Genomic DNA, 55,791 nt, shown 5'->3' with positions numbered 1-55,791 from the left:
GAGCGCGGCAACCTTGAGGCCGGCTTCGTGGATGTGCTTGATCATGTCGGTCGGTGGCGTTCCCAGCGCGTTGGCGATCATCTTGACCTTGGGGTGCTTGAGCGCAACCTCCACCTGAGGCGTCGCGGTTGCCTCGGTCCAGCCCAGCAACTGGAGGCTGTCGCCGTCGCTGTCCTCGATCGGCACCCCGTGATCGGCAAGAATCTTCTTGCCGAAGTCCAAGTGGTCCTGCGGAACCATCTTGCGCAGCGACTCGGCGAGCTCCTCGGCAGACAGGTGCGAATCCATACCTTCGTACTTGTTGGGAATGACGATGTCGACGCCGTACGGGTGGTCGCCGATGTTGTCGTCGATCCACTTCAGCTCGATCTCGAGCTGCTCGGGAGTGAACCCGACCGCCCCCAGCACGCCGAAGCCGCCCGCCTTGCTCACCGCGACCACCACGTCGCGGCAGTGCGTGAACGCGAAGATGGGGAACTCGATGCCGAGTTCGTCGCAAAGGGGAGTGTGCATGCGCAGATCCTTAACTGGTTGCTTACAGCGGCGTAGGCGAACTGGAACGTGTTCTAGTTTAGTACGGAATTGGCCGGCTGCGACACCCGGGTGAAAGTACGCACTTACCGAGCGGCACCGCGAACAGGAAGGTGGAACGGGTGCTGCGCGTCAATCCGGCTGATGTAGCGTGACGCGCCATGGGACGTGTGGACGGAAAAGTAGCAGTCATCAGCGGCGGTGCCCGGGGGATGGGCGCCGCACACGCCCGGGCGCTGGTCGCCGAGGGCGCCAAAGTCGTCATCGGCGACATCCTCGACGACGAGGGCAAAAAACTTGCCGACGAGATCGGCGAGGCCGCGCGCTACGTCCACCTCGACGTCACGCAGCCCACGGAGTGGGACGCCGCGGTGGCCACGGCGGTCAACGACTTCGGCAAGCTCAACGTCCTGGTCAACAACGCCGGAATCGTGGCACTGGGTCAGCTCGGTCAGTTCAACGTCGACAAGTGGAACAAGGTCATCGACGTCAACCTGACAGGCACGTTCCACGGCATTCAGGCCGCGGTCGAACCGATGAAAGCCGCCGGCGGGGGGTCGATCATCAATGTGTCGTCGATCGAGGGTCTGCGTGGCGCGGTCATGGTGCATCCCTACGTGGCGTCGAAGTGGGCGGTACGCGGGCTGACCAAATCCGCGGCGCTCGAGCTCGCTTCGCAGAACATCCGGGTCAACTCGATCCACCCCGGCTTCATCCGCACTCCGATGACCAAGCACTTCCCGGACGACATGGTCACCGTGCCACTGGGTCGCCCCGGCGTCTCCGACGAGGTCGCCACGTTCGTGGTGTTCCTGGCCAGTGACGAGTCGTCGTACGCCACCGGCGCCGAGTTCGTCATGGACGGCGGTTTGGTCAACGACGTCCCGCACCGGATGTAATCGGCAGGGGCGAAATTACATTCGGCGCATCGGGTCAACGGGTCGCGCTGATGTATTCCGAATGCATGATCTGGTCCAGCTCCAGGTCGACCTGAGACGGTGTCCGACCGTATTCGCGTTGCAACTCCGGATTGGTCCGGACGGGGTCAACCGTCCAGCCGTGCTCGGCGAGCCAGTGCGCGGGATTGGTCTTGGCCGCATCGTCATACGTCAGCGTGGTGAAGTCCACGTCGCCCGACAGGTTGAGGCCGGGATGACGCTCTTCCAGCGCTGCGAGACGGTCCCCATCCAGACACGACCCCAGGGCGCCGATCGCGAGCCGGCTACCGGGCGCCGAGAGTTCGGTGATGCGGCCGAATAAGGTGTCCTGGGCCGCAGCGTTGAGGTAGGGCAGGATGCCCTCGACCGACCAGGCACTCGGCGCGGTCGCGTCAAAACCCGAGGCGCGCAACGGTATCGACCAGTCCCCGCGCAGGTCCGCCGCGACATCGCGCCGTTCCGCGGCGGGTTCGGCGGACCGCTCGGTCATCACCCGTCCCTTGAATTCCAGCACCCTGGGCTGATCGATCTCGAATATCGTTGTGCCGTCTGCCCATTCGAGGCGGTAGGCGCGCGAGTCGAGGCCGGCGGCCACGATGACGGCCTGCCGGATGCCCGACCGTGCGGCGGCGGTGAAGAACTCGTCGAAATACCGGGTCTGCACCCCGTACAGCCGGGGGAAGGTGGCCGCGCTGTCGTCTCCCGGATGTGCAAGCGCCTTGTTCAGAAACGGGTCTCCGGACGCCGCTACGAAATGCCGGGCATAGTCGTCGCGCACCAATGGGTCACTGCCCGCCGCGTGCAAAGCCCGCCATCCGGCAACCAGCAACGCGGTATAGCCAACGCTGCTGACGATGTCCCACGTGTCGTCGTCGACGCGGTCCCGCGCCCACCTGTCGCTCATCGCACCCTCCTGTCACAGCTCCAGCAGCACCGTCACCGGTCCGTCGTTCACCAATTCGATCTGCATATCGGCGCCGAAGATGCCGGTGCCCACGTCGGCGCCCAAAGTGCGCAGCGCGTCGACAAACTCGTCGACCAGCGGCTCGGCGAGCGTCCGCGGCGCCGCGGCGTTCCACGACGGTCGCCGTCCCTTGGCGGTGTCGGCATACAACGTGAATTGGCTGACCACCAGGATCGGCGCGTTGATGTCGGATGCCGATCGCTCGTCGTCGAGGATCCGCAATTGCCATAGTTTTTCGGCGAGCCGGCGGGCCTTTCCCGGATCGTCGTCGTGCGTCACCCCGACCAACGCCAGCAGGCCCTGACTGGCTGGGCGGATCGAGCCGACCACCCGGCCGGCGACCGACACTGTGGCCGACGCGACGCGTTGAACCAGAACCCGCATGACCCCGATGCTGCCATGGGCGAACGTCGGGCCGGCGTCGGTAGGCTCGCGCAATGTCCGTATTGGTTGCGTTCTCGGTCACGCCGCTGGGAGTCGGTGAAGGGGTCGGTGAACTTGTCGCCGAGGCGGTTCGGGTGGTCCGAGAGTCGGGCCTGCCGAACAAGACCGACGCCATGTTCACCGTGATCGAGGGGGACAGCTGGAGCCAGGTGATGGCCGTTGTCGAACGAGCCGTCGAAGCGGTCGCCGCTCGGTCCGATCGGGTCAGCGTCGTGATCAAAGCGGACTGGCGGTCCGGCGTCACCGACGCGATGACCAGCAAAATCGAGTCGGTCGAGCGACACCTGACGCTGCCCGCCTAGTGTCATAGCGGTGAGCGCACGCGCGGGCATCGTCGTCACCGGAACCGAGGTATTGACCGGACGGGTGGCCGACCGCAACGGGCCATACCTCGCCGATCGTCTCCTCGAGCTGGGCGTCGAGCTTGCCCACATCACCATCTGCGGCGACCGCGCCACCGACATCGAGGCGCAGTTGCGGTTCCTGGCCGACGAGGGTGTAGACCTGATTGTCACCAGTGGCGGGCTGGGGCCGACTGCCGACGATATGACGGTGGCCACCGTCGCCCGCTTCTGCGGCCGCGAGCTCGTGCTGGACGCCGAGCTGGAGAACAAGATCGCCGGGATCTTGAAGAGACTCATGGCGCGCATCGAAGGCGCCGACTTCGAGTCGGTACGCGCCGCCAACCGCAAGCAGGCCATGGTTCCAATCGGTGCGGTGGTGATGGATCCGGTCGGGACCGCACCAGGTGTCGTTGTTCCGGGCAAGCCGACCGTGGTCGTGCTGCCGGGCCCGCCACGCGAACTCCAGCCGATGTGGGCAACGGCCGTGCAGCTGCCTGCTGTACAGGACGCCCTCGCGGGGCGGACGATCTACCGGCAAGACACCATCCGAATGTTCGGCCTGCCGGAATCCGGGCTGGCCGAGACGTTGCGCGAGGCCGAGGGCGAGGTGCCCGAATTCAGCGACCTCGAGATCACCACCTGCCTGCGGCGCGGTGAGATCGAGATGGTCACCCGCTACGAACCCGACGCCGCGGACACGTATCGAGAACTGACTGAGCTGCTCCGGCAGCGGCACGGAGAGCAGATCTTCTCCGAAGACGGCGCCACGATTGACCAGCAGATCGCAACGCTGCTGACCGGTCGTCGCATCGCCACCGCGGAGTCGTGCACAGGGGGACTCCTGGCAGCACGGCTCACCGAGCAGCCAGGCTCGTCGGCCTATCTCGCCGGCGGGGCAGTGGTCTACGCCAACGATGCGAAAACCGAACTGCTCGGTGTGGATTCAACGTTGATCGAACAACACGGCGCGGTCTCCGAGCCCGTGGCTGAGGCGATGGCTGCGGGGGCGCTGGACCGTTTCGGAGCCGACACCGCCGTGGCGATCACGGGGATCGCGGGACCGGGTGGCGGAACGGACGACAAGCCGGTCGGCACCGTCTGCTTCACCGTTGCGCTCGCCGGCCAACCGCCGTCGACCCGCACGCTGCGACTGCCCGGCGATCGCAACGACATTCGGGAGCGCTCGACGACGGTGGCCATGCACCTGCTTCGTCAAGCGCTGAGCGGGGCCTCCGGACACCGTTAGCATGACCGGGTGTCCTATCTGCTTCGGCCGTTCACCCTTGCGTGGCGGTACTGGCCGCAGATAGCCGCCTGCTATCTGGTGGGCCTGCTGGCACGCAAGGGCTCGGTCGAATGGGCCGCCTACGTCGGGCAGCACAACCACGCTTTTTGGGCTGCGATGATCATGCCGTTCGCCGGGCTGGCCACGCTGGGTTCCTACGTGGCAATGTTTTTGGTCGTCCGCCGGGGTCTGCCGGAACTGGCGGATCTGCCCCCGCCCTCGCTTCGCGGCGCCGAGCTGTTCTCCTCGATCGTCGCGCCATTCTTCGCGATCTACCTCGCCTGGCAGTTGTTCAAGGAGGACTGGCTGGCCTACCTGGCACGTGCGCTGGATTACCAGATGGACGAAGTATTCAGCAGCGCGGCAGGCCATGCTCTGCAAGTGCCGAAGACGACCTTCTTCGTCATCGGGGCCGCGCTGATCGTCCGATATCCGTTGCGCTACTTCGCCGGTCGGCTGCCGAGATGGCTGACCGCGGTCCGTATCTACATCGACTCGCTTTGGGTCTTTCTGGTGCTGAGCTACTCGCTGTCTGCCGGCTTCACGTTTTTGGTCAACCCGGCCGGCTGGCTCGCCAAGCGTCGAATCGTGGTGTGGTTCACCAGCACCCGTGCCGAGCTGTTCTCTCACGTCAAACCTCTGCAGGTCGGCTGGCACGGCCTTACGTGGGCGGTGAAAACGGTGTTCGGCGGTGCGGGGGTGCCGCTGATGTGGCTCGCCGTGGTCGGCATCATCTACGGGATCTCGACGCAGGCCGACTGGCGCACCGCGGCGCGCCGGACGGTGGGCGAGCGCGGCACCGTCCTCATTGAGAAAGTGTTGCCCGGGGACCGTTTTCAGCGCCGGTGGTCGGTAATGCCGACCTCGTTGCGGAGCAAATTCTCCGACTACGCGAAGTCGAAGACCGGGCGCTACCAGCCGATCGTCGACTCGGCCAAGCTGATCCTGCACGGCGGCCCGGTTGCGCTCGCCGCGTACGTACTGGCCTACCTCGTACTCGCCTGGCTCGAGCTGACCGGTAGCTTCTACGGCCCGTCGAACAATCACGGATACCTGGTCCGCGGCATGGCCTGGGTAGTCGGCCCGCACGACTGGCTGTTTTGGACGTCCTTCCTCCCGACGATCGACCTGATATCGCAGTTGATCGTGATGCCACTGCGAATCGCATTGATTGCCACAGCTTTTAGCTACTGCTGGTGGCATGCGGTCCGCGCGCAACAGGCCGCGCTAGAACACGATGCGCAGCAGGATGGCGTCGGAGGAGTCGGTGACGTCGATGGCGTTGGGGATGGCGTCGCTGGGCAGCAGGAAGCTGAACTGCAAGGGACCGGGCTCGCTACAGAACTCGGTGGCACCGCGGCTGAGCGGGAACGAGTTACCGGAGCTGGACTGGTCTCGCCACCGTTGCCGCCCGTCGGTGAGAAAACCGACACACTGCCCGGAGAACGGGCCGCCCGACCGCTCGATAGTGACGACGGTTAATACCGCACCCTTCGGTATCGACGGCCCGAAAAGTCTTGTCGGCAAGGTACCGGTCCGTGCCACCGACCCCAGTCGCCAGGTCTGACCGGATATCGACGCGCTGGCGGCGCGGCCGATGACCCGCTCTGGCTCCACGGTGTGTCGATACGACGACCAGTCCGGGTAGAGCTCGACCGCACCCAGAGCGATGAGCGCGGCTGTGACAACCGCGATTCCGATCAGGTTGCGGACCCAAAGTCGTTTCATTTGCCCGGACCGATCACATAGGGCTTTACCGTGACCAGGTCGGCACGCTCCGGCGGTCGGTTGTCGAGGTCGATGACGACCCGGCTGCTGAGCCGGTTCTCCCCCCCGGGCCAGACGCGAAGTTGGAACGGCTTGGCGAGCGACGGCTGGATCAGCTCGGGCGCCGCCTCGAAAGCCCAGTAGCCGTGTTGCGGCAAGCCCGGGTCGATGCGGACGCCGTAGCCCAGCAGGGGACGCAGTGACACCTCGTAGGTGTTTGCGCCGACTACCAGATCGGCCGCGGCATGCGTCGACGACTCGACCGCCGACACCGTCGCATCGACCACCACCCACAGGCCCGCCGCGGACATCGTCGACGTTGAGTGCGGGCCCAGCGGGAATTTCGCTCTCGGGGCAATGCGCACGCCGGTGACGGTGACGGCCAGTGAACGCCCACACACCTGACTGCCCAGGCTCCCGTGGACATCGAATGGTGCGTAGATCTGAGTCGGAACCGGCAGGTGGTGCCACAGCATCGCGGCCGCGGTGATCAACACGGCCGTGAGCGGGAAGGCCGCTCGCCGGGCCAGCCAAGCTCGCACCTCGCTCATCGCTTCACCACCGGCAGGGTGATCTGCGCGAAGCTGGTGTCGCTGGGCAGCCAGGCCTTCCCGTAGGTGACAACCATCTCCTGCAACTGCTTCTTCCAAACCCGCAGTGTCACACTGGAACCCGGCTTGATCTCACCAGTCGGCACCTTCCAGAGAAACAGCAGTTCGTCGGAGATCTTCGGTCCCAGGGAACCGACGACCGACGCGTCCGCGATCCGGAACGCGCCGACGTACTCCTTCCTAGTCTGTTGCGGCACGAACTCTTCGTCGGCCGGGCCCATGCTCAGATTGCCCTGGATCGGCCCGTCGTTGCGGACCGTACTCACCACGCCGAGATAGCTGTAGCCGGGTTTTGCCGCAACGACCACGTGCTTGCCGGCGACAACCTCGTCGAGCAACAGGGCCCTCTTGACCGTGACGGTGAATTCGCCGTCGCTGTAAGGCTGACCGACCGTGAACACGGTCGGTTTGGCGTCCACACTGTCCAGGCCGCCGAACAGCGCGGCGACGGCGATGATTGCGCCGGCGACGAGATGCCACAGCTGCGGGAGCTTCAGCTGAGCCAGCTCACCGCGAATGAAGCGTTTGACGCCCCCGGACATAACGCCGAGCTTATCGGTCGTCGACCAGCGCAGTAGCGCTACTTTCGCTGCTGCCGAAGCGGATTCCGGTGGCGTCGCGGCCGATCGCCGTCAGTACGGCGACCGCGATCAGGACCGGTCCGATCGTCACAGCCAATGCAAAGGGATACCCGTGGCTTTCGGCCAGTCGTTCCTGGATCGGCAAGTTGAACGCGGCCAACAGATTTCCCAGCTGGTAGGTGACACCCGGATAGAAGCCGCGGATGGCATCCGGTGACATCTCGGTCAAGTGCGCGGGAATCACGCCCCAGGCCCCCTGAACGGCGAACTGCATCAGAAACGAGCCGAGGCACAGCATCGCGGCGGAGTGCGAGTAGGCGAACAGCGGCACGATCGGCAGTCCGAGCAGGGCGCAGAACACCACGGTGTATCGGCGGCCGAACCGCTGCGACAGGGAGCCGAAGATCAACCCGCCGGCTATGGCGCCGATGTTGTAGATCAACACGATCCACTTCGCGCTCGCGTGCGACAGCGCGGCGCCACCATCGTGAGTGGCCGACAGGAAGGTCGGATAGACGTCCTGGGTGCCGTGACTCATCCAGTTGAAGGCCGCCATCAACAACACCAGGTAGATGAATCGACGGATAACCGCGCCGTCACGCAAGACATCGCCAATCCTTGTGCGAGTCAACTTCATTCGATCCTGCTCGGCTTCCCAGACTTCGGATTCCTGCACCCGGTAGCGAATGATCAGGCTGATCAGTGCCGGGATGATGCTCAACCCGAACAGCCAGCGCCAGGACAGTCCGAGTTGATCGATCACCAGCAGCGACGCCACCGTGGCGAGCAGGTAGCCGAACGCGTACCCCTCTTGGAGCAGCCCGGAGAAGAATCCTCGTCGTTCGACGGGGACCTTCTCCATCGCCAGCGCCGCACCCAGCCCCCATTCACCGCCCATCCCGATGCCATACAGCAGACGCAGCACGACCAGCACCGTGAAGTTCGGGGCGAACGCGCACAGGAATCCGACCACCGAGTAGAACACCACGTCCACCATCAACGGCAGCCGCCGGCCGACCCGGTCAGCCCACAAGCCGAAGAGCAGAGCGCCGACCGGACGCATGAGCAAGGTGGCAGTGGTCAGAAACGCGACTTCAGCTTTGGTGTGGTGAAACGTCTTCGCGATGTCGGCGTACACCAGCACCACGAGAAAGTAGTCGAAGGCATCCATCGTCCAGCCCAGCATCGCGGCGATGAACGAGTTGCGTTGGTCCTTGGTCAGCGTCGGATTCGCGGGCACCCGATCCGTTTATCACACGGCGTGCGATGGCGTGGTGCGCCGAACAAGAATTCACGTGTTTTCGATGCTGTCCCAAAGCTCGACCATCGTGCGAAGGATCTCCTCGGCGAAACCCAGGCCGGCGAGATGGCTCTCGCCCGGGAGCGTGTAGAGCTCCGCGTCGGGCAGTCGGCTGACGACGTGTTGCCCGTGGGCGAACGGGACGATGTGGTCCTTGTCGCCGTGCCACCACCGGACTGGGATTTTGACTGTGTCGAGCGTGAAACCCCAATCCTTCGCGAAGACGATGATGTCGGCGAAGGGCGCGGCCAGTTGCTTCCGTGCTCCGTTGAGCAGGTCGTCGAGGAACATCGCCTTGAATTCCGGACGCACCAGCAGCCTGCGATCACCCTCGGGGGAGACTCCGGCGTAGAGGTACAGGGCCGGCTCGGCGACTGGCTTGATCAGACGGATCAGCCCGACGGCGGCCAGTCGGATCGGGAGGCCGGCGACCTTCAACAGCGGCGCAACGAAACTGCCGAGGGCCATCAGTCCGCCGCTAATCGCCTCGGAACCGACCGTGGGGGCGACCCCGCCGAGCACCCCGACGGCGATGACCCGCTCGGGCATCGCGGCCGCGCATGCCAGCGTGTAAGGCCCGCCCCCGGACAGTCCGATGACGACCATCTTGTCGATGCCAAGCGTGTCAGCGACGGTGCGCAAGTCGTCGGCGAAGGCAAGGACGTTCTCGTACTGATAGGGAGTCGAAGAGCCGATGCCCGGTCTGTCAATCCCGATCAGCCGGATGTGGTTTTGCTCGGCGTAATCCCGGGCTTCCGCAGGGATCTGGCGGCGCGCGCCCGGGGTGCCGTGCAACCAGAAAATCGGGCGCCCCTGCGGATCGCCGAATTCGGCGAAACCCAGTTGCCGGTCTTCGCTGACCGCGATATTGCCCTCCAGCTTGGGGCGCGCAATCGAATATGCCATTACGGCAGTGTTACATGGACCGACCCCGGCGCGATCCAGGTTCGGCAACTGCGCGGCCTGTTTTGACGCGACGATGGCCATCGGTGGTGCACGCTGCACAGATCACTGCGGATCTCGCTGGCCGGGAGCAAGCTATGCAAGCTATTTCGATTACCTGATCGACAGCCCGGTAATTGCCCGACCGATTACCAGCCGCTGAATCTCGCTGGTGCCCTCGAAGATGGTGAAGATCTTCGCGTCGCGGTGCATCCGTTCGACGGGGTAGTCGCGGGTGTACCCGTTGCCGCCGAGAATCTGGATCGCCTCGTCGGTCACGTACACCGCGGTCTCGCTGGCATACAGCTTCGCCATCGAACCCTCGGCCGAGGTGAACGGCTTGTTGTTGCGTTGCATCCAACTGGCGCGCCAGACCAGCATCCGGGAGGCGTCAATGCGGCTTTTCATGTCGGCCAATTTAAAAGCGACAGCTTGGAATTCGGCGATCTTGCGGCCGAACTGCTCTCGCTGACCCGAGTATTCGAGGGCGTATTCGTAGGCCGCCCGGGCAATGCCGAGCGCCATCGCGCCCACTGTCGGCCGCGTCCGTTCGAACGTCATCATCGCGGCCTGGCTCGAAGTCCGGTGTCCCTCTTTGATTCGCGCGATGCGGCTCTCGAACTTCTCGCGGCCGCCGAGGATCAGCTCGCCGGGGAGCCGGACGTCGTCGAGCACCACTTCGGCCGTGTGCGAGGCCCGAATGCCATGTTTCTTGAACTTCTGTCCTTGTGACAGCCCCTTGGTGCCGGGCGGCACGATGAACGTCGCCTGCCCGCGGGTGCCCAACTCGGGCTCTACGGATGCCACCACAACGTGGACGTTGGCGATACCGCCGTTGGTCGCCCAGGTCTTGGTTCCGTTGAGCACCCACTCGTCGGTGGCTTCGTCGTATTTGGCCCGGGTGCGCACGGCGCCGACGTCTGAACCGGCGCCGGGCTCTGACGAGCAGAACGCGGCCAACTGAGGATCGCCAGGACTACCGAACATCTGCGGCAGCCACTCGCCGATCTGTTGCGGCGTGCCGTTCGCGGCAAGGGCGGCCGCGGCCAGGCCGGTGGCCATGATGGACAGAGCGATCCCTGCGTCGCCCCAGAACATCTCCTCGAAGACGGTGGGCATGCCGAGCCCGCTGGCTTCACCCGCCATCTGTGCGAACAGGTCCGGCGTGTACAGCCCGACCTTGGCTGCCTCCTGAATGATGGGCCACGGCGTCTCTTCGCGCTCGTCCCATTCGGCTGCCGCCGGGCGGATCACCGTGTCGGCAAACTCGTGCACCCAGTCACGGACCTGCACCACTTCGTCCGACAGCTCCAGCGAAAAGGTCGCGTCCATAACGGCTCCTATCAGGCGTCGTGCCCGCAGTCAGGTGGCACCCGTCGGGTTCGGCCACTGGCGCATACAGTAAACGTTTGTATACTGAATGGACAAACCGGCAGCTCAGAGGGATCCCAGACGAGGGGTCCGGGCAGCGATGAAGCTGTTCAGCCATCGTGACCACCGTCGAGGCGTAAGGGGGACAATGCAGCGCAGCGACATCTGTGCCGTCGGCGATCTGGCGGGGGAGGCGACGACGGTGCTGACCAACCTCGTGCGAGGTATGCACGCGGGCATCGCCGGTCGGGTGTTCAACTCGATCGGTCCGTCGGCGACTCCGACCCGGACGATTCACGATGGCATTTCCCGGGCGGTCTACACCGGGGTCGACCATGGCCTGCGCGGGGTTACCCGTGCGGCGGGCGTTGTCGCCGCAGAGATCTGGGGCGACGAAACCGATGAGGCGCTGGAATCGCGTTCGGACTCCGTCGGCGCCGCCATCGCCGCGGTGAACGGGATCTACGGCGACGAGCTGAGCGACCTCGAGAATCCGCTCGCCGGCGCCATGGTGATCCGATCCGGCGGTAAGTCGGTGGCGCTGACCACCGACGCGTTGACCGCAGCCTACCCAGACGCCACCGGTCGGGTGGTGGTCTTCGTGCACGGATGGTGCATGAACGAGCAGGCTTGGTCGCGGCGCGCCCGCGACGCCGACGACACCCGCAGCTACGGCGAGCGTCTGCGCGAGGACCTGGGTTACAGCCCAATTCTGTTGCGCTACAACACCGGACTGCACATCTCCGTCAACGGCCGCACCTTGGCCGATGTCCTCGAGCTGCTACATGACAGATGGCCGATTCCGGTCGCCGAACTGGTGCTGGTGGGCCACTCGATGGGCGGACTGGTCGTGCGCAGCGCGTGCCACTACGGCGCCGATGAGGAGCATGCCTGGACCGCGAAGGTCAGCAAGGTGGTGTGCCTGGGTTCGCCGCATCTGGGCGCAGATTTGGAGAAGGGCGTCAACGTCGCGTCGTGGCTACTGGCCAAGTTGCCCGAAACTCAAGCGATCGCAGCCTTTTTGAATGCTCGTAGCGATGGGGTGAAGGATTTGCGCTACGGGGCGTGCCTCGATGAGGACTGGCTCGATGCCGACCCCGACGAATTCCTTCGCGACCGTTGCCACGAGGCGCCGTTTCTGCCACATGCCACCTATCACTTCGTGTCGTCCACGGTGGCGCCGTCGTTGCTCGGAATGATCGCCGGCGACCACTTGGTAAGGTCCAACAGCGCTGCGGGCCTTGGCAAGTCGCGACGCATCCCGTTTCAACCCGAGCTTGGTCTGACCCTGACCGGGCTCAATCACTTCGATCTGTTGAACCACCCGCTGGTCTACGCCAAACTCCGCGATTGGTTGTCTCCGTCAACGCTGCCGTGCGGCGTCGGCGATCAGGGCCGCGACGTCAGCGGCGACCGCTAGCGACCGCTCATCCGTGGCGGCGTAATAGCGCCCGGCCGCCGGGTCGTACGCCGCGCCGGCAATCGACCCGTGGTCGGCTGGAAGCTCGAGGACCCGGGCGGGCCAATGGTGTTGCTGCAGTGCCGCGGCGAATTCATGCGCTACCGACAGCGGTATCACCCGGTCGTCAACTCCGTGAAGCAACGTGAACGGCGTCGGGTCGGCCGCGTCGTGGAGTTGCTCAGCCGGGCGCTCGCGGGAGATCGGATCGGCGACCATGAACGCGCCGGCTAGACAGACGGTATGCGAGAAGGCGACACCGTGCTGGTGCGCCTGGATGGTCAAACCGGCTGCCGCCAGCCCGCCCATCGACCACCCGACCAGCACGACATGGTCGGCGTCGTCGGCATGCGACCGGGTGAATTCCACCGAGGCCAGCAGGTCGGCGCGTCCGCCATCGGCGTTCGCGGAGTTCCAGTCCGGGGCGACGACGGCCAGACCGTGGCGCGCGATGAGTTCGGCGAGCGACCGAACCGAGGAGCGCGCATCGGCCTGTTGGCCGTGCCATAGCAGAACCATTGGTTGGGTTGGATCACCGAACACGTCGGCCGAACGACCGGCGGCGTATTCGACGGTCTGCATACGGCGTGGCGGCTCGGTGATTATTTGGGCGGCGCCGGTGCGGGAGGCGGCGCCGGCGCGGGAGCCGGTGGCGCGGCGGGCGCGGACGCGCCGCCACCGCCAATCAGCGAGTTGAGAATACCGAGTCCCAGACTGGCCTGCTCCGGTGATTTACCGGGGTCAGGGACCGCGGCGTCGTTTTTCTGCCAGGCCTGACAGCCATCCGTCTTGAAGGTCTTGTCGGTCGGCTCAATCCGCACGATCTGCGGCTTCTTGCTCATCGCATTGTCGAGGGGCTGTGTGGTGTCATCGCCTAGACGCTTCCAATAGCAGACACCGCTGCCGATTGGGCCAGCCGAGGTGTACACACCCGGAACGATGTCCGTTCCGACGTTGTAGACGCCGTCTTTGTCGATGGTGGTCTTAGCCGGCGCGGGTGCCGGGCCATGGCCCGGCGGCGGTGCTGGCGCGGCAGGTGCCGGGGGAGGCGGCGCCGGTGTGGGATCGGCCGCTGCGGGACCGACTGACGCCATCCAGCCCAGCGCCGTGAGCGCCGACGCGACGGCGAAGGTTGACTTGGATGTCACGAATAGCAGCATACGGACTTCGCGAGATGGACGCCGAAGCGCGACTGACCGACTAGGCGGATTTGGTGAAGAGCGGCAGCAGAAGACGACGCCGGGCAGTGGTGGCGTCGGCGAAGAACTGCAATGCCTCGTGCACTGTCGTGGCGGTCGGGAAGTTGATATCGCCGCGCGTGACCAGCAGCGTGAGGCTCACAGCCTGGCTCGGGATGAGCGCCCAGTCCAGGCCCGCCGCAGCACACGCTTCGTCGACGGCGTACAGCAGCCGCACAGCTTGCCCACCGAAAGTGTCAAGGCCGCTCAGGTCGAGCACAAAAGGCTTGTCCGGCAAGTTGAAACGTTCGGCGTATTGGATGACCTGATCCACGTTGCTCGCATCGATGGAGCCGGTGATAGTCACCACCGTGGCCAGGTGTCGGCACTGAGCCCGCACGAGTGCGCCGTTGCAATCGAAAGGAAGACGAGCGTGGCGCGGCGCCGCGTAGGCTGCCGACTTGATCGAGTCGTCCATTTTCGCGCTCCCCATTCCCCAAACACTGCTACTGCAAAACCGGGCTCGGCGATGATCCCGATCTGTTTGAGACGCTAATTGCCTACTCTAAGGTCACCTGTTCCAGCGTTTAATACTTCGGTAAGAAACAATTTCACTTGCCCGCAACATAGTTCGGGCGCGCGCATCAGCTCTGTGCCCAGCCGTCCCAGTACGTGATGGTCTCCGCCGGCGGACGTGCGGCCGGTTTGAAGTCGGTGCCGATCGTGTAAGCCACTGGGAACAGCGCCGCCTGTGTGACAGTGTCGGGAATCCCCAGCAGTTCGGCCACCTCCCGCTCTTTGGCCAAATGCATTGTGGTCCAGACTGATCCAAGTCCTCGCGACCGTAGCGCGAGCATGAAGCTCCAGCCGGCCGGAATGATCGAGGCCCACGCCGACGACGCGACCACCGGGTCGTTGCCGTCGAACCGGCGTTGCAGGCAAGGGATGACGTGCACGGGTACATCGGCCAGCGTGTCGGTAAGGGTGAGCGCGCTGCGCAACACGCGTCTGGTCTGTGGGTCGGACTCCGAGGCCGCCATGCGCGGCAGGTATTGCTCGCCGATGCTGCGATAGATCTTCGCGATCGCGGCGCGCTTACCGGGGTCTGTGATCACCAGCCAGCGCCAGTCCTGTGCGTTGCTCGCAGTGGGAGCCTGCATGGCGATCTGCAGGCACTCCATGATCACGTCTCGACCGACCGGCCGGACCAGGTCGAGACGTCGGCGAACCGAGCGCGTGGTGGTCAGGAGCTCGTCAACCGACGCGATGTCCACGCATGCGAGCCAACCAGATGGGCATCTTCGATGTCCAGGTTATCCGTAGGGCGGCGCGTTGACACCCAGGGACGTTGGCGCCCTTCAACGGCTAATTCGTTGGCTCGAACCAAGATTCGTCGCTCTTCGCCTGCTGTGTCGGTGCCGATGACACCGTTGGGACGCACGTCTCGGATCAGCCCGATCGGCCCGCCCGGTAATCGTTCGGTGGCACACCGGGTCGGCGGCTCGCTATCGCCTTGACGCACTGATACCCTGCCAACGCCGTTACCTATAACGATGCGCCACGGTGATCAGCCGCCGATGGCCACACGGAGAGATGCTGTGCGCAGCGGAGACATCAAGGCCCTCACGGGACTTCGCATCGTCGCTGCGGTGTGGGTGGTCCTGTTTCATTTCCGCCCGCTGCTTCGCGACGCCGTTCCGGGATTTCTCGACGCGCTGACGCCGGTGCTCAACTGCGGAGCGCAAGGTGTCGACCTGTTCTTCATCCTCAGCGGGTTCGTGCTGACGTGGAACTACCTCGATCGAATGGGGCGCGCGTGGTCGACCCGCGCGACTCTGCATTTTCTATGGCTCCGGCTGGCCAGGGTGTGGCCGGTGTACCTGGTCACGCTGCACCTGGCCGCGCTGTGGGTCATCTTCACGCTGCACGTCGGCCACATACCTTCTCAGGAGATCTACCGGTTCACTGCAATCAGCTATGTGCGTCAGGTTCTATTGACGCAGCTGTGGTTTCAGCCGTTCTTCGACAACTCCAGCTGGGACGGCCCGGCGTGGTCGATCAGCGCCGAGTGGCTGGCGTACCTGTTGTTCGGCCTTCTCGTGCTCGTCATCTTCCGGATGGCCCGGGCGACCCGGGCCCGAAACCTGGTCTGGTTGGCCGTCGCGGCCTCGCTGCCTCCGGTGATGTCGCTGCTGGTGACCGGTCAGTTCTATACCCCCTGGAGCTGGCTGCCGCGCATCGTCATGCAGTTCACCGCCGGGGCGCTGGTCGCCGCCGCGGTCAGTCGTCTGCGGCTCACTGATCGTGGCCGGCGCGCCGCGGGCTACTCCTCGGTGATGATGATCGCCGGTATAGCAGGCTTCCTGTACTGGTCCGACGCGCATCCGCTCCACGGCGTCTCCGACACCGGCGGTCTGGTCGACATCTTGTTCGTGCCGTTGGTGCTGACGCTGGCGATCGGCACGGGCAGCCTGCCCGCACTGTTGTCGACCCGGCCCGCGGTCTACGGCGGCCAGATTTCATTCTGTCTGTACATGGTGCACGAGTTGGTGCACACCTGTTGGATATGGACGGCGCAACAGTTTGACCTGACCATGTCGGGCAAGGACGGAAAACTACTTTTATCCGCCGTGCTCGCGGTGACGTTGCTCGCCGCGGCCGGGCTGTATCACGCCGTCGAGGAACCGGCCCGGCTGTGGATGCGGCGAATGGTCGGCGATGGGCGGCCGATAGTGGACACCGATGCCGCACCCCATGGCTCTGGCGGCAAGTTGCAAGCGATCGACGGATCCCACGACGGACGGCCGAAATCCGTTTCCGCGCGCGCGGGCTGAACGTGGCGCGGTGACGCGAGTGATACTGCGCGCCGAGTTTGATCAAGTACGATCCCTTAGGCGCGAGGCCTTCTGTGCCTCGCGTTCGTCGACACGGTGGGGGCCTTGCCAGCGTTGGCTGACCCGTTGCGCGCCACCTGTGTCGACGGCGCAGTTCGTCGTAACTTCAGCGATGCCGCTGACCCAGACAACCGACGCGGCCGAGGTGGTGCACAGTGCAGGTAACGGTGAGCCGAGTGGCCGCAGCTGTGGTCGCGGCCGCGGTTGCCGTCGGAGCGGTCACCCACGGTCCCGCGGCGTCGCGGTCGGTCAAGACCGTCGCCCGTGGAACGCCCATCGAGCATGTCGCGGTGATCGGCGACTCGTACACGACCGGCACCGACGAAGGAGGTTGGGGAGCCAACGCGTGGACCAATCGTGCCTGGCTGACGCTTGCGCGCCAAGGCGTTCAGGTCGCCCCCGAGGTCGCCTCGGAGGGCAGGGCCGGCTACGCGGTCCGTGGTGACCATGGCAGCGTGTTCCTGGATCTGACGAATCGCGCAGTGCACCCTGACGATGCGCTGGTGGTGTTCTTCGGCTCACGCAACGACCATGGCGTCGACCCCGCGCAGATGACGGCGATGGCGCACGACACGCTGGATCTGGCCCGGCGGATCGCTCCATCGGCAAAGTTGCTCGTCATCGGCCCGCCGTGGACGGATTCCGACCCGCCGGCGGACGTGCTTTATATCCGCGACATTCTCAGTGGCCAAGCTCGGGAGCTCGGAGCAACATTCATCGATCCGATCAGCGACGGTTGGTTCGTGGGGCGGCCCGAACTGATCGGTCCCGACGGGGTACATCCCAACGATGCCGGACACGCCTACATGGCGGAGAAGATCGCTCCACTGATCCACGCGCAGCTGTCACGGCGCTGACTTCGCCCGCGAGCCGAGCCGTTTCGCGGTCGCCCGTCGCGGGTACGACGGGGTGCACGAGTCGGAAGTGGAGATCACAGATGAAATCTGTTCGCACGGCGATGACACTGTCTTGTGGCGCCGCATTGATGGCCTTGGCCGTGGGTTGCGGCAGCCATGACAAAGGTGGCCCCAGCAGCACGACGACGACCACGACGACCACGCCGTCGTCCAGTGTCTCGCCGGCGCCGGGCGGCCCCGGTGCCGGTTCCGGTGGTGGAGGACCCAACGGCGGTGGCGGCAGTGTCCCCGGCGGCCCCACCGGTGGCGGCGGGCCCGGCGGCGGTGGCGGCGGTGTACCGGGTGGCCCGAGCGGTGGCGGCGGGCCCGGCGGCGGAGGCGGCTGCGTGCCCGGAGTGGGCTGCGGCGGCGGCGGACCCGGCGGCGGCGGGGGCAGCATCCCCGGTGGCCCGAACATCCACATCCCCTAATCGCCCGCCGGGAAACTACCGGACATCCTTGGTGAAAATCGAGGCGTCAACTCCCTCCTCCCGATGCCCGAACGGGATTAGGGTCGGGACAACTCGACCGCTAGGGGACCGCTCATGGCCAAGCTCAGGTTTGGGTATTTCATCGCGCCGTTCCACCGCGCCGGAACTAATCCCACGCTGGCCATGCAGCGGGACCTTGAATTCGTCGAGCACCTCGACGCGCTCGGCTTCGACGAGGCGTGGATCGGGGAGCATCATTCGGCGGGCAGCGAGATCATCGCCTCGCCGGAGATCTTCATCGCTGCCGCGGCGGAGCGGACCAAATGGATCAAGCTCTGCACCGGCGTCATCTCGCTCGCCTATCACAATCCGCTCTGGGTAGCCGACCGGTTGATAATGCTCGACCACCTCACTCACGGCAGGGTGATCGGCGGCGTGGGTCCCGGTTCGCTGCCCAGCGACTCTTCGATGATCGGGTTGACGCCTACCGACACGCGAGAACTACTGGAGACCAACCTCGACATCGTCGTCCGACTGTTGCGCGGCGAGACAGTGTCGGCGAAGACGCCTACGCACGAATTGCACGACGCACGCTTGCAACTCGCCGCGTACTCCGACGGGGGTGTGCCGCTGGCGGTGGCCGCGGTTGCTTCGCCGACCGGCGCGCGACTTGCCGGCAAGCACGGCATCGGCTTGCTGTCCATCGGTGCGACGCTGACCATCGACGGCTTCAATGCCCTTCAGTACCACTGGGACATTGTCGAAGAGCGCGCGGCGGCGTTCGGCACAACGGTCGATCGTCGCAACTGGACTTTGGTCAGCCCGTTCCACGTCGCGGAAACCGAGCAACAAGCCCGCGCGGACGTCAAATTCGGGCTCGCGCCGTGGTTTCGGTATTTCCAGAAGGTTGCCGCATTCCCGCAGATGACTATGCCTGGCGAGCAGATCGACGAGATGATCGATGTGATCAACGGCAACGGCGCCGGCGTGATCGGGACGCCCGAGCAGGCCCGCGAGCAGGTTCAGCGGATGTGGGACCAGTCGGGTGGCTTCGGCTGCATGCTACAAATGGGCCACGAGTGGGCGAATCCGGCGGCCACGAAGCGATCGGCGGAACTGTTTGCCGCCGAAGTGATGCCGCATTTTCAAGGTCAGGCGCAGCCGACGTTGGACGCCGCCACCCGCGCCAGCGAGGTGCGCGAAGGCCTCGCACAGTCGCAGAATGATGCCGTCGCTCACATGACCAAGAAGTATCAGGACGAAATCGCCTCGAAATAGCGGGGTTTCGGCATCAGCCGAAGTTGACCCCGAACCAGTCCCGAAGGATAGGGCGGAGTTCGTCGGTATCGGGCTGCGGCTCGGACGACGCCCAGGCCACGTAAGCGTCGGGACGTATCAGCAGCGCGGTGGCCGCGACGTCACCGACCGCGCGGCCGGAGACAACCGTCACCCGTTCTGCCGCAGCAATATTCGCGTCGGCTATGCAAGCCTGCTCGGTGAGGTCGATCAGCAGCGGGCGGCCGCTACGCGCCAGCTCGGCTATCCTTGTCCTCGAGCCGTCGCTCTCCACGGAGAAATCGGGCACCCAATGCCCGGCCAACGGATGCGCCCCGAGCTCGTAGCGGTTGTCGTTGCCGGACAGCAGGTCACTGATCCGCTTCGCGTTGTTCGGGTCGTCGAGAAGTTCTGCGAACATTGCGCGTAGCGCCGTGATCTCTGTGCCCGGGCGCACCAGCGCCAATTGGGCACGGCTATGCATAATGACTCGCTCGGCGGCGGGGCGGCGCTCAGTCTGATAGGTGTCGAGCAGTGTTGGCTCCGCGCCGCCGCGGATGACGGCTGCCAGCTTCCAGCCTAAATTCACCGCGTCCTGTAGGCCGAGGTTGAGACCGGGTCCACCCATCGGGGAGTGGACATGAGCCGCGTCGCCGACCAGAAACACCCGGCCGGATCGGTAGTGCTCGGCAATCCGCGAATTGATGCCGTGGAAGCGCCGTAGGTCAAGTGGTGCATCCGGCGACACCGGCGTCAATGGGATATGGACTCCGGCAACACGTTTCAGGCTCATTTCGAGTTCATCCAGGCTGACCGGGTGTTCGTTGTAGGCCTCGTCGTGGCCGTCGAGCCGCTCCTCGTGAGCCGATGGATCCAATTCCATCGTGAGCACGATGGCTCGGTCGCCGAGTCGACGGCAGGCGAACACGCCACGCTCGGCGCGGTGGAACAGCGTGGCCGGCAGCGGTTCACGTCCCGGGATGTTCAACGTGCCGGTGACCGGGTCCACCCAGTCGGCCGGCGGCGCGACGCCGAATGCCATCCGGGCTACCGCGTCGTGCGACGTCATTCCTGGAAACTCGATCCCGGCAAGCTTGCGGGTCTGACTGGTACCACCGTCGGCGCCGACGAGATACTGCGCGGTTAGCTCATAGGAACCGTCCGGCCCGTCAACGCGCACGACGACGCTGTCGCCGTCCTGCTCGAACCCGGACAGCCGGTGGCCCCAGCGGATATCGATGCCTTGGTCGCGGACTCGCTCGGCGAGTAACTGGACCAGCCGAGGTTGTTGCACAAGCACCATGAAGTGCTGAGGGTCTGGCACGCCCGTCAGATCCAATGTCATCGCGGCGAACATCACCCACGAAGAAGGCGCCGGGGGATCGGCCGTACCGGATATTGCGGCGTAGAGACCGCGATGGTCGAGCAGCCGAACCGCTTGGCCGGTAACGCCATTGGCGCGCCGTTGCGGGTTGGGCACCGGCGACGGTTCGAGCACGATCGGCCGGATACCGGACAAACCGAGCTCATTGGCCAGCATCAAGCCATTCGGGCCGGCCCCGGCAATAACGACGTCATACATTTAGGCCAGCTTACTGATCCGCCATCGGGTATGCCAAGCTTCTTGATTCAGCCGAGCCGCAAGATGGCGGTCGTGACAGCCAAGCCCAGGTCGATCACCGCGGGTGCTGTCTCACCAGCACGGTCTGGCGCCCTCGCGTGAAATACAATGGCGCCCAACAAGAATAGGGCAGCATCAACGCCGTGACGACTACTGTGGCGATCACCGCTACGCGGTAAGCGCCTCGCTACCCGATACCGGTGGCGGATGCGAAGGCGCGGAGTTCGCGTTCGATGTCGGATCCCGCTGGTTGGTAAGCCACTTCGGTGACCCCGGCGGCGCGGAGGCCGCGTATCCAGTCGCCCACCTGATCGGTGGTCCCGGTCAGCGCCGCGGCGCTCGCCATTGGGATGAGCTCGGAGACGTAGGGCTCGTCGCGTGCATTGGCCTTGACCAAGTGCCCTTCGTGGATGGCGAGATGTCGCTCATTCTCGGGATGTTGCTCGACCGACTCCCGCCATCCCCGCCCGCCCGGAAGCCCGTCCACGGCAGCGGCGCCACCGCGCTCGTAGACGGCGTGATAAATCACCACCGTCCCGGGACCGGCAGCGTCGATCACCCGGGGCGACGTCAGCTCTTCGTCCGCGTCGAGCACCGTCCCGAAGCACAACAGCGCCCGCCAGTCCACGGCGTTCACCGCGTCGGGTTGCGGCACGGTGGCAGAGAACACGCCATCGCCCAGTTCGGCCGCTACCGCCAAGCCCTTGGGTCCGTCGGCTCCGATCAGGATCGGCACGGCGATCGGACGTTCGGCCCCGTACCCGTAGGGTTGCATCATCCTGATCCGTGCGCCGTCCCACTCGACGGTCTCTCCGGCCAGCAGAGCTTTCAGGCAACGGACGTAGTCTGCGACCTGCCGCCACGGCAATGGCCGCTTGCCCAACGAGAATCGACCGGTGAAACCGGAACCGACCGCTACCGCCACGCGACCCGGTGCCTGATCGGCGAGTTCGGCGATCGCGGCGGCATTGACCATCGGGTGGCGCAGACTCGGAACGAGCACGCCGGGTCCCAGGCCTATCCGTGAGGTGCGCTCGGCGCAGCGGGCAAGAATCATCCAGACGTCGGGATACAGGGCGGGAGAGTCGTAGAGCCACGCCCGCCGATAACCGAGCGACTCGGCCAGCTCCACATGCGCCGGGGTGTCCGAGGAGGTGGCGAATGCACACGAGATGTCCATCACCGGACCCTAACCGAGGCAAGCCTCCCCAGAGCTTCGTCGGTGGTAAACGAAATGGGCCGTCACTTCGCACTCCTCGGTAGGGTCTGCGCCAGAGGCAGTCGACGACAGGGGGCCGACGATGGCAGGGCTGGCGGAGCTGGTACCCGTACTGCCCGCGCATCGCTTCGACGAGGACGCGCTGCGCCGATACCTACGCGGCCGGTTGCCAGGGTTCGACGGTCAGTTGGAGGTTCGACAGTTCCAGGGTGGCCAGAGCAATCCCACCTTCCATCTGCAGACCGCGAACGGCGAATACGTGCTGCGCAAGAAGCCGCCCGGCAAGCTTCTACCACGGGCTCACGAAGTCGAGCGTGAGCACCGTGTGATGGCCGCGCTTGCCGACAGCGACGTTCCCGTACCGCGAATGCGATTGCTATGCAACGACGAATCAGTACTCGGCACAACGTTTTTCGTGATGGACCACGTCCGCGGCCGGGTGTACCCCGACCGGGTCATGCGCGAGGAGACCCCGGAACACCGCGCCGCAGTGTACGAGGACCTGGCCCGGGTACTCGCAGCGCTGCACCGGGTGGCCTGGCGCGCCGTGGGACTCGAGAACTTCGGCCGTCCGGACGGCTACATGCAGCGCCAGGTGGCACTGTGGACCCGCCAGTGGGAGGCCGCGCGCATGGAGGAGATGCCGGCGATGGACCTGCTGGCGAGGTGGCTGCCGGACCATGTGCCGCACGACGACGAGCACCCGTGCATTGCGCACGGCGACTACCGACTGGGCAATGTTGTGTTGCACCCCACCCAGCCGCGGGTGGTGGCGGTGCTGGACTGGGAGCTCTCCACGATCGGCAACTCATTGGCCGATCTCGGCTACTTCTGCGTGACCTATCACGTGCCGGGTGGGCCGGACGGCAGGAGCGGAGTACTCGGTGAAGACCTCACTGGCACTGGACTTCCCGATCAGCAGTCGTTCCTGAACAGTTACTGCGCGCACGCCGGCAGGCAGCTTCCCGAGTCGCTGGACGTGTTCGTGGTCTTCTCGATGTTCCGGCTGGCATCGATCACGGCCGGGGTATGGCGCCGCGGCGTCGACGGTAACGCCGCCGATGCACGGGCCGGTACCGACGAATATCGTAAGCGCTATCGCAGCATGGCCGACACGGCCTGGCAGTTGGCGCAGAATATCGATTGCTGACGCGCCGTTACAGGGCGGCGAAGTAGAAGCCCAGCAGCAAAGCTAACAGCGCGACCACCCATCCGGTGGTGGTGAGCTGGAGCCAGCGAGGCGCGCGACGTACTTCCATGAAATGCCGAATCACCAACTGTGCCTTGACAGCGGCAATCAGCAGGACCGCGGTCGTGACAGTCGTGTTGATCCGGTGGGCGGCCCCGCCGCCGAGGGAGATGAACGACGACGCGACGGTGACCGTCGTGAGAAACGCCCATACGATCGTCAGTGGATTGCGGACCAGCGATGTCAAAGATCTACCTCATCAAATACAGCAGGGCGAACAGGACCAGCCACAACACGTCGACCATGTGCCAATAACTGGCACCGGTCTCGACGAACGAAATGCGGGGTTTCGCAGATGTTTTCAGGGCACGAATCACGAAGCACATGATGATCAGCCCGAGCACGACGTGGCAGAGATGCATGCCGGTCATCACGTAGTAATACATGAAGAAGAGATTGTGTCCCGGCGTCAGACCGGCGCCGATCTCGGGAATCCATTCGAACAGCTTGACCAGCGGGAAAGCCGCGCCGAAAACGAGGGCGATGACCCAGCCCCGCAAGGCTCGACCCGAGTCTCCGGCGCGAGCCGCCGCGGTGCCCAATGCGACGAACAACGAACTCGTCAGCAGCAGCACGGTATTCACAGCGCCGATGTCGACGTTGAGCCGAGCCTGACTGTGCAGGAACAGTTCTTGTTGGCGGCCACGGAAGTACATGTAGCCGACGAAGTAGACCGCGAAGATCAGCAGATCTCCGATGACGAAGAACCACATACTCGATTCGCCGGGAACACGACCGGCAGTGTCCGCATCCGGTTGTGAGTCGTCGACTCCGGCGGCGGAATCCTCCGCGACGTCTGTCATGTGCTGGCCGCTGCATTGTCGAGGTCGGTTTCAGGTTGGTTCTTGATCGCAGCGAAGATGCAGACGTAGACGATGATCTGCCACGGGACATACAGGATCATCGCGAACCAGAAAGTCATCACGCCGTCCCACGCGAAAGGGCCCGACTTGGCGATCCAGACCGGGGCGGCCATCAGCTCAGTGACGTATTGCCAAACGGTGTAGTAGCCCAACCACTTTGGCAGGATGTGATTATCGTCGAGAATGATGGCCAACCCGAAGGCCATCCACATGACGCAAAAGCAGCCCAGGGAGCCGATGAAGGCCAGGTAGCCGAAGTCATAGAGCATCGTCAATATCGCGGCGCTGTATCCCGGCCGAAACGCGCCCAGTCCGAAACAGAACATCGGGAAGAGCATGCCGACGATCGCGCCCGTGGTCGCACCGATCATCATCGAGTAGCGGAACGCCGGGCTCACCGACATCCGATTGACCTGCACTAGATAACACGCGTTCGACACGGGAGCCAGGCCGTACGCCATCGTGAGGATCACGCACGCGATCAGCAGATTGTGCGAATGCATGAATTCGACGATCCGCGGTGCGGGACTGCTGGGTGACCGCGGCGGCATCATCCAACTCAGCGGCACGAACACCAGACCGAACAGGCTGAAAAAGCACGGCACACTCCAGAACGCGATCCATTGGTCTATTTTGCGAGTGTTACGCCAGGACTTCGTCCGCCGAGCACGGACGGCCGGGAGCCCGTGGGCCGCTGCCATGCTCTGGCTCATGCGAGGGCCACCCGCTCGTCACCTTGATATCTGACGGCCCGACGAAGTGCAGCGAACATCACCACGATGTAGACCGCAAAAGTGCTCAGCCGCAAGGTGAACGACAAGGCGCCGTTCCACGCGAGGGGACCGGTCTTGCAGAGGATGGAGAACGCGCTGGGTGCCAACAGCGCGACGGTCGCCACGTTGAAGTGGGCGACCCATCGGGGAAAGATCGGCGTGGGTCGCTCGTCGAGGTAGACACTCAAGGCAAAGCACAAGTTCTGCACCATGATCGTGCCGACCGGCGCGACGAAGAAAAACCATGCCATGTCGTTGAGCAGACTGGTCAGCTGTGGGTCGCGCTCGGGCCGGAAAGCGGCCATGCCCCAGCAATAGTCGGCAAGGATGAACGCCGTCGTCCCGACGCCGACACAGATGAGGTAGGCGTAGGTCAGCACGGGACTCGACGTCGACATTCGGGACATCTGCACGGCGGTGACCGCGAACAGTGGCACGAGCGAACACGCGATGAGGTTGCACAGAATCGCCACACCGAGGATTCCGGTCACGTTGCCCCGGAAGAACGCGGCGACCTGATCGGGTGTCAAGGTCGGCGACAAGGGCGGAGAAAACACCGGGAACGCGAAGTAGGCAAGCACGAACAGCGCCACCGCGGGCGGCGCTGTCCACAACAGGATGCGTTGACCCTTGGTATTCATACATCCCGTCCATGTCTCACCGATGGGAGCGACTCGCTCCGCTGGCGCGACGTCCCCGAGAAAATTGACATCCCACATCTAGCACTTTCGCTGACAGATAACAACGAAACCGTCGATACTTCGAGTTTCGGTCGAACATCTTGAGGCAGTTTTATGCTCTAAGAGCAGATGTCGGCGAGGGTAGTCGTCGTGCTGGGTGCCTGGAGCCTGCGATTTTCAGTGATATCCGTCAGCGACTGAAGTGTGTGCGGCAGAATGCGGAGCGTGTCGGGAACTGCGACGAGTCGGGAAGCTCAGCGCCAGCAGACGCGCGCGCGAGTGCTCGATGCGGCCATCGTCGAGTTTCAGCGTGCCGGAGCGCAAGCGGCGGACATCAACGCGATCGTCGAGGCCGCCGGGGTCGCCCGGAGCACGTTCTACTTTCACTTCCCGACCAAAGAGCACGTCCTGCTCGAGCTGATCCGCCGCGACGAGGACTACCTCGCCGAGGAGCTCAGCCGGTTCCTCGATGTGCGGCGCGATCTGTCGGCGGTGTTGACCGAAATCATCAGGTTGGTGGTGGCACTCGAAAGTCGTTGGGGCGCTGCGCTGTTTCGTGACGTCATCAGCCTTTACTTCTCCCCGGCAGCGCCAAAGGACGAGAACTGGACCAAGCATCCGACGTTTTTGTTGCTGGCCGCCGAGATCGAGCGGGCCCGCATTCGCGGCGAACTCTATGACGACGTCGACCCCTACGACAGTGCCGCGTTCTTTCTCATCGGAGTGCACGCGCAACTCGTCAGCGCCGGCGTGCCCGGGCGCGAGCGCGACGAAGTGTTGAGGAACTTCGTCAAGAGCACCCTGCGCAGTCTGCAATGCTGAGCACTTGCACGACACCCGGCGGCCACCGCGTTGTGACGGTGCTCATACACTGACCGATCGTGGGTATTGTTTTCGGCTTCGCACCGTGGATCGTGTACTGGATTCTGGTCGGCAATACACCGTTGCTTGCGGCGGCGCTGGTCGCATTCGTGCTCGGCGTCGCCGGACTAGCGGTCGGCTATCTCACTCGGACACCCAGGCGGTCGCTTGAAATTGGTTCCGCGACAACGTTTCTGATTATCAGTGTGCTGACCGTGCTGATCGGCGCGTCGGAGTTGCAGCGCTGGGCGCTGGCGATCAGCTTTGGCGGTGCGCTGCTGACCGTACTGGTTGGCCGACAATTCGGCGCATCGTTCGTGCACGAGTATGCCGCCGCGAACCAACCGCCCTCGGTGGTCAGCAGTGACGTCTTCGGCCAGATCACGACTCGACTGACCTGGCTCTGGGTCGCCGTGCTCGCGACCATGACGCTCTCGTCGTTGATCCCGCCGATCGTGGCCGCCGACGCATCGATCGCCGACATGCACGCGCCCGTCGACTACATCGGGTACTGGATAGTGCCGGCCACGCTCTTCGGGTTCGGCGCACTGGCCACCCGAATTCTGCCGGACTGGATGACGGCGTCCGCCGGCGACATCGAACGAAAGACGACGTTTGTCGCCTATCACGAGGCCACCATCGACGAGCTGTACTACCTGGCTCAAGAGCACGCGAACCGCGAGGTCGGCGCCGGCGAAGAGGCGTACGCCGTCAAGGTCGGGAGCAAAGGCACGGCGCTGGTGGGAGACGAGACCCGTCATTCATGGCCGTCGACCTACAAGGTGCGCCAGTCGCGTCGCTGACCGGCGACCAACGAGTCCGATCCGGGCTGACGAGGGTCATCCCGGCAGTTCGCCGCACTCAGCGCTTTGGCACCATGGCGACGTGTTCAGCGGCTCCTCCAGATCTGCGATCGCCAGGTTTCGCGGTCTCCGAAGGGAATGGGTGGATCCGCTGATCGTTGCGGTGGTGGGCGCCGTGGTGAGCCTGGCCGGTGCGGGGCGACCGTCGTTCTGGTACGACGAGGCCGCCACGATTTCGGCCTCCTACAGCCGCTCCCTGGGCCAGCTGTGGCAGATGCTGCACAACGTTGACGCCGTCGAGGGCTTGTACTACCTGCTCATGCACGGTTGGTTCAGCATCGTTGCGCCCACGGAATTTTGGTCGCGCGTGCCCAGCGGCTTGGCTGTCGGGGGCGCCGCGGCGGGGATAGTGGTGCTGGGCAAGCAATTCTCGTCTCGCACGGTCGCGGTGTCTTCGGGAGTCATCTGCGCGATCCTGCCTCGGGCGACGTGGGCGGGCGTCGAGGCAAGACCGTATGCCCTCTCCATGCTTGCGGCGGTGTGGGTGACAGTGCTGTTCGTTCGTGCCACGCGCCGGGACAGCGTCGGGGCATGGTGCTCTTATGGGCTCGTCCTGGCCGTGTCGGTAGTGCTCGATATCTACCTCATCCTGTTGTCGTTGGCCCACTTCGTTTTCATCTGTGCCTTTCTACGCAGCCGGAAAGTCGTATCTCGATTCGCGGTGACGTCGATCGTGACCGGCTGCGCCGTACTACCCCTGTTGGTCGTGGCGGCCGGCCAAACCCATCAGATCAGCTGGGTCGCGCCGATCGGCCATCGCACGATCGAGGACGTGACGATCCAACAGTATTTCGAGCGAAGCCCACCGTTCACGATCGTGTCCGCGCTGACAGTCGCAGCGGCCATTTCGTTGTACGTCTTCACGTCCGCCCGCCCCGACGAGGCAGATCGCCAACTGTTGACGCTGGCGATCGGATGGCTGGCGATACCCACGGCGGTGATCGTCGCCTGGTCGGCGTGGGTGCACCCGCTGTACACGCCGCGCTATTTGTCCTTCACCGCGCCGGCGGTAGCGCTGGTGTTGGGTGTGTGCATCGGCGCGTTGGCTGTCACGCGTTGGGCCGCGACGGCGATCGTCGGGCTGCTCGCCGTCGCGGCGGCTCCGAATTACGCTCTCGTGCAACGTAGTCCCTATGCGAAATACGGTATGGACTACAGCCAAGTCGCCGACGTGATCACCGCCCACGCGGCGCCGGGGGATTGTTTGTTGGTCAACGACACGGTGACTTTCATGCCCGCACCCATGCGACCGTTGATGGCGGCGCGTCCGGATGCCTACCGGAAGCTGATCGATCTGACGCTGTGGCAGCGGGCGACGGACCGCAACACCGTCTTCGACACCAACCTCATACCGGAGGTTGTCGCAAAGCCCTTAGGCCGTTGCGGCGTGGTGTGGATCATCACCCAGGCCGATCACACCAGGCCCGACCATGAGCAGGCCGCAGTGCTTCCGCCCGGCGAGCGCTACGGTGCGACACCGGCCTACGCGGTTCCGCGTGACCTGGGTTTCCGGCTCGTCGAACGGTGGCAATTCAACCTGGTGCAGGTGATCAAAGCGGTGCGATGACCGCTACCAGACGCGTATGTAGTCCACCAGCATGCGCGCCGGGAAAGTACCACCAGCGGGATCGCCGGCGCCGACTCCGCCGACCGCCAGCGTAAACATGGGTGCCATCCAGTAGCCGGGATTGTTGAACGGCCACCGCTTGTCTTCAGGGGGAGCGCCGAAGACGTGGATAGGCTTCGGCGGAACGCTGAAATACGGCTTTGCGCCGTCGACATAGTCCCGCCAGAACTTGAATCCCTCTTCGTCCCAACGCATTCGCCAGGTGTGCCAACCGCCGTCGACCAACCCCGGGATCGATTTTCCTTCCCAGGTCTTCCCGTTGGATGCAGCGTGGACCGTCGTGCCCGGTGCCCACTGGCCGTTGCCGTACCACTCGAAGAGGTCGACCTCACCGTCAGGTTGCGGGTCCTCGTTGACGGCCCAGAATGAGGGCCAGAGGCCGGGGTACAAACAGTCGAGTTTGATCCGGGCTTCCCAGGTGGTGTTGATCATGCCGTGCCAGTTGCCGCGAAGCTTTCCGGTGAAGTACTGACCGTTTTCCTGGGTCGCTTGCAGGACGAGGTTCGAATTGCCGTCCAGGAAGACATTCCCGCTTCGATAGATGCCGTCGACCGGCGGGAACACGTCATCCTGCCACGTCTGAGGCGTCCACTTCGCCAAATCGGGGCCCTGACCTGCGGGGCCGTCGAACTCGTCCTGGAACAGATACGGCCCGGTCGGACCCGCTGTCGGGGCAGCCGGGGGCGACCCATGCGTCGGGTTGGCGGCTGCTTCTGGCACATTGGCCGCGGCTGCGGCCGCCAGCATGCCCATTCCGGTGGTCAACAGCATGTCGCGTCGATTCATCCTCGCCACAGCCGGAACCCTATAAGAGAACCTCCACCTTTCGCAGAGGGCCCGCGGGTTGCCGCCGGGCCAGTTTCGCTTTGAGGACAACGGCGACCCGGCCCAGCACCGGGGGAGCGAACTTTGGCAGACTGTGCGCATGGCACAGATAACTTTGCGCGGAAACACGATCAACACCGTCGGCGAGCTGCCGGCTGTCGGCGCCAAGGCGCCCGCGTTCAACCTGACCGGGTCGGATCTGAGCGCGGTGACCAGCGAACAGTTCCAAGGTAAGCCCGTGTTGCTGAACATCTTTCCGTCCGTCGACACACCCGTCTGCGCGACTAGCGTGCGCAAGTTCAACGAGAGTGCCGCCGCGGGAGGTGTCTCCGTGGTGAATGTGTCCAAGGACCTGCCGTTTGCGCAGGCCCGCTTCTGCGGCGCCGAGGGCATCGAGAACGTGCAAAGCGCGTCGGCGTTCCGTGACTCCTTTGGTGAGGACTACGGTGTCACGATCGCCGACGGGCCGTTCGCTGGACTCTTGGCCCGCGCCGTCGTGGTAATCGGGGCCGACGGCAATGTCGCCTACGAAGAACTCGTGCCCGAGATCGCGCAGGAGCCCGATTACGACGCCGCGCTCGCCGCACTCAACGCGGCGTCCTGACCGGTTGGGCGTCTAGCTCTCGTCGATGGGGTAGACGCCAAACCAGAAGTGCCGCAGCATAATCGCTCAGAGGCCCGGGTGTTGCGGTGCACACAAAGTCACCAGCAGGACGCCGGCGCCGAAGATCAGGGCAGTCAGCCAGGCGAAGTGCCCCGACGGCGCGAAACCTTCCGCCGCCAGGTACGCCAGCGCGTATGACCCCATCGCGGCACCGACTATCAGGACTGGTTCCGCTCGACGTCCTCGGAGCACCCCGAGCGCTGGCAGCGGCGCAGCGAACAGCCGCCGCGCCTGCCACATCAAGGCCAGCGCTACCGCCGTTACCAGGCCGAGGATCGTGACCCATTCCAGTCGGGCCAGCCACCAGGCAGTACTGCCTTCCACTGGTTGCGGCAACAGCCTGGCCGGATAGCCGACGACCGCAACGAGCACGACCGGGATCATGTGCCACAGGTAGAGCGCCATCACATTGGTATTGGCGCGCGACAGGAGTCGCCGAGCCGCATCCGCACGCAAAGCCCGGTCGATCAACGGCGCAGCACCGATCACCAATCCTGCCTGCGCGCACCCGAATGCGGCCATGGCCAGCGAGGGCGGCTCGGTGTTCTGCACAGCTTGACCGGGAACGCCGATCATGCTGACCGGATATGGACCGAGCCAGATCAGTAGCCACAGCGCGCACATCGAACCGGCTGTCAGTATCGCCGCCCTGACCCCGCCCAAAAAACCCCGCTGCCAAGCAATTCCGAGCTGGTAGAGCAGCGCCCAGCACAGCAGATAATTCAGCCAGCCCAAATAGGGGAGGTGCGCCGCCACGGAGCCGACGTCGACCGCCGTCACGCCCACGGCGAGGGCTGCCGCCGCACCAAGTCCCCAACGTCGTTGTGCCGCAAATGCGATCGGCGTGAGACAGACCACGACAAGATAGACGGCGAGGAACCAGAGGTGCATGGCGACGGCCCAACCGGCGTACTCCAGTAGTGAACCCGACGCGCCAGCGCTCTCAGCGGCAATCACGACGGCCGACACCAGCGCGACGTAGACCGTCGTCGGGCCCAGCACCCGGGCAAGACGATGCCGAAGCCACATGGGACGCGGCATTTCGTCGCGGCCATGTCGATGGCTCCAGGACACTCCAGCCGCATATCCGGCCACCAGAAAGAATGTCGGTACCGCTTGGAACAGCCAGGTGAGCCACTGCGTCCACGGCTGGTCCAGTAGCGGATTCTGCCTGCCGAACGACCCGTCGCGGTAAGTCACCGCCCCGGCGAGCCAGTGGCCCAGCACGATCAAGATCACCCCGGCAACGCGATAAAAATCCACCGCAAGATTGCGAGCCGGACTCTCGGTCATCCCAGAAAACTACCGGGGTGCGAGAAAGCTAAGCGTGACCTATGAGGTTCATGAGTCCCATCTTCGACCAGTCGAGGCATCAATTACTTCCGCTAAACTGAGAATCTCGACGCCGAGGTTCGGCGATTTCGTATTCCGGAAGGTGTTCCACTTATGGTTACGCGTTCAATGAGCAAACTGGCTGCTTTAGCTGGGGGTCTGGCAGTGTCGGCGCTCGCTGGCGCGGGAATCGCGTCCGCTGATGACCTGTCTCCGGCGGCAATCAATACAACGTGCAGCTATCCGCAGGTAGTGGCGGCGCTCGACGCCCAGCAGCCGGGCGCCGGCACCAAGCTCCGCAACTCGGGCTTGGCCAGCGGCTTCCTGCAGCGTTACCTCGCCTCGCCGCCCCCGCAGCGCATTCAGATGGCGCAGCAAGCCGAGGCGCAGTTCCCCGCGCAGGCGAACGAGTACCTGCCGCTGATCAACCAGGTTGCGGTCACCTGCAACAATTTCTGACGCTCGTTGAATGGCGGGGTGGACCTGAGGGTTCGCCCCGTCATTCGCGTCTTACCAGACCCGGATCCAGTCGACCAGCATTTGTGCCGGGTAGCTGCCCGGCCCGGGATCGCCGCCACCGGATCCGGCTACGGCAAGGTTGAACACGGGGTAAACGGTGTAGCCGGGACCATTGAACGGCCAATCCGGCAACGAGTCTGCCGACACCGTGAAGTAGGGCGCTGCCCCGTCGACGAAGTCTTTCCAGAACCGCATGCCGCCGGCGTCCCATTGGCACCGCCAGGTGTGCCAGGCGCTGTCGACTGAGATGTTTTGGGTCTTCCACTCGCCGCCGTTGGCTTTGGCGTGGACGGTGGTGGCTGACGGCCAGCTGCCGTTGCCATACCACTCGACGATGTCGATTTCGCCCTGGTCGTCGTTTCCGAGCCAGTAGGCGGGCCACGCTCCCGCGGTCAAGCACTCGAGTTTGACTCGCGCTTCCCAGGTGTGGCCGACCCCGCCCCGCCACCTGCTCTGGATCTTGCCGCCGTAGAACGTGGCTCCGTCTTTCGCCGCTTTGATCACCAGGTTGGATTTGCCATCGAGGAACACGTTGCGACGGTCGTCGCGGTACTGGCCGATATTTTCGGGTAGTTCCCAGTGCGTCGGATCTTTGATGGTTTCGCGCGCCGTCGCCACCGCCCATTTCGACGAATCAGGCGCAGATCCGGCTGGACCGTCGAAGTCGTCGGAGAAAATGTAGTTTCCGGCCGGTGCGGCCGGCGGCCGTGGCATTGCCCCGGCCTCCGGAATGCTGATTGCGGCGCCCAACACGCCGAATCCCGTCATCAACAACCACGTGCGGCGATCCATCTCCGGCATAGGCACAGCACCATAGCAGCTGTTACCGGCCTCATCGTGCGGGCGGTGGACGGTTGTGAACCGCCGAGCGGGTCATTGGCGCCACTCCTCAGCATCGCTGCGCTCTGCATCGTCGTTGGCGGTCACGTCTTGCGGTAGACAAGCCAGCGCAGGTCGATCGGGGAGTCCTGCGCATCAAGATCGAACACGTCGAGTCCGTTAGCCCAGCCCTCGAACCAATCCGTTGGTGGCCAGGCGCTTTCGGGGAGATGAATTCTCTCGTACTCACACGCCGCGTCGTCGCTGACCAATTCGAACGGTAATTGGTTTGCGGCGGCGGCTAATTCGTCGCGGGTGAAGATCATCGTGTTGCACTGCTGCCCGAGCTGAACCACCGCATCGTCGGGGACGTAGTCCCCGCGCGCCACGAAAGAGTTGAACACCAGCTGCCCTCCCGGAGACAAACAGTCGGCCGCCAGTTCGAAAATTCCGCGCAGCTCACCTGTCGTCCGAAAATCGGGGACTACCTCGGCGAGGATGATCAGCGCATAGTCGCGACGGACCCCGTCCATGGTCTCGAATACGTCGCCGTTCATCACGCGTACCTGCAGCGATTCGCGCTCGGCTTCCGCGCGGATGATCTCGGCGAACTTCGGGCTCATCTCTACCGCGTCGACGGGGTGCCCGCGTCGGGCCAGCGCCAGAGCGTTGCGACCGGTCCCGGCGCCGACGTCGAGCACTGGTTGAGCGCCGGGCTCGGCCATTTCGCTGGCAAGCGCCCACACCCGGGCGTCTGGTTCGGTGCCGAACAGCGGGCCTTCGCGGGTGGCGACCCAACCGTCGTAGGCGCCGCCCAGCGTCACCGATTCCGTTGTGACGCGGTAATTCACCCCGATACCGAACGGAGCGTGGAAGGAGATCACGATGTTCGAGCGGGTGGATGCGGTGTAGGCCTTGATCAACTCGGCCTCCAGCACCGTCCGGAGCTGAGCGGATTGCTCGTCGGTGTACTGCACTCCCGAGGCGGCAAAGATGTTGTCGCACATTCTCACGTACTCGTCGAGCATGCCCGGGACGGCCGGCACCGTTATCTGCGCGGTGACGACCGATCGCCGATACAAGCGCCGGACAGTCGCCTCGTGCAGCTTGGCCGGGCTGACGGGCCTGGCGGCCGGTTCGTGCATGCAACCCTTGTACACGACCCAACCCTCATTCCACCAGCGCGCGAGTGCTATAACGCAACGTATGTCAGACGGCGGGCACGTGATCACGCACGTCTCGGACACGGCGAGGTGGACTGCGCTGTACCGCGCCGTCGAGTCGTCTCGGGCCGACGCATTGTTCCGCGATCCACTCGCGGAGCGCCTCGCGGGGACGCAGGGCCGCGAGATCGTCGCGAACGCGCCGGCGTCGAGCCGCAGCGGCTGGTGGTTGGTCGCTCGCACCAAGATCATCGACGACGCGATCGCCCAGGCGATCACGGGTGGCTGCGACCGAGTCCTGAATCTGGCCGCGGGCTTGGACACCCGGCCGTACCGGTTGGACCTTCCGCCCGAATTCCAATGGATCGAAGCGGACTTTCCGGAGTTGCTCGAAGAGAAGGCGGAACTCCTCGCCGACCAGGTGCCCCGGTGCCGGTTGACCCGGTCGGCTGTCGACCTGGCGGACCCAGCGGCTCGCGACGCGTTCTTCGACGAAGCGCTAGGCGGCGCGACCAGTGCGCTGGTACTGACCGAAGGCCTGCTGATGTACCTGAAAGACAGTGATGTCGATGCGCTTTCAGGCGCACTCAACCGGCCGGAGGTGGCCTGGTGGATGTTCGACTTCAACGGCCCGGGCCTGAAACGATTGATGAACAAGAAAATGTCCGGCCTGTTGCAGAACGCGCCGTTCATCTTCGCACCGGAGAACGGGCTGGCCTACTTCGAAAACCTGGGCTGGCGAGTCGTCGAATCGGAACCGCTCATGCCGGCCGCCAGGCGATTTCACCGATTGCCGCTTTTCATGTGGCCGGCCTTATGGGTACCGCAGCCTAATCCACGCCATCCGGGTAGAAGACCCTGGAGCGCGACGGCACTCCTTACGCGCAGGAGCTGAGACATGATTTCACGACGCGAATTCGCTAAATACACCGCGGCCGCAGGCCTGCTCGCCCTCGCGCCGCCCGACGGGCGCCAAGCGGCGGCGGACAATCCGCGGCTGATCGACTTTGCGGAGCGCCGAATAGCACCCAACGAGATCAAATCGGCCGGCTACGTCGGGGTGGTGAACTACGTCTCGGAATCGCGCCCTGCTGCGAATTTCGAAGCCAAACCCTTGACCCGCGAATACGCCGACTCGCTGCGTGCCGCCGGATTGCACATCGTCAGCAATTTCCAATACGGCAAACCGAACGGAACCGCGCCGTCGGACTTCACCCGCGGCTTCGACGGCGGCGTGGCTGACGCGCGCACCGCGCTGCGCCTTCACGATGCAGCCGGCGGCAGCGGCTCCGCGCCGATCTTCTTCAGCGTGGACGACGACATCGACGCCGATACCTGGAAGGGCATGGCGGTCAACTGGTTTCGTGGTATCAACTCGGTACTTGGCGTGCAGCGAACCGGGATCTATGGACACGTCCAGTCCTGTCGTTGGGCGATCAACGATGGTGTCATCGGCCGTTCCAGCACCCCGGGACACCTGTGGGCATGGCAGACCAAAGCCTGGTCGCACGGCCAGCGGGAGGCGGCGGCCGTGCTGTACCAGGAGGTGGTCAACACCCCATCCGAGCCCGGACCGCTTCTCGGCGGCATACACATTGACGTCGACGAGGTGCTCGCCGCCGATTACGGGCAGTGGGACTTCAATCGGTGACCTAACCCGCCCGCGCGGTGCTTTCCACCAGATCGGCGGCCGCAGTGGCGGATTCCTCCGGTGTGATCATTTGCCCGGCGATCATCCGCGCATGGGCGAGGTGGTCAGGGGTGAGGATAGATTTCAACCCCAGCGCCAGCGATTGCGGGGTGACATCCGAAAAACGCTGTCCCAAACCAGCTTTCAGCTGCTGAATGCCCGCGGCCCAGACGGGCTGGTCAAGCCAGAGCCACAGGACGAACGAAGGCACGCCGGCCCGCATGACCGCCGCGGTGGTGCCGGCGCCGCCGTGATGGACGGCCGCCTCGCAGCCGGGAAGAATCGCGGCGTGGCTGACCGCATCGACGAATTTGACGTGATCGTAGCGATCGAATCTGGATAGATCGTTCGGTCCGGTGCAGATCAGCAGGCGCCGGTCAGATTGCGCGCAGACCGCGATCATCATGTCCACGATCTCGGCAGGCGGTGAGATCGGCGTGCTGCCCATGCCGAAATACACCGGCGCCGTTCCCTCGGCCATCCATGACAGCACCTCGGCGTCGGCGTTCGCCGGTAATTCCAGACTCAGCGCACCGACGAACGGCTTACCGGGCTCTGCCCATTCATCGGGCTGTCCCGGCAGGCAGCGTTCGTCGTAGGCCTGAATCTCCAAGACCGCCGGCGTGGGCTCGGGTGCCTCGGGCATGCCCAGCGCCCGCCGCAGCGGCCCTTCGGACGTCTTCACCAGCAGGGAGTTCAGCTGGCCGGACATTTGCAGCCGCGCGGGAAAGAAGTGCAGCGCGGTCAACGGAATCTTGTGATGCTCAGCGACATTGGCCGAAAGTCGCTGTTCGTTCATTCCCGTCACGAGAACGTCCGCGCCTTCGGCGAGGGAGTCGAGCGCCATTCCCTTGTCCACCCACACCTTGGTCACTTGCTCGACGACGCCGGGGAGTGAGCCGTAAGGATTTTTCATGTTGCCGACGAAGAAGTCCGTGGCGCTATTTAGCTGCGCGTGCGAGTCGGGCCCGTAGGCCGTCGCGTCGAGGCCGGCGGACTCCACGAATGCAACCATGTTGGGCGGCACCGCAATGCGCACCTCGTGGCCGCGTCGCCGCAACTCCCGGCCGACGACCGCGCACGGCTCGACATCGCCCCGGCTTCCGTACGCGGCCAGCACAATCTTCATGGTGAGCCTCACTCGCGGGACATTGGCGGCGACGAGTCTAGCCTGGCCGCGGCGGCACCCGTACCTTCTGCAGTGAACGTCACCGGAAGCTTGCCGGACGAACAAATGCACTGCGCCCCGCGAACCGGAGCTCGCGGGGCGCAGCGTCTCACGCAGACCAGGCAGTTAGCTCAGCTCGAACCGATCGCTGTTCATCACCTTCACCCAGGCCGCGACGAAGTCCTCGACGAACTTCGCGTGGGCGTCATCCTGTGCGTAGACCTCGACCAGCGCGCGCAGCACCGAGTTCGACCCGAACACCAGGTCGGCGGCGGTCGCCGTCCACTTGGCCTCACCAGACGATCGGTCGTAGCCCTGATAGACGTTCTCCGCGGTCTCCGACGGCTTCCACTCCGTGCCCATATCGAGCAGGTTGACGAAGAAGTCGGTGGTCAGCACGCCCGGCCTGTCGGTGAACACGCCGTGCTTGCTGCCGCCGTGGTTGGCGCCCAGCGCCCTCAGACCGCCAACCAGCACGGTCAGTTCAGGAGCGGTGACACCCAGCAGGTAGGCACGCTCGACGAGGAGGTGTTCCAGCGGCGACTTCTCACCGGGTCGCGCGTAGTTGCGGAACCCGTCGGCCCGCGGCTCGAGCACCGCGAACGACTCCACGTCGGTGCTCTCCTGCGATGCATCGGTGCGTCCCGGTGCGAAGTGCACCTCGATCTCATATCCGGCGTCCTTGGCGGCCTTCTCGACCGCGGCGGAGCCGGCCAGCACGATCACGTCGGCCAGCGAGACCTTCTTACCGCCAGAGGCTGAGCCATTGAAGTCCTGCTGGATCTTCTCCAGGACCGGCAACACCTTGCTGAGCTCGGAAGGCTCGTTGACCTCCCAATTGCGTTGCGGCTCAAGCCGAAGCCGCGCACCGTTGGCACCACCGCGTTTGTCGGTGTTGCGGTAGCTTGCCGCCGCCGCCCACGCGGTCTTCACCAGCTGCTGCACCGACAGACCGGAGTCGAGGACCTTCTTCTTGAGGTCCGCGATGTCTTTCTCGTCCACCAGCGGGTGGTCGACGGCCGGCACCGGGTCCTGCCACAGCTGTGGCTCGGCGACCCACGGCCCCAGGTAGCGGGAGACCGGCCCCAGGTCGCGGTGCAGGAGCTTGTACCAGGCTTTGGCGAAGGCATCGGCCAACTCGTCGGGATGGTCGAGCCACCGCCTGGTGATCTCGCCGTAGATCGGGTCCTCGCGCATGGAGAGGTCAGTGACCAACATGGTCGGCGCGCGCCCCGGGCCGCCGAATGGGTCGGGGATGGTCCCGGCGCCCGCGCCATCTTTGGCCGTGAACTGCCATGCGCCGGCCGGGCTCTTGGTCAGTTCCCACTCGTAGCCGTACAGCGTCTCGAGGAACGAGTTGTCCCACTTGGTCGGCGTGGGAGTCCACACCACCTCCAACCCGCTGGTGATGGCATCTTCGGCCTTGCCGCTGCCGAACGAGCTCTTCCAGCCCAATCCCTGCTGTTCGATCGGAGCGCCTTCGGGCTCGGGACCGACCAGTTCGGGATCGCCGGCGCCGTGGGTCTTGCCGAAGGTGTGGCCACCGACGATCAGCGCTGCGGTCTCTTCGTCGTTCATCGCCATCCGGCCGAAAGTCTCGCGAATGTCGACCGCCGCCGCGACGGGATCCGGTTTGCCTTCGGGCCCTTCGGGATTGACGTAGATCAAGCCCATCGTCGTCGCCCCGTACGGCTGCGCGAGGTCGCGCTTACCGGAGTAACGCTTGTTGGTGCCCAACCACTCGTCTTCCTCGCCGAAGAGGATCTCCTCGGGCTCCCAGACGTCTTCACGCCCGAAGCCGAAGCCGAATGTCTTGAATCCCATGGCTTCTAGGGCGACGTTGCCGGCGAACAGCAGCAGGTCTGCCCACGAGATCTTGCTGCCGTACTTCTTCTTGACCGGCCACAGCAGTCGCCGCGCCTTGTCCAGGTTTCCGTTGTCGGGCCAGCTGTTGAGTGGGGCGAAACGTTGCATGCCCTGGCCACCGCCGCCGCGGCCGTCGTAGATCCGGTAGGTGCCGGCAGCGTGCCAGCTCATCCGGATGAACAGTCCGCCGTAGTTGCCGTAGTCGGCCGGCCACCAATCCTGGGAATCGGTGAGCACCGATATCAGGTCGGCCTTCAAGGCGTTGACATCGAGTTTGGCGAATTCCTTGGCGTAGTCGAAGTCTTCGCCCAACGGGTTGGATTGAGCCACATGCGGGTGCAGACGGGACACGTCGACCTGATCGGGCCACCAGTCCTGATTCGTCAGTGGCGCATGCGATTTCGGTTCCGGTGATTTGAGTGCCGGATTCTCACTCTCGCTACCGCTGCCGGTACTGGTCTCCGGGTGGGGCGGCCGGCTCTGCGATGTATCGGATGACACTGCGTTCCTTTCAGGGGTTGGTGATTAGTTGGGCTGTGATCACTTTTGTGATCCGGACGTTGCAGTGGAGCAGTTGGGGCACAGACCCCAATAGATGACCTCGGCCTCGTCGAGCACGAAGCCATCGAGCACATCGTCGTTGGATGGGGTCAGACACGGCGCATCACCGACCGCACAGTCGATGTCGGCGATCACGCCGCAGGACCGGCACACGACGTGGTGATGGTTGTCGCCGACCCGCGACTCGTAACGGGCGACCATGCCCAACGGCTGGATCCGGCGGACGAGGCCGACCGCGGTCAGCGCATTGAGGACGTCGTAGACCGCTTGTCGCGAGACATCGGGAAGGTGGCGGCGGACGGCGGACAGAATCGTCTCGGTGTCAGCATGGGGATGCTGGTGAACCGCCTCGAGCACAGCGACCCGCGGCCGGGTCACGCGCAGTTCGGCCATGCGCAGCTGTGCCGGGAAATCCGTCTCCGATGACGACACGAACTCAATATTCGCTCTTATCTGGAATCAGTCAAGACCTGATCTAGACGTGATCGAAGATTAAGCGACCCGGTTAGTTTTCCGCGGCGACGAAATGAATAGCCCACACCGGGTCTTGCGGCACGACACGAACCATGCTCCAAAATCATTGGGCACACAAAGAACTCGACGATCCGGTGCGGTCGAGCAATTCGGCGTCATCGCGGCGGCGGATGCTGCCGCGCGGGTCTGCAAAAGTCAGCCGAGAATATTCAGCCGCGGCGCTCTTTTTTCACTGCGAGAACACGTTTGCGCAAACCGTCAGTGGCTGTCTCCATCAGTCCCTTGGCTCCCTTTTTGATGAGGAACCCCGGCAGGGGCACCGTCGGGTCGACCGTCAACTCGAAGCTGACCGCGGTCGACCCTCCGTCGGGCGTCAGACGGTAGCGACCTTCTTGAGCCCGCTGCTGCTTCGAGCTGACCAAGGTCCAACTCACCCCGTCGTCGTGGACGGCATAGTCCAACACCTGCTCGTCGGTGATGCCGACGATCTTGACGACCTGACGCGACTTCGTCGGGCGGCCGTCTTCGTCGCGCTCGAGCACTTCGACCATCTGGTGCGCCGATGACCATTCCGTCAGCGATTCGAGATCGAACAGCACGTCCATGATTTCCTCGGGCGTCGCCTCGATGACGACCCGACGCGATTCGGTGACAGCCATGCCGTCAATCCTGCCAGCGGGGCCCGGCCCGGTCGCCGTCAGCCCTGCAGGGCATCTTCGAGCTCCCGGACATGATCCTGGGTTTGTTGTAGCAACGGCCGAAGTGCCTCGGCCACATCCGGGAGGCCCAGGTCGTTGGCTTCGGCGACGCGCTTGCGGTAGCGGTCCAGCTGCCGGCGCTCCAGGTCGACGTCTGCCCTGAGTGCCGCGACACCGTCGGACACGTCAGGCACGTCCGGCACTTTGACGGTCGGCTTGCCACCGAGGAAGTCGATTTGCTGCGCGAGGATCTTTGCGTGCTCCAGTTCCTGCGACAGATGCGTGTCGATCTCTGCGGCGATCGAGTGGTACTCAGGCCCCTTGATCGTCGCAGCATGCTGGATGTACTGGACGATGGATTGATACTCGGTGCCGAGGTCCTCGTTGAGCGAGTCGATAAAGCTGCTTTTATCCATGCCGGCAGGTATCACCCGGCGCACTGCACCTGAAACCTGGCAGTGGGCCACAGCAAAGACTTGAAGGCGAACCACTACGTTCGAGGTATTGCGTCTGAGCCGCCATGCGGCTCGGACTGCCCAGCAAAGGTGCTGGTTGGATCTCATTCCGTAACGAGCGCACAAGGGAGACGACGTGGGCAAGAAGGCGGTCATGCCCGAATCCGACCGCGCGTGGATGATTGACACGCTGCTGGCTCTTCTGCAAACGCCGAGCCCCTCGGGGCGCACCGACGTCGTGATGCAGGTCATAGGCGACATATTCAACGACTTCGGCGTGCCGTTTTCGCTGACTCGCCGCGGCGCGTTGATCGCCGAACTTCCAGGTAAATCGCAGACCACCGACCGCGCTGTGGTCGTGCACGCCGACACGATCGGTTGCATGGTCCGCGGTCTCAAGGACAACGGTCGGCTCGAGTTGATTCCGGTCGGAACCTTCTCGGCACGATTCGCCACGGGCGCCCGCGTGCGCATCTTCAGCGACGATCCGGACGAATTCATCACCGGCACGGTGCTTCCGCTCAAGGCCAGCGGCCATGCCTTCGGCGACGAGATCGACACCCAACCCACTGGCTGGGAGCACGTGGAGGTTCGCATCGACCGGAAGGTTTCGTCACGCGAGGACTTGGTTCGACTCGGGATCGCGGTCGGTGACTTCGTCGCGTTGATCACCAGCCCGGAACTTGCCGCCGATGGCTTCATCGTTTCGCGTCACCTCGACGGCAAAGCGGGAGTCGCGGTTGCGCTGACACTGGCCCGCAGCTTCGCCGAAAAGAAGGTCGTGCTGCCGCATCGGACCACGATCATGGTGACGATCACCGAGGAAGTCGGGCACGGCGCCAGCGACGGGCTGCCGGCCGACGTCGCCGAACTGGTCTCGGTCGACAACGCCGTATGCGCTCCGGGTCAACACTCCATCGAGGATGGCGTGACGATCCCGATGGCCGACCTGCACGGCCCATTCGACTATCACCTCACCCGAAAGCTGTGCCGCCTGGCCGAGGAGCAGAAGATTCCGTACGCGCGAGACGTGTTCCGGTACTACCGATCGGACGCGGCCGCGGCCATCGAGGCGGGCGCGGGTACCCGCGCGGCGCTGGTCGGCTTCGGCCTGGACGGTAGCCACGGTTGGGAACGCACCCACATCGAGTCGCTCGAGGCGACCTACAACCTGCTGCATGCCTGGCTGCAGACACCGCTGACCTTCGCGAAGTGGGACGCTCACCCCTCTGGCAAGTTGCGCGACTTTCCGTCGTCGCAACAGCCGGCGCCCAGCGAGCAATGGGTGCCGTTGGCCCGCGGTGAACATGGCGACCCGGGCGACGTATCCCCGGGCTCGCACTGGCCGCCATCCGACGTGCCCTGACCTCCGCTAAGTGCTTAGCTGCGTCCCGGGACGCCGCCGTCGACGACCTTCACAGGCTTGTTCGGAAAGCGCTTCTCGGCGTACGCCTTTGCTTTCGAGTTTGGTAGGACATAAAGCGTTTCGCGTTTGTCCTGCAAGGGTTTCAGGACTCTGTTCATGAATTCTTTCCGGTCGTCGAGATAGGGCTCGATGACCTCCTCGCCGGCCGGGCACACAGCGAGGCAATACGCCGCCTTATAGTTCGGCTTGAAGGACAAGCTCTGCCACATCGAGGCGTTCTCGGAATCGCTTACCCGTGAACGGAAGTCGCTCGCGTCGGAGCTGTCCGCGATTGTTTGGACCCAATCGGTGAAGCCGCCCATGAACTCCCGGTAGTTGTGGGTCGAGCACGCGAAGAAATCGAATTCCCCGTCCTTGCCGATCGCGCCGACCGGACAGGCCGCAACGCACAACTTGCATTCCAGGCAGGGGGAGTAGTCCAGTGGCTGCCCGTAGGAGCTGATGTCGGCGTCGACGAGGATCGTGCCGAGCAAGATGAAGTTGCCGAACCGCGGGTGAATAACGTTGCGGTGTATACCCATGACGCCAAGGCCCGAGGCGACCGCGACCGGTTTGTGCGCGACCACCCAGATCCGTCCCGGGAAGCGGTCCATTTCCATGGGAAACGTCGCGGATGGGTTGAGTGCTCGGTATCGGCGATCCTCCAATGCGCGGGTGATCTCGCGGGCGGCCTCGTTGAGGATCTCGCCGCTGCGATGAAACTCCTGATTGGCCACGCTGCGCGCCGGTGACCGCACGTTCTCCCGGTTCATCTTGACTACCAGCGAAATGTAGCTGCGCGTACCGGGCAGCGCTTGCTGCACGTGCGGTATCTCGGAGGCCAATTCGGGATTGTCCACCGAGGCGAATGCGACGTCATCGGCCCCGGCAGCCAGACAGATCGACCTGAGCCACTCGGCGTCGATCACGTCGGTGCGTGCTTGCCGATCGGTCCGATCGGCAAGCACTTTCTGGACAGTCGGGTGCTCGGCGAGACGCCGCGGAACCTGTGGTGTCACCCTAGATATAGTAGACTATACTCAGACTCGGTGTCCAGTCAGGATCTTTCCGCTGACGGAATCTTGTTACGTGGCAACGGATCACGCTGCGCTTCACCGGTGGTCAAGCCGATATTCACGAAAAGTCCACTTGCGCAGAGGGGCCTGGATTGTGGCCGTGGTTTGCACGAAGATGAAGTCATGCGTATTGGGCTTGCGGTCGTGTACTCGGCGGTGTTCTTCGCAGTTGCCGCGCCGGCGCACGCCGACCCTGACCCCGACGCGCGCTTCCTGCGTGGGCTCACCAATGCCGGGATCACATACCACAGCGCGCCGGACGCCGAGGCGATCGGACATCAGGTGTGCACGTTGATGGACCAGGGCGCCAGGGAAGGCGATGTCATCACCGCAATGACGGAGCAGAATGCCGGGTTCAGCAACGACTCGGCGACGAAATTCGCCAAGGTCGCAGAGGCCGTCTACTGCCCGGCACACATCGGTGGAGCACCGAACCCGCCGCCGCAGTGGTCCCCGCCCATCGACTTTCCGCTGCCGCCACTTCCCGCAGCGTTGTGAGCCTATGACGGTACTTGCCTGAGCCCACGGGGCCACCGTGCCGGCGCCGTCGGAGCCGATCGATTTTCCGGTGCTCAGCTGAGCGGGCGGCGATAATCGGTCGGCAAGCGCAAAGGAAAGTAGACGATGACCCGTAACAATCCGCTCGCATTGTCGGTGCTGACCGCGAGCGTGCTCGTGCTCGCAGGTTGCTCACACCCGCCGGGACCCACTGCGCCGCGCGCCGCCGCAGATCCGAATCCGCCGACCACGATGACGGTTGCGGCCAACCCGAAGACGCCCGAGGGCGCACAGCCGCGCCTGGCGTCTAGTCCCGCGCAGCTAGCCGACGATCTGGTCGCCGACGAGCACGCCCTGCGCGACCCGTCGACGGGGGAGTCGGGACTGGTCGCTGCGGCACACCGCCAGCAGGCCGCGTACCGCGCCATCGGACTACACCCTGATTGGGATCCTGCGGTGAGGCCGCGCATTCCCAGTGGATTACTCGACACCTACGACCGCAACGTCGACGCCCGCCGGGCGCTCAACGCCATCACCCCGGCACGTACCACGCTGCCGGCGTGGCACATCGTGCCGCCGGCTCCGGCGGATCAACTTCTCGGCTTCTATCACCAGGCGGAGTCGGAAACGGGGGTCGCGTGGAATTTTCTGGCCGCGATCAACCTGGTCGAGACGCGGCTGGGCAGTATCGACGGCGTCAGCACCGCCGACGCGCAGGGACCCATGCAGTTTCTGCCCGCTACGTTCGCTGCCTACGGCCAGGGCGGCGATATCCATTCGCCGCACGACAGCATCCTCGCGGCGGGCCGCTATCTGGCGGCCAACAACTTCGCCAGCGACCACGATCACGCGATCTACCGGTACAACCACTCGAGCGATTACGTGCGTGCGGTCAACCAATACGCGGCGCTGATCGGTGGTGATCCCGCGGCATTTGCCGGGTACTACCGCTGGGACGTCTATTGCCGAACGACGAGCGGTGATGTGCTACTGCCCATCGGTTACGCTGCGGCGTCACCGATTCCGGTCGCCGGCTACCTCGCAACCCATCCGCAGTGATTCAAGCGTTTGCGTTGACGAGATCTTCGGTCAGGGCCTCGTCAGTGAGCTCTTCCAACTCGCGGCCCTTTGTTTCCGGCCCGAGCAGATAACCGATGACCGTCAGTACCCACAACCCGGCCAGCGCCAGGTAGGGCGTCTGCAGTCCGTACCGGGTGATGCCCCAGCCGATGATCGTCGGCGCGGCGATGGACACCACCCGTCCGCCACCGACGGCGATTCCAAAACCGGTTCCGCGCAACACGGTTGGGAACAGCTCCGAAATATAGGTGTCTCCGACGCCCCACAGCCAGCCGAGAGTGGCGATCGCGACCGCACCGAAGACCTGGTAGTGAACCAGCGAGTCGGACGTGGCGGCGAAGATGGTGGCGGTCACCTCGATGACGGCCGCCAGGATTGCCGAAGGCCGGCGGCCTATCCAGTCGGCGAGTGCGGTCCCGACGTAAGCGAAGACGGCCTGCAGCACGAAGAACACCAGCGCATAGCGAATCGCCTGAATCGGCGTCGCATGAAAGCGTTTCACGATGTAGGTGGTCAAAAACAGCGTCATGCCCCAATAGCCGACAGCGTTGGCGGTGTAGATCAGCCACCCGGCGACCAGCCGCCGCCGCACACCTGGCAAGTGCCATAGCCGCGGTTTGCTGGTGGCGCGCGCACGGACGTCGACGTATCGGTGTGACTCGGTGATGCCTTGTCGCACCAAGAACAGCAAGACCGCGGGGACAATTGCCACGATGAAGGCCGATTGCCAGCCGAACCGCGGCACAAGCGCCAGCGCGACGCCCGCGGCCAGCACATAGCCCAGGGAGAACAGCGAGAAAATCACGCCGCCAACACCGATCGCACGGGTCTTGGCAGGCCATACCTCGGCGGTGTACGGCGCCCCGACGGCGAGCTCACCGGCCCCGCCGACACCGGTCAAGAAACGCAAACCGGTGAACGCGGCGATATTGGTGGTCAGCCCGGCCAAAGCAGTTGTCACGCCGTACAGCAGGATCGACGCGCCCAACGTGGCCTTGCGGCCCCATCGGTCGGCCGCGAGGCCGAATCCGATCGTCCCGATTGTGTATCCGAGCAAAAAGATCGAACCGATATACCCGGCCTGGGCATCGGTGATGTGCAGCGTCCGTTTGATCTCGGGCAGAACCAGTCCGTAGATGTTGACGGCGTAGGAGTCGAAGCCGTAGCCCAAACCCGCGGTCACGGCGACGAAGACCGCTTGCTTGACCGTGGCGGGCGCAGTGTTGGGGGTCTGAGTCGGGGCGGTACCGACCGTAGAAGTCACGGCGCGACGGTATGCAGACGCTCGACGACTGCAGAAGCATCACAATCGTGGTGATCCCAACAGCTGCGAATCGTCCACGGTGACCGGCGCCCACAACCAACTACCCTGGCCGGAATGATCGACACGTCCGCGGCGGATCTGCGCGAGCAACTGGACGGGCTGACGCTTCGTGACGCGGCACGCTTCGGCAGACGGCTCAAGCACCTGCGCGGCGCCGACGCGAAAAAACTAGGACAACTCGCCGATCAGATCGCCGCGGCCCGAGCAGTGCTCGTTGCCCGGCAGGCCGCCGTCCCGGCAATCTCGTTTCCCGACCTTCCCATCAGCGCCCGGCGTCAGGAAATAGCTGACGTCATCCAGGCGAATCAAGTGGTCGTGATTGCCGGCGAGACCGGCTCGGGAAAGACCACACAGTTGCCGAAGATCTGTCTGGACATCGGTCGTGGCGTGCGCGGGATGATCGGGCACACCCAGCCGCGCCGACTCGCCGCGCGTACGGTGGCGCAACGTATCGCCGACGAGCTGGGTAGCCCGCTCGGTGAAACCGTCGGTTACACAGTTCGATTCAACGATCGCGCCGGTGATCGCACTTTGATCAAGCTGATGACCGACGGCATTCTGCTCGCCGAGATACAGCGCGACCGTCGGCTGTTGCGCTACGACACCCTGATCATCGACGAAGCGCACGAGCGCAGCCTCAATGTCGATTTCCTGCTTGGCTATCTGCACGAGCTTTTGCCGCGCCGTCCGGACCTCAAAGTCATCGTCACGTCGGCGACCATCGAGCCTGCGCGGTTCGCCGCCCATTTCGGTGGAGCGCCGGTCGTCGAAGTGTCCGGTCGGACCTACCCCGTCGAAATACGCTATCGACCGCTAGAAGTCCCGGTTTCGATTGCCGCACATGATGATCCAGACGATCCCGACGACGAGGTGGTCCGGACCGAGACCCGTGACGAAGTCGAGGCGATCGTCGACGCTATTCACGAGCTCGAGTGGGAACCGCCGGGCGACGTGTTGGTGTTCCTGTCCGGGGAGCGCGAGATCCGGGACACCGCTGAAGCGTTGAGTGGCCTGAGGCACACGGAAGTGCTTCCGCTGTATGCGCGGCTACCCACCGCCGAACAGCAGAAGGTGTTCGCGCCACACACCGGACGCCGCGTGGTACTGGCGACAAATGTCGCCGAGACATCCCTGACCGTGCCGGGAATTCGATACGTCGTCGATCCGGGAAGCGCCCGCGTCTCGCGCTACAGCCGTCGATTGAAGGTGCAGCGGCTGCCGATCGAACCGATCTCGCAGGCCTCGGCCGATCAACGCGCCGGCCGCTGTGGCCGGGTCGCGCCGGGAGTGTGCATTCGGTTGTACTCCGAAGCAGACTACGAAACCCGGCCGCGCTACACCGATCCCGAGATCCTTCGAACGAACCTGGCGGCGGTGCTTCTGCAGATGGCAGCGCTGGAACTGGGCGATGTGGAGAAGTTCCCGTTCCTGGATCCACCGGACCGACGCAGTGTTCGCGATGGTGTGCAACTTCTGCAGGAACTCGGCGCGTTCGACAGCGCCGGCGACATCACCGATCTTGGACGTCGAGTGGCGCGGTTACCGGTCGACCCCAGGCTGGCACGGATGATCGTGGCCGCCGAGGCTGAAGCCTGCGTGCGCGAGATGCTGGTGATTGCGGCCGCGCTGACGATTCCTGATCCGCGGGAACGGCCCGCCGAGCGCGAAGAGGCGGCGCGCCAACGCCATGCCCGGTTCATTGACGAACAGTCCGACTTCATGTCCTACCTCAACCTCTGGCGCTACCTGCGTGAGCAGCGAAACAATCTGTCCGGCAGTGCGTTTCGGCGGATGTGCCGCAACGAATTCCTGCACTACCTGCGTATTCGCGAATGGCAGGATCTGGTCGGCCAGCTCCGCAGCATCGCCCGCGACATCGGGATCGTCGAATCGGACGAGCCGGCTGACGCCGCCCGCGTGCATGCGGCGTTGCTGGCCGGATTGCTGTCGCACATAGGCATGCGCCGAGAGGACGCGAGTGAGTACCTGGGCGCGCGTAATTCGCGGTTCGTCCTCGCGCCGGGGTCAGCGCTGAGCAAGCGGCCGCCTCGGTGGGTGGTGGTCGCTGAACTCGTCGAGACGAGTCGCCTGTTCGGGCGGACGGCGGCGCGCATCCAGCCCGAGGTTGTCGAGCGTGTCGCGGGTGACCTGGTGCAGCGCACCTACAGCGAACCACACTGGGATGCCAAGCGGGGCGAGGTGATGGCCTACGAGCGAGTGACGTTGTACGGTTTGCCACTGGTCGCGCGTCGCCGCGTCGGGTACGGCCGGATCGAACCGGCGTTGGCACGCGAGATGTTCATCAGACATGCCCTTGTCGAGGGCGACTGGCAGACGCGTCATCACTTCTTTCGCGACAACGCCGCGCTCCGAGCCGAACTCGAGGAACTCGAGGAGCGGGCCCGCCGGCGGGATCTGCTCGTCAGCGACGACGAGGTCTTCGCCCTTTACGACAGCCGCATTCCCGCCGAGATCGTCTCCGCGCGGCATTTCGACGGCTGGTGGCGAAAACAACGCCACGCCACACCGGCGCTGCTGACCTTCACCCGCAACGACTTGCTGCGCGCCGAGGACACCGGCGACGCCGAGCGACCGGATACGTGGCAGAGCGGCGACGTCAGATTGCCGCTTACCTACCGGTTCGAGCCGGGAGCCGCAGACGACGGCGTCACCGTCCATGTTCCGATCGATGTGCTGGCACGTCTGGGCGGGGATGAGTTCGCTTGGCAGGTGCCGGCTTTGCGTGAAGAGCTAGTCACCGCCCTGATCAAGTCGCTACCGAAGGACTTGCGGCGCAACTTCGTTCCGGCTCCCGATACCGCCCGGGCAGTACTGGCCGGGATCGCGGCCGAGGGGGGACCGCTGCTTCCGGCTCTGCAACGGGAATTGCGCCGTCGCACGGGTGTTTTGGTGCCAATTGAGGCGTTCGATCTGGAGAAGCTGCCGGCGCACCTGCGGGTCACGTTCGCCGTCGAGTCGTCTGACGGCGCGGAAGTCGCACGCGGAAAGGATCTTGGCGCGCTTCAGCAGCGACTGGCGGCTCCTGCCCGGCGCGCGGTCGCCGAGGTCGTCGCCAGCAACCTGGAACGCACCGGCGTACGACGCTGGCCCGAGGATGTCGATGAATTGCCCCGCACGGTCGAGAGCACTGTCGAGGGACGGACGGTCCGAGGCTTTCCCTCTTTCGTTGACGCGGGTGACGCCGTCAATCTACGGGTGTTCGCGACGTCCGGCGAGCAGGCTGGCGCGATGCGGCCCGGCATTCGTCGGCTGATCAGGCTCACTGTGCCGTCCCCGGTGAAAACCATTGAGCGACAACTCGACCCACGAACTCGACTGACTCTGGGCATCAATCCGGATGGCTCGCTGTCCGCGCTGCTGGAAGACTGTGCCGATGCCGCGGTCGACGTGCTTGTCACCCAACCGGTGTGGACGCGAGAGGACTTCGATGCACTGCGTCACCGTGTCGCCACGGAACTGGTGTCAGTCACGAATACCGTTGTGGCGCGTGCTAGGAAGGCACTGGCCGCGGCGCACGACGTCGAATCGGCGCTGCCCGCGCGACCTCAGTCGGCGCAGCTCGACGCGATCGCCGATATTCGTGCTCAATTGCAGCGGCTGATCCCGCCACGGTTCGTGACCCTCACCGGGGCAAGCCGTCTCGAAGACCTCGCCCGTTATTTGACCGCGGCGCGGCGGCGGCTGGATCAGTTGCCGCGGGCGGGCAACGCTGACCGCGAGCGGATGGCGCGGGTGCACGCGGTGCAACACGCCTACGGCGAACTGGTCGACGCCCTGCCGACGCCGCGCAGAACAGCGACGGATGTCACCGACATTGGATGGCAGATTGAAGAGTTGCGGGTGAGCCTGTGGGCCCAACAGCTCGGCACACCGAGACCGGTCAGCGAGCAGCGAATCTACCGAGCAATCGACGCCGCGGCGCAGGCAGTGTGACGCGGGCAGCTGCGCGTTTTAGCCCGTCAGCTTCCGGCGGTCAGAATCTTGATCGCGAAGATCAGGCTGTCGCCCTTCTGGATGCCCGCCTGCGGCTGGCCCTCGGGATAGCCGTCCGCAGGACTCATCGCGACGGCGACAGTCGAGCCGACCTTCTGCCCGGCGATCGCCTTCTGAAAGCCGGGCACAACTCCGTCGAGCGAGAACTGTGCCGGAGTACCGCGCTCGTAGGCGCTGTCGAAGATCTTGCCGTCGCGCCCGTCGACGCCCATGTAACAGACCGTCACGGTGGCAGTCGGCGCCACCACCGCCCCGTCGCCGGGGTGCAGGGTGTGGACCTGGGTCTCCGTCACGCTGAACGGTTGCGTCACGTTGATCAGCGGTGCCGCCTTGTCGGTCGAGCCCGTGATTGCGGCGCTTCCGGTCGCTCCGCTGACGGTCCACTCCGGCGCTGTGCCCTCAGCGGGCGCCTGGGTCGGGCACCCGCTGTCGGGGGTGGCGGAGGGTGACTCGGCCGCTGTCATCGCGGGCGCGCTGGCCGGTCCGGTGGACGTGCTCGGCGACGAAGCCGGTTTGTGGGAGCTGCAAGCTGAGAGTGACAGCACCGCCGACGTAGCGCAGGCGGCGAGACCGGCCGAAAGATACGCGCGCTTGAGATTCACGATCGGCCACGTTACATCCGCATCCGTGGTGACCCTGCCACTGGCGTGCGATTTCGATGGTCCGGCTATTGCGGACGTGTACGGTGCGGTGCGTACAGAAAGGTGTTCACGCGGTTGTGGGTGTCTCAATGAACGGACGCGACGGCTTCGCGGTGGTTCGCCGAAGCGAGGGTGACGCGGTGGTGCTGTCGGTGACCGGCGCCGTCGACGAGGTCACTGCCCCGTCGCTAGCCACGCATCTCGACGTGGTGTTGACGGCCCAGCCGCCAGTGCTGGTCGTCGATCTCACGGCCGTAGAGTTCATGTCCTCGGCCGGCATGAACCTTCTGCTCGAAACGCAACGCTTGACGGCACCCACACCCACCACAATGCGGGTCGCCGCCGCCGGCACCGCAACCAGCCGGCCGATGCGCATCATCGGTCTCGACCGGATCCTCGAACTTTATTCGACGGTGGGCGACGCTTTGCGCGGGCAACAGGACTGAGTGACGCGACGAATTCGGCTCCGCAACAAGGACCTTCGTATCTACCGGCGGGCGCGGAATGAAGGCCACGCCTCGGTGCACAGAAATTCCTTCGAATGGCTATGTGAATGCGCGGAAGTCGGCGCTAGGGTTCCTACATGCCGTTGATCGACCGCGATGGCCGAACCGCTCGCCAAAGTGTTAGCCGACTTCTGAGCAGACGGGTTCGTGACAGCGAACTGGCCGCCGCCCTCGGCTTGACGCTGAGTACCTACAGCAGACGAAAAGACAAGCCGGACTTTCCTACCTACGCCGAGCTGCGTCGGATCGCCCATCGGCTCGGCGTCGACGAGACCGTGCTGCTGGTCGATTTCGGCCACGTCGATGTTGCGAGTCTGAATGATGAACTCCGGCAACGCTACGACGCCTACCGCAGAGCCATTGACGTCATTACATCGATGCGCAGGGACCCGGGCCGAGGCGAGAGCGAAGCTGCAACGGAACCTGCATAGCCGGAGGTTTCGAACGTCTGTGCGACGGTTATTCCGTCCCCGGAGGTGATCGCGATGAGCGACGAGACACAGCAGGCGCCCAACGAGACGGCGGAGAAAGATCCCGCCGATTGGGTGACGGGGGACGAGCCCATGACAGGACCGCAGCGAAGCTATCTGCACACTCTCAGCCAGGAAGCCGGGCGCGAGGTGCCCGACAACCTAACCAAGGCCGAAGCGTCGAACCTCATTGATGAGCTCCAACAGAGCACCGGGCGCGGTGGCAACTGACGAGGGCCACTACGTCGTCATCGACGGACGCAAGTGGCGCGCCACCGATCCGTTGATTCCCGCGGCGCGGCGCACCGAACTCGTGCAGGTGTTGATGGCGTGGCGCCGAGAAGTGCGCCGCGTCAAGGGAACACCGGCGGAGTCGATAGCTCGGGCGGGCGTCGATGCCGCGAAGGTCGCACTCGGGGAACGCGGCCAACCGCCGTGGTGGGAGCAGACCGAACGCCAACGCCGAACCCGTTGGGAGGCCGACGTTGCCAGACCCGGCTGAGCACGCAACAGCCCGCAGCCGTTGAGATTTCTCGCATCACAGCGCCTGCGGGTCGGAGCGAACCCGTTACCCCTTCCACACCACCTTGTCGTTTCCGCCTGCGTCGCGGTACACGACGCTGTCGGGCGCCGTACCGTTGCGTACGTCGAAGTAGATACGGCCACTGGTTTGGGCGCCCGGCGCAATCGGGGCGTTGGGCAGGCCGTCGGTCTCGTTGCCCTTCATGGTCGCGTAGGTGGAACTATTGGCTGCCCGGGCATTGAAGTCAGCGATGTTGGGGGTGGGGTTGCCGCTCACACCTCGTGCCGTGACGTCGGAATACCAGATGCCGTCGTTGTGACCGCTGGGCTGCAGGTCGCTTACCGTGTAATTGATCGAGCCGCCGATTGTGGGTATTTCTTGGCCTTGCCCGAATGTGACGGCCGTTGGGTCGGCGTAGGCCGGTGTTGCCACCAGGATTCCGGCCGCTGTCATTGCAGCAACGGCTGCTGTCGTTTTCATCGTTGAGAACGCCACGTCAAACTCCCTCCGCGATACTTGTGAAATGCAGAAGTCCGCGCCTTCTGTCGGATGACGGGTGTCCAAAGCCGGCAATCTTAAACCTGTGAAAACGGCGGCTCTTTATTCGACAAGTGCCTATTTGACCAGTAGCCGGACGGCGGGTCGGAACTGTGAGAACTCGACGGTCCGGCGTGCCTGAGCCAATATCTGCCAATTCGCTTTTAGTGTGAGTTGTTATGGCTGAAGCAGGCACTGTCGTCGAACGCTGGCGCGCAGCGCTCCGCCTGACGGTGTCCGCGGTAATGGCCTCCAGTCTCGGCCTGGCCATCGCGCCAGTAACTCACGCCGCCGCGGCCACGGCGTCGTTGTCGGTGAACTCAACGTGGCAGACCGGGTTCATTGCCCGTTTCGCGATTTCGAACTCGAGCGCCGTACCGCTCAGCGATTGGCGGCTCGAATTCGACATGCCGATTGGCGAATCAATCTCCCACACGTGGAATAGCACCGTTGCCCAGTCCGGAACCCATTACGTTCTCAGGCCAGCGAATTGGAATCGCATCATTGCACCGGGGGGTTCCGCGACAGGCGGCTTCAGAGGCGTGTTGACCGGTTCCTATGTACCGCCGTCGAATTGTCTGCTCAATGGGCAATATCCCTGCACGTAGCGGAGCGGCTCGCCGGTAACCGCCGAAACGGTTGCCGGACATGCACGTTGACGGGACGTACCTCGTCGCAGCAACCCGCCGCTCGCGTGATAGCGGCGGGCGAGCTTACGGTCGGTCTCGCTCCGCGTCGTATGTTGGACCGCGGGGTCGGCCGCAACGTGATCGACATCGCGGAAGGAGCGAGAGAAAGCCGATGGGAACGAGCGGTATACGCAATACGGGAGTCGGGTTGGCCGTCTTCGTTCTGGTCGTCGCGGGCTGCGGCAAGGGCGGGAGCGTCGACTCGGCGGCATCGGATCAGAAAGCCGGTGCGTCCTCGTCAGCAACCCCGGCGCCGACCGTGGTAAAACTCGTCGGACAGGCCGACGTCGAGGTGACGCTGACCGGGCCGATCGCCGCCAAGTACTCGTCGGCAACCGCGAGCCAGAAGAAGGATCTCGGCAAGCCGCTAACGGGGGACCGCAACGCCGGCACACGCGATAGTGGCCTGGTTTTCCAGCAATTCGAAGGCGGCGTAATCACCGCCAAGAATGATGCGGCCGGAACGCCTGCCTACATCACCTCGGGCAAGATCCGAGACGCCTGGAACGTTCCGCGCGGCCCAGACGGCGTGCCCACGGTCACCGGTGAAAACGGCTCGGCAGGTCCGCTCGGTTTCCCGACCAGCGACGTGAACGCCGTCGGCGATTTGCTGGTGTCGAATTTCGAGCACGGCAAGATCAGGTACCGCGAGAGGACCGACCAGGTCGAGGTGACGGTGAACGGCAAGGTCGTCCCCACCTGGCTGTAGGGCGAAGGAAACTTTGTAGGGGAGCGGCTTATCCGACGATCGCCCGCGCTGCCCGCTCGGCGATGAGCATGACCGGCGCGTTGGTGTTGCCCGAAATGATGAAGGGCATAGCTGATGCGTCGACCACTCGTAGGCCGGCGACGCCATAGGCGCGGCAATCGGTGTCGAGCACGGCGGCGGCAGACTGCGGCCGACCCCGAGCGTCGAAAGCGCCCATCGCGCAGGTGCCGACGGGGTGGAAGATTGTCGTGCCGAGCTCACCGGCCGCCTTCTGCAGCTGATCGTCACTCACCAGCTGCGGGCCGGGCAGCAACTCTTGCGGGTCATAGCGGGCCAGAGCCGACGCCGCCATGATCCGTCGGGTCATGCGAAGGCCCTTCACAGCGATGTGGCGATCCTCGTCGGTGGACAGGTAGTTGCAGAGGATCTTCGGATCAGTCAGAGGATCCCCACTGGCGATGCGCACATGTCCCCGCGAGGTGGGCCGCAGATTGCAGACCGAGGGAGTGATCGCTCCAAACGGATGCAGGGGCTCTCCGAATTTTGGCAACGACAAAGGCTGCACGTGCCATTCCAAATCCGGACTGGCCAGTGCGGGGTCGCTCTTCATGAAAGCGCCAAGGGTGGAAGGCGGCATGGTCATGGGTCCGGACCTCAGGAGCAGATACTGAAGCCCCATGCCCGCACGGGTAATCCAATTGCGGTACAGCGTGTTGACGGTCGGAGCACCCCGAACCCGGTAGACCGTACGAAGCTGAAGGTGGTCTTGGAGGTTTGCGCCCACTCCCGGCAGGTCGACGACCAACGGCACGCCATGCTCGGCAAGCAGGCCGGCCGGGCCTAGGCCCGAAACCTGCATCAGGTGCGGCGAGCCAATAGCCCCTGCGCTGAGGATCACCTCCCGTCGGGCTCGGACGTCGATGATGTGGCCGTCCTTGAGCAGGCGCACGCCGTTGACGCGTTGCTGCGCGGTGGTCCAGGCGCCCCGACGTTGATGCTCACGTACATCGCCGTCCATCAACAGCCGCAATGCCTGCGCATGTGTGTAGACGGTGAGATTCGGGCGGTGGGCAACGGGATGAAGGAAAGCGTCAGCCATCGACCAGCGCCGACCGCGG

The 55,791-nt window shown here is 64.6% G+C and carries 59 protein-coding genes (2 of these 59 only partly in view); 27 read left to right on the top strand and 32 right to left on the bottom strand.

The window, feature by feature from the left end:
- On the bottom strand, positions 1-513 hold the 5' end (the start) of the coding sequence (locus tag MKK62_RS22055) for a nitronate monooxygenase (RefSeq protein WP_240263712.1). 618 nt of this gene lie to the left of the window's left edge; the window shows 513 of its 1,131 coding nt (coding positions 1-513); its start codon is at positions 511-513; its stop codon lies beyond the left edge, outside the window.
- Between the two features lie 179 nt (positions 514-692).
- Between MKK62_RS22055 and MKK62_RS22050 the strand changes: the two genes are divergently transcribed.
- Positions 693-1,430 (top strand): glucose 1-dehydrogenase, encoded by a 738-nt coding sequence (locus MKK62_RS22050; RefSeq protein WP_240263713.1) that lies wholly within the window; start codon positions 693-695, stop codon positions 1,428-1,430.
- A gap of 34 nt (positions 1,431-1,464) precedes the next feature.
- Here the strand turns inward: MKK62_RS22050 and MKK62_RS22045 are convergent, their stop codons facing one another.
- Together MKK62_RS22045 and dtd are read right to left on the bottom strand one after the other, a co-directional pair.
- Positions 1,465-2,373 carry a class I SAM-dependent methyltransferase gene (locus tag MKK62_RS22045; protein ID WP_240263714.1) on the bottom strand — a complete coding sequence of 303 codons (909 nt, stop codon included), beginning with the start codon at positions 2,371-2,373 and terminating at the stop codon, positions 1,465-1,467.
- Between the two features lie 12 nt (positions 2,374-2,385).
- Positions 2,386-2,817 (bottom strand): D-aminoacyl-tRNA deacylase, encoded by a 432-nt coding sequence (gene dtd, locus MKK62_RS22040; protein ID WP_240263715.1) that lies wholly within the window; start codon positions 2,815-2,817, stop codon positions 2,386-2,388.
- A gap of 53 nt (positions 2,818-2,870) precedes the next feature.
- On the opposite strand from dtd, the gene MKK62_RS22035 reads away from it, so the two are divergent.
- The 3 genes from MKK62_RS22035 to MKK62_RS22025 are packed head-to-tail and all read left to right on the top strand — an operon-like array spanning position 2,871 to position 5,988.
- Positions 2,871-3,179: an MTH1187 family thiamine-binding protein gene (locus tag MKK62_RS22035; RefSeq protein ID WP_240263716.1), complete on the top strand. Its 309-nt coding sequence runs from the start codon at positions 2,871-2,873 to the stop codon at positions 3,177-3,179.
- 10 nt (positions 3,180-3,189) lie between these two features.
- Positions 3,190-4,467, top strand: coding sequence for a competence/damage-inducible protein A (locus MKK62_RS22030; RefSeq protein WP_491562395.1), 1,278 nt, complete (start codon positions 3,190-3,192; stop codon positions 4,465-4,467).
- 9 nt (positions 4,468-4,476) lie between these two features.
- Positions 4,477-5,988: a hypothetical protein gene (locus tag MKK62_RS22025; protein ID WP_240263717.1), complete on the top strand. Its 1,512-nt coding sequence runs from the start codon at positions 4,477-4,479 to the stop codon at positions 5,986-5,988.
- Positions 5,989-6,230: 242 nt separating this feature from the next.
- Here MKK62_RS22025 and MKK62_RS22020 read toward each other — a convergent pair whose 3' ends face one another.
- The 5 genes from MKK62_RS22020 to MKK62_RS22000 form a co-directional block, all read right to left on the bottom strand.
- Positions 6,231-6,824 (bottom strand): hypothetical protein, encoded by a 594-nt coding sequence (locus MKK62_RS22020; protein ID WP_240263718.1) that lies wholly within the window; start codon positions 6,822-6,824, stop codon positions 6,231-6,233.
- Positions 6,821-7,426, bottom strand: coding sequence for a hypothetical protein (locus MKK62_RS22015; protein WP_240263719.1), 606 nt, complete (start codon positions 7,424-7,426; stop codon positions 6,821-6,823). The genes MKK62_RS22020 and MKK62_RS22015 overlap by 4 nt, the downstream gene beginning before the upstream one ends.
- A 10-nt stretch (positions 7,427-7,436) precedes the next feature.
- Positions 7,437-8,651, bottom strand: a complete 1,215-nt coding sequence (locus MKK62_RS22010; protein WP_240263996.1) for an MFS transporter — start codon at positions 8,649-8,651, stop codon at positions 7,437-7,439.
- Positions 8,652-8,756: 105 nt separating this feature from the next.
- Entirely contained in the window at positions 8,757-9,671 is a 915-nt protein-coding gene (locus MKK62_RS22005; RefSeq protein ID WP_240263720.1) for an alpha/beta fold hydrolase, read from the bottom strand.
- Between the two features lie 150 nt (positions 9,672-9,821).
- Positions 9,822-11,039, bottom strand: coding sequence for an acyl-CoA dehydrogenase family protein (locus MKK62_RS22000; RefSeq protein WP_240263721.1), 1,218 nt, complete (start codon positions 11,037-11,039; stop codon positions 9,822-9,824).
- Positions 11,040-11,226: 187 nt separating this feature from the next.
- Here MKK62_RS22000 and MKK62_RS21995 point away from each other — a divergent pair, with 187 nt between their 5' ends.
- Positions 11,227-12,498 (top strand): esterase/lipase family protein, encoded by a 1,272-nt coding sequence (locus MKK62_RS21995; RefSeq protein WP_240263722.1) that lies wholly within the window; start codon positions 11,227-11,229, stop codon positions 12,496-12,498.
- Here the strand turns inward: MKK62_RS21995 and MKK62_RS21990 are convergent.
- The 4 genes from MKK62_RS21990 to MKK62_RS21975 form a co-directional block, all read right to left on the bottom strand.
- Positions 12,442-13,119 carry an alpha/beta hydrolase family protein gene (locus MKK62_RS21990; RefSeq protein ID WP_240263723.1) on the bottom strand — a complete coding sequence of 226 codons (678 nt, stop codon included), beginning with the start codon at positions 13,117-13,119 and terminating at the stop codon, positions 12,442-12,444. The two genes, MKK62_RS21995 and MKK62_RS21990, sit on opposite strands and share 57 nt — an antisense overlap.
- Before the next feature lie 20 nt (positions 13,120-13,139).
- Positions 13,140-13,631 carry an Rv1352/Rv1906c domain-containing protein gene (locus MKK62_RS21985; RefSeq protein ID WP_240263997.1) on the bottom strand — a complete coding sequence of 164 codons (492 nt, stop codon included), beginning with the start codon at positions 13,629-13,631 and terminating at the stop codon, positions 13,140-13,142.
- 106 nt (positions 13,632-13,737) lie between these two features.
- Positions 13,738-14,193 carry an STAS domain-containing protein gene (locus MKK62_RS21980; protein ID WP_240263724.1) on the bottom strand — a complete coding sequence of 152 codons (456 nt, stop codon included), beginning with the start codon at positions 14,191-14,193 and terminating at the stop codon, positions 13,738-13,740.
- 166 nt (positions 14,194-14,359) lie between these two features.
- The gene (locus MKK62_RS21975; protein WP_240263725.1) at positions 14,360-14,989 is read right to left on the bottom strand and encodes a nitroreductase family protein; all 630 of its coding nucleotides are present in this window, start codon (positions 14,987-14,989) and stop codon (positions 14,360-14,362) included.
- Positions 14,990-15,292: 303 nt separating this feature from the next.
- Here MKK62_RS21975 and MKK62_RS21970 point away from each other — a divergent pair, with 303 nt between their 5' ends.
- From MKK62_RS21970 to MKK62_RS21955, 4 genes are all read left to right on the top strand, one after another.
- Positions 15,293-16,549: an acyltransferase family protein gene (locus MKK62_RS21970; RefSeq protein ID WP_240263726.1), complete on the top strand. Its 1,257-nt coding sequence runs from the start codon at positions 15,293-15,295 to the stop codon at positions 16,547-16,549.
- 227 nt (positions 16,550-16,776) lie between these two features.
- Positions 16,777-17,466, top strand: coding sequence for an Rv0518 family GDSL lipase (locus tag MKK62_RS21965; RefSeq protein WP_240263998.1), 690 nt, complete (start codon positions 16,777-16,779; stop codon positions 17,464-17,466).
- Positions 17,467-17,546: 80 nt separating this feature from the next.
- A complete protein-coding gene (locus tag MKK62_RS21960; RefSeq protein ID WP_240263727.1) occupies positions 17,547-17,936 on the top strand; it encodes a hypothetical protein in 390 nt (129 codons plus the stop codon).
- Positions 17,937-18,050: 114 nt separating this feature from the next.
- On the top strand, positions 18,051-19,214 hold the full coding sequence (locus tag MKK62_RS21955; RefSeq protein ID WP_240263728.1) for an LLM class flavin-dependent oxidoreductase: 1,164 nt from the start codon (positions 18,051-18,053) through the stop codon (positions 19,212-19,214).
- 13 nt (positions 19,215-19,227) lie between these two features.
- Here MKK62_RS21955 and MKK62_RS21950 read toward each other — a convergent pair whose 3' ends face one another.
- Together MKK62_RS21950 and MKK62_RS21945 are read right to left on the bottom strand one after the other, a co-directional pair.
- Positions 19,228-20,793, bottom strand: coding sequence for an FAD-dependent monooxygenase (locus tag MKK62_RS21950; RefSeq protein WP_240263729.1), 1,566 nt, complete (start codon positions 20,791-20,793; stop codon positions 19,228-19,230).
- 226 nt (positions 20,794-21,019) lie between these two features.
- Positions 21,020-22,012 carry an LLM class flavin-dependent oxidoreductase gene (locus MKK62_RS21945; RefSeq protein ID WP_240263730.1) on the bottom strand — a complete coding sequence of 331 codons (993 nt, stop codon included), beginning with the start codon at positions 22,010-22,012 and terminating at the stop codon, positions 21,020-21,022.
- 121 nt (positions 22,013-22,133) lie between these two features.
- Here MKK62_RS21945 and MKK62_RS21940 point away from each other — a divergent pair, with 121 nt between their 5' ends.
- Complete coding sequence (locus MKK62_RS21940) at positions 22,134-23,201, top strand: phosphotransferase (RefSeq protein WP_240263731.1); 1,068 nt, start codon at positions 22,134-22,136, stop codon at positions 23,199-23,201.
- A 7-nt stretch (positions 23,202-23,208) separates the two neighbouring features.
- Here the strand turns inward: MKK62_RS21940 and MKK62_RS21935 are convergent, their stop codons facing one another.
- Genes MKK62_RS21935 through MKK62_RS21920 form a run of 4 tightly spaced genes read right to left on the bottom strand, consistent with a single transcriptional unit; the run spans position 23,209 to position 25,577 of the window.
- Positions 23,209-23,487, bottom strand: coding sequence for a cytochrome C oxidase subunit IV family protein (locus MKK62_RS21935; protein ID WP_240263732.1), 279 nt, complete (start codon positions 23,485-23,487; stop codon positions 23,209-23,211).
- 4 nt (positions 23,488-23,491) lie between these two features.
- Positions 23,492-24,103, bottom strand: a complete 612-nt coding sequence (locus tag MKK62_RS21930; RefSeq protein ID WP_240263733.1) for a cytochrome c oxidase subunit 3 family protein — start codon at positions 24,101-24,103, stop codon at positions 23,492-23,494.
- Positions 24,100-24,876 (bottom strand): hypothetical protein, encoded by a 777-nt coding sequence (locus MKK62_RS21925; protein ID WP_240263734.1) that lies wholly within the window; start codon positions 24,874-24,876, stop codon positions 24,100-24,102. The genes MKK62_RS21930 and MKK62_RS21925 overlap by 4 nt, the downstream gene beginning before the upstream one ends.
- Entirely contained in the window at positions 24,873-25,577 is a 705-nt protein-coding gene (locus MKK62_RS21920) for a hypothetical protein (RefSeq protein ID WP_240263735.1), read from the bottom strand. Before MKK62_RS21920 ends, MKK62_RS21925 begins: the two co-directional genes overlap by 4 nt.
- 264 nt (positions 25,578-25,841) lie before the next feature.
- Here MKK62_RS21920 and MKK62_RS21915 point away from each other — a divergent pair, with 264 nt between their 5' ends.
- From MKK62_RS21915 to MKK62_RS21905, 3 genes are all read left to right on the top strand, one after another.
- Positions 25,842-26,438 carry a TetR/AcrR family transcriptional regulator gene (locus MKK62_RS21915; RefSeq protein WP_240263736.1) on the top strand — a complete coding sequence of 199 codons (597 nt, stop codon included), beginning with the start codon at positions 25,842-25,844 and terminating at the stop codon, positions 26,436-26,438.
- A 59-nt stretch (positions 26,439-26,497) separates the two neighbouring features.
- Positions 26,498-27,280 carry a hypothetical protein gene (locus tag MKK62_RS21910; RefSeq protein WP_240263737.1) on the top strand — a complete coding sequence of 261 codons (783 nt, stop codon included), beginning with the start codon at positions 26,498-26,500 and terminating at the stop codon, positions 27,278-27,280.
- Between the two features lie 142 nt (positions 27,281-27,422).
- Positions 27,423-28,907, top strand: a complete 1,485-nt coding sequence (locus MKK62_RS21905) for a glycosyltransferase family 39 protein (protein ID WP_240263738.1) — start codon at positions 27,423-27,425, stop codon at positions 28,905-28,907.
- A 3-nt stretch (positions 28,908-28,910) separates the two neighbouring features.
- Here the strand turns inward: MKK62_RS21905 and MKK62_RS21900 are convergent, their stop codons facing one another.
- A complete protein-coding gene (locus tag MKK62_RS21900; protein ID WP_240263999.1) occupies positions 28,911-29,753 on the bottom strand; it encodes a glycoside hydrolase family 16 protein in 843 nt (280 codons plus the stop codon).
- A 139-nt stretch (positions 29,754-29,892) separates the two neighbouring features.
- On the opposite strand from MKK62_RS21900, the gene tpx reads away from it, so the two are divergent.
- On the top strand, positions 29,893-30,396 hold the full coding sequence (tpx, locus tag MKK62_RS21895; protein WP_240263739.1) for a thiol peroxidase: 504 nt from the start codon (positions 29,893-29,895) through the stop codon (positions 30,394-30,396).
- Positions 30,397-30,462: 66 nt separating this feature from the next.
- Here the strand turns inward: tpx and MKK62_RS21890 are convergent, their stop codons facing one another.
- Entirely contained in the window at positions 30,463-31,749 is a 1,287-nt protein-coding gene (locus MKK62_RS21890) for an acyltransferase family protein (protein WP_240263740.1), read from the bottom strand.
- A gap of 168 nt (positions 31,750-31,917) precedes the next feature.
- Between MKK62_RS21890 and MKK62_RS21885 the strand changes: the two genes are divergently transcribed.
- Positions 31,918-32,247 (top strand): hemophore-related protein, encoded by a 330-nt coding sequence (locus tag MKK62_RS21885; protein WP_240263741.1) that lies wholly within the window; start codon positions 31,918-31,920, stop codon positions 32,245-32,247.
- A 51-nt stretch (positions 32,248-32,298) separates the two neighbouring features.
- Here the strand turns inward: MKK62_RS21885 and MKK62_RS21880 are convergent, their stop codons facing one another.
- Entirely contained in the window at positions 32,299-33,108 is an 810-nt protein-coding gene (locus MKK62_RS21880; RefSeq protein ID WP_240263742.1) for a glycoside hydrolase family 16 protein, read from the bottom strand.
- 122 nt (positions 33,109-33,230) lie between these two features.
- The gene (locus tag MKK62_RS21875; RefSeq protein ID WP_240263743.1) at positions 33,231-34,271 is read right to left on the bottom strand and encodes a class I SAM-dependent methyltransferase; all 1,041 of its coding nucleotides are present in this window, start codon (positions 34,269-34,271) and stop codon (positions 33,231-33,233) included.
- Positions 34,272-34,332: 61 nt separating this feature from the next.
- Here MKK62_RS21875 and MKK62_RS21870 point away from each other — a divergent pair, with 61 nt between their 5' ends.
- Complete coding sequence (locus tag MKK62_RS21870; RefSeq protein WP_240263744.1) at positions 34,333-35,184, top strand: class I SAM-dependent methyltransferase; 852 nt, start codon at positions 34,333-34,335, stop codon at positions 35,182-35,184.
- A 3-nt stretch (positions 35,185-35,187) separates the two neighbouring features.
- Positions 35,188-35,940, top strand: coding sequence for a DUF1906 domain-containing protein (locus MKK62_RS21865; RefSeq protein ID WP_240263745.1), 753 nt, complete (start codon positions 35,188-35,190; stop codon positions 35,938-35,940).
- 1 nt (position 35,941) lies between these two features.
- Here the strand turns inward: MKK62_RS21865 and MKK62_RS21860 are convergent, their stop codons facing one another.
- The 5 genes from MKK62_RS21860 to MKK62_RS21840 all read right to left on the bottom strand — a co-directional run bounded on the left by MKK62_RS21860 (position 35,942) and on the right by MKK62_RS21840 (position 41,237).
- Positions 35,942-37,108: a glycosyltransferase gene (locus MKK62_RS21860; RefSeq protein WP_240264000.1), complete on the bottom strand. Its 1,167-nt coding sequence runs from the start codon at positions 37,106-37,108 to the stop codon at positions 35,942-35,944.
- Between the two features lie 165 nt (positions 37,109-37,273).
- Complete coding sequence (gene katG / locus MKK62_RS21855; RefSeq protein ID WP_240263746.1) at positions 37,274-39,514, bottom strand: catalase/peroxidase HPI; 2,241 nt, start codon at positions 39,512-39,514, stop codon at positions 37,274-37,276.
- A gap of 39 nt (positions 39,515-39,553) precedes the next feature.
- Complete coding sequence (locus MKK62_RS21850) at positions 39,554-39,967, bottom strand: Fur family transcriptional regulator (RefSeq protein WP_240264001.1); 414 nt, start codon at positions 39,965-39,967, stop codon at positions 39,554-39,556.
- Between the two features lie 290 nt (positions 39,968-40,257).
- On the bottom strand, positions 40,258-40,707 hold the full coding sequence (locus MKK62_RS21845) for an SRPBCC family protein (RefSeq protein WP_240263747.1): 450 nt from the start codon (positions 40,705-40,707) through the stop codon (positions 40,258-40,260).
- A 38-nt stretch (positions 40,708-40,745) separates the two neighbouring features.
- A complete protein-coding gene (locus MKK62_RS21840; RefSeq protein WP_240263748.1) occupies positions 40,746-41,237 on the bottom strand; it encodes a ferritin-like domain-containing protein in 492 nt (163 codons plus the stop codon).
- A 100-nt stretch (positions 41,238-41,337) separates the two neighbouring features.
- Between MKK62_RS21840 and MKK62_RS21835 the strand changes: the two genes are divergently transcribed.
- The gene (locus MKK62_RS21835) at positions 41,338-42,567 is read left to right on the top strand and encodes an osmoprotectant NAGGN system M42 family peptidase (protein WP_240263749.1); all 1,230 of its coding nucleotides are present in this window, start codon (positions 41,338-41,340) and stop codon (positions 42,565-42,567) included.
- 14 nt (positions 42,568-42,581) lie between these two features.
- Here the strand turns inward: MKK62_RS21835 and MKK62_RS21830 are convergent, their stop codons facing one another.
- Positions 42,582-43,625: an epoxyqueuosine reductase gene (locus MKK62_RS21830; protein WP_240263750.1), complete on the bottom strand. Its 1,044-nt coding sequence runs from the start codon at positions 43,623-43,625 to the stop codon at positions 42,582-42,584.
- 180 nt (positions 43,626-43,805) lie between these two features.
- On the opposite strand from MKK62_RS21830, the gene MKK62_RS21825 reads away from it, so the two are divergent.
- Positions 43,806-44,180 (top strand): DUF732 domain-containing protein, encoded by a 375-nt coding sequence (locus tag MKK62_RS21825; protein ID WP_240263751.1) that lies wholly within the window; start codon positions 43,806-43,808, stop codon positions 44,178-44,180.
- Between the two features lie 126 nt (positions 44,181-44,306).
- Positions 44,307-45,239: a lytic transglycosylase domain-containing protein gene (locus MKK62_RS21820; RefSeq protein WP_240263752.1), complete on the top strand. Its 933-nt coding sequence runs from the start codon at positions 44,307-44,309 to the stop codon at positions 45,237-45,239.
- Between the two features lies 1 nt (position 45,240).
- On the opposite strand, the gene MKK62_RS21815 is transcribed toward MKK62_RS21820, so the two are convergent.
- On the bottom strand, positions 45,241-46,524 hold the full coding sequence (locus tag MKK62_RS21815) for an MFS transporter (protein ID WP_240263753.1): 1,284 nt from the start codon (positions 46,522-46,524) through the stop codon (positions 45,241-45,243).
- A 114-nt stretch (positions 46,525-46,638) separates the two neighbouring features.
- Between MKK62_RS21815 and hrpA the strand changes: the two genes are divergently transcribed.
- Positions 46,639-50,538: an ATP-dependent RNA helicase HrpA gene (hrpA, locus tag MKK62_RS21810; RefSeq protein ID WP_240263754.1), complete on the top strand. Its 3,900-nt coding sequence runs from the start codon at positions 46,639-46,641 to the stop codon at positions 50,536-50,538.
- A gap of 26 nt (positions 50,539-50,564) precedes the next feature.
- Here hrpA and MKK62_RS21805 read toward each other — a convergent pair whose 3' ends face one another.
- Positions 50,565-51,200 carry an FKBP-type peptidyl-prolyl cis-trans isomerase gene (locus MKK62_RS21805; RefSeq protein ID WP_240263755.1) on the bottom strand — a complete coding sequence of 212 codons (636 nt, stop codon included), beginning with the start codon at positions 51,198-51,200 and terminating at the stop codon, positions 50,565-50,567.
- A 128-nt stretch (positions 51,201-51,328) separates the two neighbouring features.
- On the opposite strand from MKK62_RS21805, the gene MKK62_RS21800 reads away from it, so the two are divergent.
- The 4 genes from MKK62_RS21800 to MKK62_RS21785 all read left to right on the top strand — a co-directional run bounded on the left by MKK62_RS21800 (position 51,329) and on the right by MKK62_RS21785 (position 52,717).
- Positions 51,329-51,685: an STAS domain-containing protein gene (locus MKK62_RS21800; protein ID WP_240263756.1), complete on the top strand. Its 357-nt coding sequence runs from the start codon at positions 51,329-51,331 to the stop codon at positions 51,683-51,685.
- A gap of 137 nt (positions 51,686-51,822) precedes the next feature.
- On the top strand, positions 51,823-52,176 hold the full coding sequence (locus MKK62_RS21795) for a hypothetical protein (protein ID WP_240263757.1): 354 nt from the start codon (positions 51,823-51,825) through the stop codon (positions 52,174-52,176).
- 54 nt (positions 52,177-52,230) lie between these two features.
- Positions 52,231-52,446, top strand: coding sequence for a DUF3072 domain-containing protein (locus MKK62_RS21790; RefSeq protein ID WP_240263758.1), 216 nt, complete (start codon positions 52,231-52,233; stop codon positions 52,444-52,446).
- Positions 52,409-52,717: a hypothetical protein gene (locus MKK62_RS21785; protein ID WP_240263759.1), complete on the top strand. Its 309-nt coding sequence runs from the start codon at positions 52,409-52,411 to the stop codon at positions 52,715-52,717. Before MKK62_RS21790 ends, MKK62_RS21785 begins: the two co-directional genes overlap by 38 nt.
- 66 nt (positions 52,718-52,783) lie before the next feature.
- Here the strand turns inward: MKK62_RS21785 and MKK62_RS21780 are convergent, their stop codons facing one another.
- Complete coding sequence (locus MKK62_RS21780) at positions 52,784-53,233, bottom strand: DUF1942 domain-containing protein (RefSeq protein WP_240263760.1); 450 nt, start codon at positions 53,231-53,233, stop codon at positions 52,784-52,786.
- 221 nt (positions 53,234-53,454) lie between these two features.
- Here MKK62_RS21780 and MKK62_RS21775 point away from each other — a divergent pair, with 221 nt between their 5' ends.
- Together MKK62_RS21775 and MKK62_RS21770 are read left to right on the top strand one after the other, a co-directional pair.
- Positions 53,455-53,883 (top strand): cellulose-binding domain-containing protein, encoded by a 429-nt coding sequence (locus MKK62_RS21775; RefSeq protein WP_240263761.1) that lies wholly within the window; start codon positions 53,455-53,457, stop codon positions 53,881-53,883.
- Between the two features lie 193 nt (positions 53,884-54,076).
- The gene (locus MKK62_RS21770; RefSeq protein WP_240263762.1) at positions 54,077-54,673 is read left to right on the top strand and encodes an LGFP repeat-containing protein; all 597 of its coding nucleotides are present in this window, start codon (positions 54,077-54,079) and stop codon (positions 54,671-54,673) included.
- Positions 54,674-54,701: 28 nt separating this feature from the next.
- Here the strand turns inward: MKK62_RS21770 and MKK62_RS21765 are convergent, their stop codons facing one another.
- Positions 54,702-55,791: the 3' portion of a GMC family oxidoreductase gene (locus tag MKK62_RS21765; protein WP_240263763.1), read on the bottom strand. The gene runs 596 nt beyond the window's last position; only the last 1,090 of its 1,686 coding nucleotides appear in the window; its start codon lies off the right edge, out of view; its stop codon occupies positions 54,702-54,704.

The sequence above is a fragment of the Mycobacterium paraterrae genome, assembly GCF_022430545.2.
GTDB classification, from domain to species: Bacteria; Actinomycetota; Actinomycetes; order Mycobacteriales; family Mycobacteriaceae; genus Mycobacterium; species Mycobacterium paraterrae.
This window is presented reverse-complemented; position numbering and strand designations above follow the sequence as displayed.

Coding starts and splice junctions, on each gene's coding strand:
- MKK62_RS22050 (WP_240263713.1), top strand. CDS start 693: ATGGGACGTGTGGACGGAAAAGTAGCAGTCATCAGCGGCGGTGCCCGG.
- MKK62_RS22045 (WP_240263714.1), bottom strand. CDS start 2,373: ATGAGCGACAGGTGGGCGCGGGACCGCGTCGACGACGACACGTGGGAC.
- dtd (WP_240263715.1), bottom strand. CDS start 2,817: ATGCGGGTTCTGGTTCAACGCGTCGCGTCGGCCACAGTGTCGGTCGCC.
- MKK62_RS22035 (WP_240263716.1), top strand. CDS start 2,871: ATGTCCGTATTGGTTGCGTTCTCGGTCACGCCGCTGGGAGTCGGTGAA.
- MKK62_RS22020 (WP_240263718.1), bottom strand. CDS start 6,824: ATGAGCGAGGTGCGAGCTTGGCTGGCCCGGCGAGCGGCCTTCCCGCTC.
- MKK62_RS22015 (WP_240263719.1), bottom strand. CDS start 7,426: ATGTCCGGGGGCGTCAAACGCTTCATTCGCGGTGAGCTGGCTCAGCTG.
- MKK62_RS22010 (WP_240263996.1), bottom strand. CDS start 8,651: ATGCTGGGCTGGACGATGGATGCCTTCGACTACTTTCTCGTGGTGCTG.
- MKK62_RS22005 (WP_240263720.1), bottom strand. CDS start 9,671: ATGGCATATTCGATTGCGCGCCCCAAGCTGGAGGGCAATATCGCGGTC.
- MKK62_RS22000 (WP_240263721.1), bottom strand. CDS start 11,039: ATGGACGCGACCTTTTCGCTGGAGCTGTCGGACGAAGTGGTGCAGGTC.
- MKK62_RS21995 (WP_240263722.1), top strand. CDS start 11,227: ATGCAGCGCAGCGACATCTGTGCCGTCGGCGATCTGGCGGGGGAGGCG.
- MKK62_RS21990 (WP_240263723.1), bottom strand. CDS start 13,119: ATGCAGACCGTCGAATACGCCGCCGGTCGTTCGGCCGACGTGTTCGGT.
- MKK62_RS21985 (WP_240263997.1), bottom strand. CDS start 13,631: ATGGCGTCAGTCGGTCCCGCAGCGGCCGATCCCACACCGGCGCCGCCT.
- MKK62_RS21980 (WP_240263724.1), bottom strand. CDS start 14,193: ATGGACGACTCGATCAAGTCGGCAGCCTACGCGGCGCCGCGCCACGCT.
- MKK62_RS21970 (WP_240263726.1), top strand. CDS start 15,293: ATGGCCACACGGAGAGATGCTGTGCGCAGCGGAGACATCAAGGCCCTC.
- MKK62_RS21960 (WP_240263727.1), top strand. CDS start 17,547: ATGAAATCTGTTCGCACGGCGATGACACTGTCTTGTGGCGCCGCATTG.
- MKK62_RS21955 (WP_240263728.1), top strand. CDS start 18,051: ATGGCCAAGCTCAGGTTTGGGTATTTCATCGCGCCGTTCCACCGCGCC.
- MKK62_RS21950 (WP_240263729.1), bottom strand. CDS start 20,793: ATGTATGACGTCGTTATTGCCGGGGCCGGCCCGAATGGCTTGATGCTG.
- MKK62_RS21945 (WP_240263730.1), bottom strand. CDS start 22,012: ATGGACATCTCGTGTGCATTCGCCACCTCCTCGGACACCCCGGCGCAT.
- MKK62_RS21940 (WP_240263731.1), top strand. CDS start 22,134: ATGGCAGGGCTGGCGGAGCTGGTACCCGTACTGCCCGCGCATCGCTTC.
- MKK62_RS21930 (WP_240263733.1), bottom strand. CDS start 24,103: ATGACAGACGTCGCGGAGGATTCCGCCGCCGGAGTCGACGACTCACAA.
- MKK62_RS21925 (WP_240263734.1), bottom strand. CDS start 24,876: ATGAGCCAGAGCATGGCAGCGGCCCACGGGCTCCCGGCCGTCCGTGCT.
- MKK62_RS21920 (WP_240263735.1), bottom strand. CDS start 25,577: ATGAATACCAAGGGTCAACGCATCCTGTTGTGGACAGCGCCGCCCGCG.
- MKK62_RS21900 (WP_240263999.1), bottom strand. CDS start 29,753: ATGAATCGACGCGACATGCTGTTGACCACCGGAATGGGCATGCTGGCG.
- tpx (WP_240263739.1), top strand. CDS start 29,893: ATGGCACAGATAACTTTGCGCGGAAACACGATCAACACCGTCGGCGAG.
- MKK62_RS21890 (WP_240263740.1), bottom strand. CDS start 31,749: ATGACCGAGAGTCCGGCTCGCAATCTTGCGGTGGATTTTTATCGCGTT.
- MKK62_RS21885 (WP_240263741.1), top strand. CDS start 31,918: ATGAGCAAACTGGCTGCTTTAGCTGGGGGTCTGGCAGTGTCGGCGCTC.
- MKK62_RS21880 (WP_240263742.1), bottom strand. CDS start 33,108: ATGCCGGAGATGGATCGCCGCACGTGGTTGTTGATGACGGGATTCGGC.
- MKK62_RS21875 (WP_240263743.1), bottom strand. CDS start 34,271: ATGCACGAACCGGCCGCCAGGCCCGTCAGCCCGGCCAAGCTGCACGAG.
- MKK62_RS21870 (WP_240263744.1), top strand. CDS start 34,333: ATGTCAGACGGCGGGCACGTGATCACGCACGTCTCGGACACGGCGAGG.
- MKK62_RS21865 (WP_240263745.1), top strand. CDS start 35,188: ATGATTTCACGACGCGAATTCGCTAAATACACCGCGGCCGCAGGCCTG.
- MKK62_RS21860 (WP_240264000.1), bottom strand. CDS start 37,108: ATGAAGATTGTGCTGGCCGCGTACGGAAGCCGGGGCGATGTCGAGCCG.
- MKK62_RS21850 (WP_240264001.1), bottom strand. CDS start 39,967: ATGGCCGAACTGCGCGTGACCCGGCCGCGGGTCGCTGTGCTCGAGGCG.
- MKK62_RS21845 (WP_240263747.1), bottom strand. CDS start 40,707: ATGGCTGTCACCGAATCGCGTCGGGTCGTCATCGAGGCGACGCCCGAG.
- MKK62_RS21825 (WP_240263751.1), top strand. CDS start 43,806: ATGCGTATTGGGCTTGCGGTCGTGTACTCGGCGGTGTTCTTCGCAGTT.
- MKK62_RS21820 (WP_240263752.1), top strand. CDS start 44,307: ATGACCCGTAACAATCCGCTCGCATTGTCGGTGCTGACCGCGAGCGTG.
- hrpA (WP_240263754.1), top strand. CDS start 46,639: ATGATCGACACGTCCGCGGCGGATCTGCGCGAGCAACTGGACGGGCTG.
- MKK62_RS21800 (WP_240263756.1), top strand. CDS start 51,329: ATGAACGGACGCGACGGCTTCGCGGTGGTTCGCCGAAGCGAGGGTGAC.
- MKK62_RS21795 (WP_240263757.1), top strand. CDS start 51,823: ATGCCGTTGATCGACCGCGATGGCCGAACCGCTCGCCAAAGTGTTAGC.
- MKK62_RS21790 (WP_240263758.1), top strand. CDS start 52,231: ATGAGCGACGAGACACAGCAGGCGCCCAACGAGACGGCGGAGAAAGAT.
- MKK62_RS21785 (WP_240263759.1), top strand. CDS start 52,409: ATGAGCTCCAACAGAGCACCGGGCGCGGTGGCAACTGACGAGGGCCAC.
- MKK62_RS21775 (WP_240263761.1), top strand. CDS start 53,455: ATGGCTGAAGCAGGCACTGTCGTCGAACGCTGGCGCGCAGCGCTCCGC.
- MKK62_RS21770 (WP_240263762.1), top strand. CDS start 54,077: ATGGGAACGAGCGGTATACGCAATACGGGAGTCGGGTTGGCCGTCTTC.